This is a genomic window from Serratia sp. H402Y (assembly GCF_051172415.1).
Taxonomy (GTDB): Bacteria; Pseudomonadota; Gammaproteobacteria; order Enterobacterales; family Enterobacteriaceae; genus Serratia; species Serratia ureilytica.
Map to the genome: position 1 here is coordinate 1,848,142 of NZ_JBPIYZ010000001.1, position 57,671 is coordinate 1,905,812.

Annotated in this window: 45 protein-coding genes and 2 pseudogenes (2 of these 47 only partly in view); 20 read left to right on the forward strand and 27 right to left on the reverse strand. The window is 60.0% G+C overall.

Annotation, left to right across the window (positions count from 1 at the left end):
* Window positions 1-1,475: the 3' portion of a hypothetical protein gene (locus ACSBQS_RS09115; RefSeq protein WP_353440413.1), read on the forward strand. The gene continues 373 nt to the left of window position 1, outside the view; only the last 1,475 of its 1,848 coding nucleotides appear in the window; the start codon falls outside the window, past its left edge; its stop codon occupies window positions 1,473-1,475.
* Between the two features lie 20 nt (window positions 1,476-1,495).
* Here ACSBQS_RS09115 and pspD read toward each other — a convergent pair whose 3' ends face one another.
* From pspD to pspA, 4 genes are all read right to left on the reverse strand, one after another.
* Window positions 1,496-1,759 carry a phage shock protein PspD gene (gene pspD, locus ACSBQS_RS09120; RefSeq protein WP_071883554.1) on the reverse strand — a complete coding sequence of 88 codons (264 nt, stop codon included), beginning with the start codon at window positions 1,757-1,759 and terminating at the stop codon, window positions 1,496-1,498.
* 96 nt (window positions 1,760-1,855) lie between these two features.
* Window positions 1,856-2,215, reverse strand: a complete 360-nt coding sequence (pspC, locus tag ACSBQS_RS09125) for an envelope stress response membrane protein PspC (protein WP_033643233.1) — start codon at window positions 2,213-2,215, stop codon at window positions 1,856-1,858.
* Window positions 2,215-2,442: an envelope stress response membrane protein PspB gene (gene pspB, locus ACSBQS_RS09130; protein ID WP_004930553.1), complete on the reverse strand. Its 228-nt coding sequence runs from the start codon at window positions 2,440-2,442 to the stop codon at window positions 2,215-2,217. Before pspB ends, pspC begins: the two co-directional genes overlap by 1 nt.
* 63 nt (window positions 2,443-2,505) lie before the next feature.
* Window positions 2,506-3,171 carry a phage shock protein PspA gene (pspA, locus tag ACSBQS_RS09135; protein WP_004930555.1) on the reverse strand — a complete coding sequence of 222 codons (666 nt, stop codon included), beginning with the start codon at window positions 3,169-3,171 and terminating at the stop codon, window positions 2,506-2,508.
* 184 nt (window positions 3,172-3,355) lie between these two features.
* On the opposite strand from pspA, the gene pspF reads away from it, so the two are divergent.
* Window positions 3,356-4,363: a phage shock protein operon transcriptional activator gene (pspF, locus tag ACSBQS_RS09140; RefSeq protein ID WP_033650277.1), complete on the forward strand. Its 1,008-nt coding sequence runs from the start codon at window positions 3,356-3,358 to the stop codon at window positions 4,361-4,363.
* A gap of 110 nt (window positions 4,364-4,473) precedes the next feature.
* On the opposite strand, the gene ACSBQS_RS09145 is transcribed toward pspF, so the two are convergent.
* Entirely contained in the window at window positions 4,474-5,433 is a 960-nt protein-coding gene (locus ACSBQS_RS09145) for an SDR family NAD(P)-dependent oxidoreductase (protein WP_353440414.1), read from the reverse strand.
* 89 nt (window positions 5,434-5,522) lie between these two features.
* Between ACSBQS_RS09145 and ACSBQS_RS09150 the strand changes: the two genes are divergently transcribed.
* A complete protein-coding gene (locus ACSBQS_RS09150; RefSeq protein WP_342164536.1) occupies window positions 5,523-5,660 on the forward strand; it encodes a hypothetical protein in 138 nt (45 codons plus the stop codon).
* Between the two features lie 157 nt (window positions 5,661-5,817).
* Here the strand turns inward: ACSBQS_RS09150 and zigA are convergent, their stop codons facing one another.
* The 3 genes from zigA to folE2 are packed head-to-tail and all read right to left on the reverse strand — an operon-like array spanning window position 5,818 to window position 8,492.
* Window positions 5,818-7,005, reverse strand: coding sequence for a zinc metallochaperone GTPase ZigA (gene zigA, locus ACSBQS_RS09155; RefSeq protein WP_197749881.1), 1,188 nt, complete (start codon window positions 7,003-7,005; stop codon window positions 5,818-5,820).
* A 10-nt stretch (window positions 7,006-7,015) separates the two neighbouring features.
* On the reverse strand, window positions 7,016-7,576 hold the full coding sequence (locus tag ACSBQS_RS09160) for a carbonate dehydratase (RefSeq protein ID WP_033643236.1): 561 nt from the start codon (window positions 7,574-7,576) through the stop codon (window positions 7,016-7,018).
* Window positions 7,566-8,492 (reverse strand): GTP cyclohydrolase FolE2, encoded by a 927-nt coding sequence (gene folE2 / locus ACSBQS_RS09165; protein WP_434990326.1) that lies wholly within the window; start codon window positions 8,490-8,492, stop codon window positions 7,566-7,568. Before folE2 ends, ACSBQS_RS09160 begins: the two co-directional genes overlap by 11 nt.
* 204 nt (window positions 8,493-8,696) lie before the next feature.
* On the opposite strand from folE2, the gene sapA reads away from it, so the two are divergent.
* The 5 genes from sapA to sapF are packed head-to-tail and all read left to right on the forward strand — an operon-like array spanning window position 8,697 to window position 13,991.
* A complete protein-coding gene (sapA, locus tag ACSBQS_RS09170; protein ID WP_033643238.1) occupies window positions 8,697-10,346 on the forward strand; it encodes an ABC transporter substrate-binding protein SapA in 1,650 nt (549 codons plus the stop codon).
* Window positions 10,343-11,308 carry a putrescine export ABC transporter permease SapB gene (gene sapB, locus ACSBQS_RS09175; protein ID WP_004930575.1) on the forward strand — a complete coding sequence of 322 codons (966 nt, stop codon included), beginning with the start codon at window positions 10,343-10,345 and terminating at the stop codon, window positions 11,306-11,308. The genes sapA and sapB overlap by 4 nt, the downstream gene beginning before the upstream one ends.
* Window positions 11,295-12,185, forward strand: coding sequence for a putrescine export ABC transporter permease SapC (gene sapC, locus ACSBQS_RS09180; protein ID WP_197666427.1), 891 nt, complete (start codon window positions 11,295-11,297; stop codon window positions 12,183-12,185). The genes sapB and sapC overlap by 14 nt, the downstream gene beginning before the upstream one ends.
* A complete protein-coding gene (sapD, locus tag ACSBQS_RS09185; protein WP_016927551.1) occupies window positions 12,185-13,177 on the forward strand; it encodes a putrescine export ABC transporter ATP-binding protein SapD in 993 nt (330 codons plus the stop codon). Before sapC ends, sapD begins: the two co-directional genes overlap by 1 nt.
* A gap of 1 nt (window position 13,178) precedes the next feature.
* Complete coding sequence (gene sapF / locus ACSBQS_RS09190; protein ID WP_016927550.1) at window positions 13,179-13,991, forward strand: putrescine export ABC transporter ATP-binding protein SapF; 813 nt, start codon at window positions 13,179-13,181, stop codon at window positions 13,989-13,991.
* A 146-nt stretch (window positions 13,992-14,137) separates the two neighbouring features.
* Here the strand turns inward: sapF and ACSBQS_RS09195 are convergent, their stop codons facing one another.
* The gene (locus ACSBQS_RS09195; protein ID WP_434990332.1) at window positions 14,138-14,395 is read right to left on the reverse strand and encodes a hypothetical protein; all 258 of its coding nucleotides are present in this window, start codon (window positions 14,393-14,395) and stop codon (window positions 14,138-14,140) included.
* A 17-nt stretch (window positions 14,396-14,412) separates the two neighbouring features.
* On the opposite strand from ACSBQS_RS09195, the gene ACSBQS_RS09200 reads away from it, so the two are divergent.
* Window positions 14,413-15,621, forward strand: a complete 1,209-nt coding sequence (locus tag ACSBQS_RS09200) for a CMD domain-containing protein (protein WP_434990334.1) — start codon at window positions 14,413-14,415, stop codon at window positions 15,619-15,621.
* Here the strand turns inward: ACSBQS_RS09200 and ACSBQS_RS09205 are convergent.
* Window positions 15,618-16,601 carry an MBL fold metallo-hydrolase gene (locus tag ACSBQS_RS09205; RefSeq protein ID WP_434990335.1) on the reverse strand — a complete coding sequence of 328 codons (984 nt, stop codon included), beginning with the start codon at window positions 16,599-16,601 and terminating at the stop codon, window positions 15,618-15,620. The two genes, ACSBQS_RS09200 and ACSBQS_RS09205, sit on opposite strands and share 4 nt — an antisense overlap.
* A 96-nt stretch (window positions 16,602-16,697) precedes the next feature.
* Here ACSBQS_RS09205 and ACSBQS_RS09210 point away from each other — a divergent pair, with 96 nt between their 5' ends.
* On the forward strand, window positions 16,698-17,642 hold the full coding sequence (locus tag ACSBQS_RS09210) for a LysR family transcriptional regulator (RefSeq protein ID WP_434990337.1): 945 nt from the start codon (window positions 16,698-16,700) through the stop codon (window positions 17,640-17,642).
* Between the two features lie 41 nt (window positions 17,643-17,683).
* Here the strand turns inward: ACSBQS_RS09210 and ACSBQS_RS09215 are convergent, their stop codons facing one another.
* Together ACSBQS_RS09215 and dacD are read right to left on the reverse strand one after the other, a co-directional pair.
* The gene (locus tag ACSBQS_RS09215; RefSeq protein WP_434990339.1) at window positions 17,684-18,598 is read right to left on the reverse strand and encodes a LysR family transcriptional regulator; all 915 of its coding nucleotides are present in this window, start codon (window positions 18,596-18,598) and stop codon (window positions 17,684-17,686) included.
* Between the two features lie 65 nt (window positions 18,599-18,663).
* Window positions 18,664-19,833 carry a serine-type D-Ala-D-Ala carboxypeptidase DacD gene (gene dacD, locus ACSBQS_RS09220; RefSeq protein WP_434990341.1) on the reverse strand — a complete coding sequence of 390 codons (1,170 nt, stop codon included), beginning with the start codon at window positions 19,831-19,833 and terminating at the stop codon, window positions 18,664-18,666.
* A gap of 282 nt (window positions 19,834-20,115) precedes the next feature.
* Here dacD and ACSBQS_RS09225 point away from each other — a divergent pair, with 282 nt between their 5' ends.
* Complete coding sequence (locus ACSBQS_RS09225; protein ID WP_193160187.1) at window positions 20,116-22,422, forward strand: FdhF/YdeP family oxidoreductase; 2,307 nt, start codon at window positions 20,116-20,118, stop codon at window positions 22,420-22,422.
* Between the two features lie 15 nt (window positions 22,423-22,437).
* Here ACSBQS_RS09225 and ACSBQS_RS09230 read toward each other — a convergent pair whose 3' ends face one another.
* Window positions 22,438-23,292 carry a LysR family transcriptional regulator gene (locus ACSBQS_RS09230; RefSeq protein ID WP_434990344.1) on the reverse strand — a complete coding sequence of 285 codons (855 nt, stop codon included), beginning with the start codon at window positions 23,290-23,292 and terminating at the stop codon, window positions 22,438-22,440.
* 99 nt (window positions 23,293-23,391) lie between these two features.
* Here ACSBQS_RS09230 and gloA point away from each other — a divergent pair, with 99 nt between their 5' ends.
* Both gloA and ACSBQS_RS09240 read left to right on the forward strand, forming a co-directional pair.
* The gene (gloA, locus tag ACSBQS_RS09235; RefSeq protein ID WP_019452681.1) at window positions 23,392-23,919 is read left to right on the forward strand and encodes a lactoylglutathione lyase; all 528 of its coding nucleotides are present in this window, start codon (window positions 23,392-23,394) and stop codon (window positions 23,917-23,919) included.
* A 186-nt stretch (window positions 23,920-24,105) separates the two neighbouring features.
* The gene (locus ACSBQS_RS09240; RefSeq protein ID WP_116403582.1) at window positions 24,106-26,040 is read left to right on the forward strand and encodes an exoribonuclease II; all 1,935 of its coding nucleotides are present in this window, start codon (window positions 24,106-24,108) and stop codon (window positions 26,038-26,040) included.
* Between the two features lie 74 nt (window positions 26,041-26,114).
* Here the strand turns inward: ACSBQS_RS09240 and ACSBQS_RS09245 are convergent, their stop codons facing one another.
* A complete protein-coding gene (locus ACSBQS_RS09245) occupies window positions 26,115-27,425 on the reverse strand; it encodes an MFS transporter (protein ID WP_197666553.1) in 1,311 nt (436 codons plus the stop codon).
* 30 nt (window positions 27,426-27,455) lie between these two features.
* Window positions 27,456-28,619, reverse strand: a complete 1,164-nt coding sequence (locus ACSBQS_RS09250; RefSeq protein ID WP_108680855.1) for a M20 aminoacylase family protein — start codon at window positions 28,617-28,619, stop codon at window positions 27,456-27,458.
* 384 nt (window positions 28,620-29,003) lie between these two features.
* Between ACSBQS_RS09250 and ACSBQS_RS09255 the strand changes: the two genes are divergently transcribed.
* Complete coding sequence (locus tag ACSBQS_RS09255) at window positions 29,004-31,070, forward strand: carbon starvation CstA family protein (RefSeq protein ID WP_197666422.1); 2,067 nt, start codon at window positions 29,004-29,006, stop codon at window positions 31,068-31,070.
* A gap of 84 nt (window positions 31,071-31,154) precedes the next feature.
* Here the strand turns inward: ACSBQS_RS09255 and ACSBQS_RS09260 are convergent.
* The 7 genes and pseudogenes from ACSBQS_RS09260 to fsa form a co-directional block, all read right to left on the reverse strand.
* Window positions 31,155-31,568: pseudogene (locus ACSBQS_RS09260) on the reverse strand (hypothetical protein); the annotation flags it as partial.
* A 1,117-nt stretch (window positions 31,569-32,685) separates the two neighbouring features.
* Entirely contained in the window at window positions 32,686-33,066 is a 381-nt protein-coding gene (locus tag ACSBQS_RS09265; RefSeq protein WP_072055799.1) for a CDI toxin immunity protein, read from the reverse strand.
* A 5-nt stretch (window positions 33,067-33,071) separates the two neighbouring features.
* Window positions 33,072-34,591: pseudogene (locus ACSBQS_RS09270) on the reverse strand (VENN motif pre-toxin domain-containing protein); the annotation flags it as partial.
* A 50-nt stretch (window positions 34,592-34,641) separates the two neighbouring features.
* The gene (locus ACSBQS_RS09275; RefSeq protein ID WP_033640149.1) at window positions 34,642-34,944 is read right to left on the reverse strand and encodes a hypothetical protein; all 303 of its coding nucleotides are present in this window, start codon (window positions 34,942-34,944) and stop codon (window positions 34,642-34,644) included.
* Window positions 34,931-45,598, reverse strand: coding sequence for a hemagglutinin repeat-containing protein (locus ACSBQS_RS09280; protein WP_434990350.1), 10,668 nt, complete (start codon window positions 45,596-45,598; stop codon window positions 34,931-34,933). Before ACSBQS_RS09280 ends, ACSBQS_RS09275 begins: the two co-directional genes overlap by 14 nt.
* A 68-nt stretch (window positions 45,599-45,666) precedes the next feature.
* The gene (locus tag ACSBQS_RS09285; RefSeq protein WP_230358696.1) at window positions 45,667-47,271 is read right to left on the reverse strand and encodes a ShlB/FhaC/HecB family hemolysin secretion/activation protein; all 1,605 of its coding nucleotides are present in this window, start codon (window positions 47,269-47,271) and stop codon (window positions 45,667-45,669) included.
* 374 nt (window positions 47,272-47,645) lie between these two features.
* Window positions 47,646-48,311, reverse strand: coding sequence for a fructose-6-phosphate aldolase (fsa, locus tag ACSBQS_RS09290; protein ID WP_033650264.1), 666 nt, complete (start codon window positions 48,309-48,311; stop codon window positions 47,646-47,648).
* 149 nt (window positions 48,312-48,460) lie between these two features.
* On the opposite strand from fsa, the gene ACSBQS_RS09295 reads away from it, so the two are divergent.
* From ACSBQS_RS09295 to osmB, 4 genes are all read left to right on the forward strand, one after another.
* Window positions 48,461-49,360 (forward strand): glycyl-radical enzyme activating protein, encoded by a 900-nt coding sequence (locus tag ACSBQS_RS09295; RefSeq protein ID WP_342165426.1) that lies wholly within the window; start codon window positions 48,461-48,463, stop codon window positions 49,358-49,360.
* Window positions 49,361-49,364: 4 nt separating this feature from the next.
* Window positions 49,365-51,797 carry a formate C-acetyltransferase/glycerol dehydratase family glycyl radical enzyme gene (locus ACSBQS_RS09300; protein WP_434990352.1) on the forward strand — a complete coding sequence of 811 codons (2,433 nt, stop codon included), beginning with the start codon at window positions 49,365-49,367 and terminating at the stop codon, window positions 51,795-51,797.
* Between the two features lie 50 nt (window positions 51,798-51,847).
* Window positions 51,848-52,594, forward strand: coding sequence for a DeoR/GlpR family DNA-binding transcription regulator (locus ACSBQS_RS09305; RefSeq protein WP_004930631.1), 747 nt, complete (start codon window positions 51,848-51,850; stop codon window positions 52,592-52,594).
* Window positions 52,595-52,851: 257 nt separating this feature from the next.
* Window positions 52,852-53,070, forward strand: coding sequence for an osmotically-inducible lipoprotein OsmB (gene osmB / locus ACSBQS_RS09310; protein ID WP_004930634.1), 219 nt, complete (start codon window positions 52,852-52,854; stop codon window positions 53,068-53,070).
* A gap of 188 nt (window positions 53,071-53,258) precedes the next feature.
* Here osmB and yciH read toward each other — a convergent pair whose 3' ends face one another.
* Window positions 53,259-53,585, reverse strand: coding sequence for a stress response translation initiation inhibitor YciH (yciH, locus tag ACSBQS_RS09315; RefSeq protein ID WP_004930637.1), 327 nt, complete (start codon window positions 53,583-53,585; stop codon window positions 53,259-53,261).
* 10 nt (window positions 53,586-53,595) lie between these two features.
* Window positions 53,596-54,324 carry an orotidine-5'-phosphate decarboxylase gene (pyrF, locus tag ACSBQS_RS09320; RefSeq protein WP_046898957.1) on the reverse strand — a complete coding sequence of 243 codons (729 nt, stop codon included), beginning with the start codon at window positions 54,322-54,324 and terminating at the stop codon, window positions 53,596-53,598.
* 329 nt (window positions 54,325-54,653) lie between these two features.
* Here pyrF and bhsA point away from each other — a divergent pair, with 329 nt between their 5' ends.
* Entirely contained in the window at window positions 54,654-54,914 is a 261-nt protein-coding gene (gene bhsA, locus ACSBQS_RS09325) for a multiple stress resistance protein BhsA (protein ID WP_033643254.1), read from the forward strand.
* A 173-nt stretch (window positions 54,915-55,087) separates the two neighbouring features.
* Window positions 55,088-55,387, forward strand: a complete 300-nt coding sequence (locus ACSBQS_RS09330) for a hypothetical protein (protein WP_033643255.1) — start codon at window positions 55,088-55,090, stop codon at window positions 55,385-55,387.
* 61 nt (window positions 55,388-55,448) lie between these two features.
* Here ACSBQS_RS09330 and lapB read toward each other — a convergent pair whose 3' ends face one another.
* The 3 genes from lapB to pgpB form a co-directional block, all read right to left on the reverse strand.
* Entirely contained in the window at window positions 55,449-56,621 is a 1,173-nt protein-coding gene (lapB, locus tag ACSBQS_RS09335) for a lipopolysaccharide assembly protein LapB (protein ID WP_019452693.1), read from the reverse strand.
* Between the two features lie 6 nt (window positions 56,622-56,627).
* A complete protein-coding gene (locus ACSBQS_RS09340; RefSeq protein WP_033650259.1) occupies window positions 56,628-56,930 on the reverse strand; it encodes a LapA family protein in 303 nt (100 codons plus the stop codon).
* 298 nt (window positions 56,931-57,228) lie between these two features.
* Window positions 57,229-57,671 carry the 3' portion of a phosphatidylglycerophosphatase B gene (pgpB, locus tag ACSBQS_RS09345; RefSeq protein WP_047026012.1) on the reverse strand. Its footprint extends 322 nt past the window's final position, so the window shows 443 of its 765 coding nt (coding positions 323-765); its start codon lies beyond the right edge, outside the window; its stop codon occupies window positions 57,229-57,231.

The following is a 57,671-nucleotide window of genomic DNA, read 5'->3' on the forward strand; positions in this document are numbered from 1 at the left end:
TCGTCTTTCCAGCCAACAGTGGAATTTCCCTTTACGGTGAAAGCAGTTACAACGGTCGTGCCGTGCTCGTCTACAACGGACAAGACTTGGCAGAACAGACTGATATAACAGGGATTATAACCATCGACGCCGCTCAGGGAGAAATAACCTATAGCGGTGTCAGTTTCAGAAACTTCCAGCTAAGGGGAAATAACAAGACGATTTGCGGACTGAGTATAAAATACGCAAGCTATGTGCACGCCCAGAATGTAAGCATTCTTTACTGTCGGGGAGCCGGTCTTTATTTAGATAAGGTTCAGGATAGTTACTTCAAATTCGTCGAGGTTCAAGGCTGCGGCAGAACGTCGGGAGATTATGATAACTACCTGGACATCACTGACTTCAATAAGATGCTTCTTGCCCCCATTCATTTAACATCAACAATGCAAAATGACCACTGCAACATGTTACGATTCGAAGACTGTCAATGGGAAGCCAATTTGATAAGCCCGACTATCTATGTTAATGGCGGAATAGGACTTTGGTTTAAAAACCTACATATGGAACATCGAACCGGCCCGCTTCAAAAATTGATCGGCAACAATCCCAATGCCAGCTGTCTATTATATATGAATAATTCTGGCGAAGTTTACCTCAATGAAATTCAGGCATCAGAGATAAAACACTTAGTCTATAGCTCTGGATACGGTGTTTTATATGCTACAAATATTAATCGAGGAGGGAACATTACTCACGCAGCATCAGGCAAAAAATTCAATGTGTTCATGAATGGGTGCTGGCTTCAGGATATGGACTTTTCATCCAGTGTAAAAGCCATGATCAGCAATTGCCGACTAGCCAGTTTGACCTGGCGATACCCTGCTTATCCAAGTACTATTTCGGACACCCACTTTTCCGGCAACGTTGCTCTGACAGAAGATGGAGCCAACCCACGTATCGATTTGGTCGACTGCCAGTATGGCAGCGTGAAAAGCAATACCAGCAATCTACGTTTCCTCGGCGGGCGTTGCTCGGGAGATTTTTACTATGTCTCGCGATCGGGGGCTGGCTCGGTCATTGACGTTGACGTTGAAGGCAACACGACCATCAGCACCAGTTACGGCTGTTCATATCAGCCTGGAAAATCCAACTATACCGCAGTACGGATCGCCGACGGCCCCAAAGAGCTCGGCGGCGTAATGCGCCCCATTGGTTCCGAATGGTTCAATACTGCTGTGGCCGGTGACGAAGAAGGTGCCATCTATAGCTGGGTGAAAACGACTACCGGGTGGCGCCCCTCCAGTCGCATCAGTCGTTTCGGCACGAGCTTATCTTCCATGACGTTTGCTCAACTTCCTGCTGCGAATGTTTGCAAAGGCACCGCTATTTTTTGCACCAATACCGCAGCAAATCCATCGGCACAGGCAATCATAAGCAACGGTTCGAATTGGGTCTATTTGGCAACCCCGGGGACAAAAGTCACCGCAGCGAATTGAATGAACGATATCATGCCGCCCTACTTGGGCGGCATTTTCTCTCCCGCCACGTAACGCCCGAATGCCTTGTTCAGGCCTTTACGGAACAGCGGTTCCAGCACCAGCGCCAGCACGAAGCGCACCGGTTTGCGGCCGACGGTCTTCAACAGCCAGCCGGCGGCGCCCGCCGGGCCATAGTTCAATAACGCTATGATGATGACTTTAGCCAATGTCTTCAACATTGCCGCCGCTCCTGATTTAAATCCACCCGTTCTGGTGGCGTTCGCGACATCAATTTTATTCATGACAATGCCCTCCGGCACAAGACGATTAAGATGACCTTCAACGGGATGACGGCGGCGAGATATCCGGCCTGCGCAGGCCGGATATCGCAAGAAGAGTTACAGCTTGCGGAAGCGGCTCTGAACGCCGAAGGTGTCGGACGTCACGTAACGCTCGACCTGACGCAGCTGCTGTTCGCCGCTGCCCAGCTCATATTCCAGCTGATCGAGCAACTGGCGCGGCGTCTTCTGATGCTCGCCCTCGAAACGGCTGGCCGGCGCTTCGTCCAACACGAACACCAGCGCGATATAGGCCACCAGCGTGAAGAAAAACAGCCCAAAGAACAGCGACAGCACCACCATCACGCGGATCAGGCGCACCGGCACGTCGAAATAGTGGGCCAGACCGGCGCAGACGCCTTTTACCATGCCTTCTTCGGGTACGCGATAAAGCTTTTTACTGCCCAGCGTCATGCTCATCAGGACTGTCTCCAGTTCGGGTGTTCCGCATCGAGGATCTCTTCCAGCGCCTGAATGCGTTCACGCATGCGTTTGGCGTCTTCCGCCAGCTGCGCCAGGCGCTGCATTTCTTGCTGACTCAGCTGGATGCCGGTCTGTTGCCGATTGCTGTAATGCAGCCAAAGCCAAATCGGCGCGACAAACAGCACGAAAATTGTCAGCGGAATGGCAAGTAATAAAGCACTCATTGTTATTCCTTCTTATCGGATCCTGGATAGGCGGCCACCTCCGGCGTGTGGCCGCGGTTCGCCTTACTCGGAGCGGTTCATCTTGGCTTTCAGCGCCGCCAGCTGCTCACTGATGGCGTCGTCGGCTTTCAGCTCGGCAAACTCCTGGTCCAGCGACTTCTTTTTACCGATGCTGATGCTTTCCGCTTCGGCTTCCATATGGTCGATGCGACGTTCGAACTGTTCGAAACGCGCCATCGCCTCATCCAGCTTGCCGCTGTCGAGCTGACGGCGCACCTCGCGCGAGGAAGATGCGGCCTGATGGCGCAGCGCCAGCGCCTGCTGCCGCGCGCGGGTTTCGGTCAGCTTGTTTTCCAGCTCACCGATTTCGCTCTTCATGCGCGCCAGCGTTTCTTCTACGGTCGCCACTTCTTGCGTCAGCGTGGCGATCAGGTCGGCAACCTTTTGTTTTTCGATCAGCGCCGCGCGGGCCAAGTCTTCTTTATCTTTGCGCAGCGCCAGCTCGGCTTTTTCCTGCCAGTCGCTTACCTGGCTTTCACCCTGCTCGATGCGACGCAGCAACTGCTTTTTCTCCGCCAGCGCGCGCGCCGACGTAGAACGGACTTCAACCAGCGTGTCTTCCATCTCTTGGATCATCAACCGCACCAGCTTCTGCGGATCTTCCGCCTTGTCCAGCAGGGTGTTGATGTTGGCGTTCACGATGTCGGCAAAACGAGAAAAAATACCCATAATTCACTTCCTCTTGGTTCTGATGGCGTCTGAAGCGCCGCGTTAAGTCGTACAGCTTGCCCAAAGAGATAATCAAAACCCGTGCCAACTTTTATCTAATTGAAAAACAACAACTCTTTATTTTTGACTCTCTGCGCGCTTGCTGTAGAGTGATTATTTTCACCAAACATTGGCGAATTTCATCATGAACGAACAGCCAGAGAATTTGTTGGGCGAAGCAAACGCCTTTGTCGAAGTATTGGAGCAAGTCTCCCAGGTGGCAAAGCTAAACAAACCGGTGCTGGTGATCGGTGAGCGCGGCACCGGCAAAGAGCTGATCGCCCATCGTCTGCACTACCTCTCCAACCGTTGGCAAGGGCCGTTCATCTCGCTTAACTGTGCGGCGCTGAATGAAAACCTGCTGGATTCCGAGCTGTTCGGCCACGAGGCCGGCGCCTTTACCGGTGCGCAGAAACGTCATCTGGGCCGCTTCGAGCGCGCCGACGGCGGCACGCTGTTCCTCGATGAGCTGGCGACCGCGCCAATGCTGGTGCAGGAGAAATTGCTGCGGGTGATCGAATACGGCCAACTGGAACGCGTGGGCGGCAGCCAGCCGCTGCGGGTAGATGTGCGCCTGGTGTGCGCCACCAACGACGATCTGCCGGCGCTGGCGGCGGCGGGCAAGTTCCGCGCCGATCTGCTGGATCGGCTGGCGTTCGACGTGGTGCAGCTGCCGCCGCTGCGCCAACGCCGGCCCGACATCATGCTGCTGGCCGAGCACTTCGCCATTCAAATGTGCCGCGAGCTGGCGCTGCCGCTGTTTCCCGGCTTTACCGAACGCGCCAGGCAGACGTTGCTCAACTACGGCTGGCCGGGCAACGTGCGCGAACTGAAAAACGTGGTGGAACGTTCGGTCTATCGTCACGGCGACAGCGACAACCCGCTGGATGAGATCGTCATCAACCCGTTTGCGCCACGCGAGGCCACGCCTCTTACGCCTGCCCCTGAAGGCGCCGGCGCGTTGCCGGCGCTGCCGCTCGAGCTGAAAAACTGGCAGTTGGAGCAAGAGAAGGCGCTGATCGAAGCAGCGCTGCAGCAAGGGCGATTCAACCAGCGCAAGGCGGCGCAGCTGCTGGGGCTCACTTACCACCAGTTGCGTGGCATGCTGAAAAAGCATGCGCTGCTGCAAAACGGCGAGCAAGACGAGGATTAGCAACGCGGGGATTGGGTGCCGGTCTTTCCCGGCCGTCAGCTATTAGCCCCAGGTTGAGAGATGTGGCCTGAGAACGGCCGCCTGAAGAGGTCGGCTTTTTAGCGGCCTGGTCAGGCGAAGGCATCAATGCCGGTCAGCGATGCCGAAAGCGCCCACAGACGCTGCGCCTGTTCCGGGTCGATCGCGTATTCCTTCACGCCGACCAGCGCCTGACTGTCGTGGACGGCGATGCCGGCAATATCGCCATCCTCGCAGTAGAGGCCCCCCAATCCCTGCAACTGCGGTGAGGTGGCGGCCCAGACCTGCGTAGCAGCCCCCTGCTGAGGCGTTTTAAGGGCATCGGGATCGGCCGGATTGCCCTCTTCGTCCATCCAGCCCAGGGCTATCATCTCTGCTCTCGATATGTGCCGCTGCAGCGGCGTGGCGATGCTACCCGGATGCAGGCTAAATGCACGGATCCCCCGCGAGCGGCCCAGAAGATCCAACCAGACGGCGAACAGGGCATTCGCCGTCTTCGACTGACCGTACGCCAGCCACTTGTCGTAACCGCGTTCGAACTGCACATCTTCCCAGCGGATCGCCGAATGGTGATGCCCGGCGGAGGAGACGGTGACCACCCGCCCGCCATCGGCAATGGTCGGCCACAGCAAATTGGTCAGCGCATAGTGGCCGAGATGGTTGGTGGCGAACTGCCTTTCCCAACCGTGCCCCACCCGCGCCTCCGGGCATGCCATCACCCCGGCGTTGTTAATGACGATATCCGCCCGTAGGCTCGATGCGGTAAAGTCTGCAGCGAAACGACGCACGCTGTTCAAATCGGCGAGATCGAGTTCGGCGATCTCGACGCCGGCGCTCTGCCCTAACACCGCTTTGGCTGCCGCCGGTGCCCGGCAAGCGACGATAACCCGTGCGCCGGCGTCGGCCAGCGCCAGCGTCGTCTCCAGACCGAGGCCTGAATGGCCACCGGTGACGATGGCCAGCGTGCCTGACAGATCCTGGCCCGCGAGCACCTCGCCGGCGGTCGTTTTGGGGCCGAATCCTGACTTGATGGGGGTTTGTTGGGTAATCACAGGCATTCTCCTCACGGTTAACAGTGGTCGGCCAAACGCAGCCGGCGCGTCGATGAGAAGGAGTATGAAATTCCATCACGGGACTGTGAATGCATGAAACCCCGAACTTCTGTCGAGATCGTCCAGGTTACACGGCAAAAAAGAAGAAAGTGGAGCATGGCGGCTCGCCAGGCGAGGTTTCCGGTCTGAAACAGGCAAAAAAAAAGCCAGCACCCGAGCTGGCTTAAAAAACACTGGAAGCAATGTGAGCAATGTCGTGCCTTCCACATCAGAGCCGCAAACTGTGGCCTTCCGTGAACTGCCAGGCGATGATAATAGTTATCAGTATCGTCTGTAAAGCACTTTGTTGAGAATTTTTCTCATTACCACACGAAGATTGCGCAATTACCACTCAGGGAACGGGTCTGCCATCTCCAGCCAATAGTCCACGCCGGCGGCCATTTCGTCGTCGCTCAGCAGGCAGTCGTCCAGCAGACGCACGATCGCCGCCTGTTGCAAGTGCTGGCCGATAAACACCAGCTCCTGGCGCATGTCGCCGAACGGCTCCACCCATTTCTCCTGTATATACGCCCGCGTTTGCGGATCTTGCGGCCAATTGTCTTGCGGGATCGCGCGCCAAAAAGTGCCCGCCAGGCCGTAATGGGCGATGCCGCCGGCCTGGCTCCACTGCCCGGCCTGCCGCGGCCGCGTCGCCAGCCAGAAGAAGCCTTTCGAACGCAGCAGCTTGCCGCCGCCCCAGTCGCCGTTGATCACGCGGTAGAACTTGTCCGGCGCAAACGGCCGCCGCGCCTGATAGACAAAGCTGCTGATGCCGTAGCTTTCCGTCTCCGGCACGTGTTCGCCGCGCAGCTCTTTCAGCCAGCCGGGTGCCTGCTGCGCCTTTTCAAAGCTGAAGCTGCCGGTATTCAGCACCGCCTCCAGCGGCAGTTTGCCCGGCGCGATCGGCACAATGCGGGCGTCGGGATTCAGGCTGGCCAGCAGCGCCATCACTTCGCCCTGCTGCGTTGGCGTCAACAGATCGGTCTTGCTGACCAGGATCACGTCGCAGAATTCAATTTGCTCAATCAACAGGTCCGCCACGCTGCGCAGATCGTCCTCGCCCAGGCTTTGGCCGGCCTCCTGCAGGCTTTGCGCCTGTTGGTATTGCCGGATGAAATTCACCCCGTCGACCACCGTCACCAGGGTATCCAGCCGGGCGAACTGCGACAGGCTTTCGCCCGTTTCATCCTCAAAGGTAAAGGTTTCCGCCACCGGCAGCGGTTCGGAGATGCCGCTCGATTCGATCAACAGATAATCGAAGCGCCCGTCCTGCGCCAGCTCGCGCACCGACACCAGAAGGTCTTCGCGCAGCGTGCAGCAGATGCAGCCGTTGCTCATCTCCACCAGCTTCTCCTGCTGGCGATCGAGGCGCACTTCATTCTCCACCAGCGCAGCGTCGATATTCACCTCGCTCATGTCGTTGACGATCACCGCCACGCGCATGCCCTGCCGGTTGTTCAGGATGTGGTTCAGCACCGTAGTCTTGCCGGCGCCGAGAAAGCCGGAAAGCACGGTCACGGGAAGTTGTTTCATGGGGACCTCATTAAAATTCATTGCGTAATGCCTGGTAACCGCGCACCAGCTCGACGTTGGTGGCGGCCACTTCTTCCGAAAACTGCAGCGCGCCGCGATCGACCTGGCGATAGCGCGACAGGTCGCTGTCCGGCCCCACGCGCTCGGTCGAGGGAATATAGCGGTTTTCCGGCAGCGTCACGCCGTCCACGACCGCGTTGTAGCGCACCACGCAGCCGGACTGAACGTGGCAGTTGAACAGCACGCTGTTGAAGCCGATAAACACCCGATCGTCGATGCGGCACGGGCCGTGCACGATGGCGCGGTGGGCGATCGAGCTGTAACGGCCAATAGTCACCGCCGCCCCGCTCTTGGAATGGATCACCACGCCGTCCTGAATATTGGAGTGCGAGCCGATGACGATCGGCTCCATGTCGCCGACGGCGTTCAACTCATCGGCGCGAATTACCGCATAAGGGCCGACGTAAACGAAATCTTCGACGATCACCCGGCCGCAAATAATGGCGGTGGGATCGATGTAGGCCAGCGGCGAGACCTGCGGCAGATGGCCACTGGGATTTTTACGCAGCATGGTGTTCTCCCCGCCAGCTCAGCTCCGCCACCGCATTGTGGGCATGCAGGCTCTCCTGATGCTCGACGCGCAGCGAAAAAGCGCGGTAGTCGCACTGGCTGCGCAGCATGCGATACAGACGGCGCGCCGCATCCTCGCAAAACATCAGGTTCTGACCGTTGGCCAATGCGAAGGCCTGTTCGTCGCGGCGTTTCACCAGCGTTTGCACCGGCGTGCCCAGCGCGTGTTCGATGCGGTCAATCAGTTTCACCGGCTCAAACGCCCGTTCATTCTCGGGCGTCACGGTGACCCAGGCCCAGCTGCGCTGGCTGTGGGGGGTGGCCGGCATCCCTTGCTCCAACAGCCACTCGCTCACCTGCCGTTGGCTGACCCGCTCCGCCGCCTGTTCAAAATCAAACTGGAACTGTTGCTGCGCCAATTGACGGCTGAGCGCCGCCGAACTCGGGCAGGTGGAGGAATAAGGCACGCCGACGGTCAGTGCCAGCGTCAGCGTATCCGTCAGGGTGGCCTCGATGCGCAGCGGATAGGCTTTCCAGCCGCGCTGCGGCGACAGCAGCGCCGGGCGTGACAGCAACAGCTCGCCGCCGATCGACAAGCTGGCGCGATCGCTGCGTTCCGGCTGCGAAGCCAAAAAGGCCTGCAGCGTTCGGCCGATGCGCTGCGGCGTCAGCTCGCCCTGCGTCAACTCGTCCAGCGCCAGATACAGCCGCGACATGTGAATGCCGCGCTCGCCCGCCGCTTCGGCGCGCAGGTTGATACCGGCGTCGACCTTCGCCATCAATGGCTTGCCGGCCAGCTCCAGCGGCAGCGCGATCCCTTGCATCCCGACCCAATCGAGCCCGACATCACTCATTTCGCCGCGCCATGCCTGAGCATCCGGCAGCGAACGGCGTGGTGGAAGTGCAACTTCGTTCATACATCCCCTTGCGTTATTGTGACTTTGCCGGGGAACGGTAACATGATTTTGTTATATTATAACATAACATGAAAAACTTTTTTCTTGCCGCTGAACGGGCTGATTAATCAAGTCGCAGAAAACTCAGCGATTTTGCTCAATGGATTGGGCTGCTGGTCAGAGTGCGATACACTAACGCTATTGCTGATTAACCCATGAGCCTCTATGCGTGGTTTACCCTTTTGGATACTGTCGTTGTGCCTGACGGGCTCTGCCCTGGCCGCGACAACACCGCCCGCGCCCAGCGCGGCGCCGCTGCCGGACATTCGCCAGAGCGGCTTTGTTTATTGCGTCAGCGGCATACTGAATACCTTCAACCCGCAAATGGCCAGCAGTGGCCTGACGGTGGATACCCTGGCCGCCCAGCTGTACGATCGCCTGCTGGACGTCGACCCCTACACCTATCGCCTGATCCCCGAGCTGGCGCAGAGCTGGGAGGTGCTGGACAACGGCGCCACCTACCGCTTCCATCTGCGCAAGGACGTGCCGTTTCAGACCACCGCCTGGTTCACGCCCACCCGCAAGATGAACGCCGACGACGTGGTATTCAGCTTCGCCCGCGTATTCGATCAGAAACACCCGTATCACGACGTGAACGGCGGCGAATACCCCTATTTCGACAGCCTGCAGTTCGGCGATTCGGTGCAGAGCGTGAGAAAGCTCGACGACTATACGGTGGAGATTCGCCTGCAGTCGCCGGACGCCTCGTTCCTGTGGCATCTGGCGACCCACTACGCGCCGGTGCTGTCCGCCGAGTACGCCGATCTGCTGACGCGTGAGGGCCATCAGGAGTTGATCGACCGCGAGCCGGTCGGCAGCGGCCCGTTCCTGCTCAACGAATACCGCTCGGGGCAATATATTCGCCTGGCGCGCAACGCCGCCTACTGGAAAGGGCTGCCGCGCATGCCGCAGGTGGTGATCGATCTGGGCGCCGGCGGCACCGGCCGCCTCTCCAAGCTGCTGACCGGCGAATGCGACGTGCTGGCTTATCCGGCGGCCAGCCAGCTGTCTATCCTGCGCGACGATCCGCGCCTGCGCCTGACGCTGCGTCCGGGGATGAATATCGCCTATCTGGCGTTCAACACCCGCAAACCGCCGCTCGACAACCTCAATGTGCGCCAGGCGATCTCGCTGGCGATCAACAACCAGCGGTTGATGCAGTCTATCTATTACGGCACGGCGGAAACCGCCGCCTCGATCTTGCCGCGCGCCTCCTGGGCCTATGACAACGACGCGCACGTCACCGAGTACGATCCGGCCAAATCTCGCGAGATGCTGCGGCAGGCCGGCGTCGGCCAGCTAAACCTGAAGCTGTGGGTGCCGACCGCCTCCCAGTCTTACAACCCGAGCCCGCTGAAAACCGCCGAGCTGATCCAGGCCGACCTCGGCCAGGTGGGCATCAACGTCACCATCGTGCCGGTGGAGGGTCGCTTCCAGGAAGCGCGCCTGATGGAGATGAACCACGATCTGACCCTGACCGGCTGGGCCACCGACAGCAACGATCCGGACAGCTTCTTCCGGCCGCTGCTGAGCTGCGCGGCAATCCGTTCGCAAACCAACTATGCTCACTGGTGTGACCCGAGCTTCGACGAAGTGCTGCAGAACGCGCTGCTGTCGCAGCAGCTGTCTCAGCGCATCGACAACTACCGCAAGGCACAGAAAATCCTCGAGCAGCAATTGCCGGTGCTGCCGCTGGCGTCTTCCCTGCGCCTGCAGGCCTATCGTTACGACATCAAGGGATTGGTGCTGAGCCCGTTCGGCAACGCCTCGTTCGCCGGGGTGTACCGTGAATCCGCGCCGGAGGTGAAAAAGTGATTATCTTTACCCTGCGCCGCATTCTGCTGCTGCTGATCACGCTGTTCTTCCTGACGCTGGTCAGCTTCAGCCTGAGCTATTTCACGCCGCGCGCGCCGCTGAACGGCGCCGCCCTGCTGGACGCCTATCAATTCTACTTCGTCAGCCTGCTGCACTGGGACTTCGGCGTCTCCAGCATCAACGGCCAGGCGATCAGCGAACAGCTGCGCGAAGTGTTCCCGGCCACCATGGAACTGTGCCTGCTGGCCTTCGCCCTGGCGCTGTTTATCGGCATTCCGCTGGGCATCATCGCCGGCGTGCTGCGCGGCAAGTGGCAGGACACCGCCATCAGCACCTTCGCGCTGCTGGGCTTTTCGATGCCGGTGTTCTGGCTGGCGCTGCTGCTGATGCTGTTCTTCTCGCTGCATCTCGGCTGGCTGCCGGTTTCCGGCCGTTTCGATCTGCTGTATCAGGTGAAGCCCATCACCGGTTTCGCGCTGATCGACGCCTGGCTGTCGGACTCGCCGTATCGCGCCGAGATGATCGGCAGCGCCCTGCGTCACATGATCCTGCCGATCGCCGCGCTGGCGGTGGCGCCCACCACCGAAGTGGTGCGGCTGATGCGCATCAGCACCGACGACGTGCTGAGCCAAAACTACATCAAGGCCGCCGCCACCCGCGGCCTGTCGCGCTTCACCATCATTCGTCGCCACGTGTTGCACAACGCGCTGCCGCCGATCGTGCCCAAACTGGGGCTGCAGTTCTCCACCATGCTCACGCTAGCGATGATCACCGAAGTGGTGTTCAGCTGGCCGGGCCTCGGCCGGTGGCTGATCAACGCCATTCGCCAACAGGACTATGCGGCGATCTCCGCCGGCGTGATGGTGGTCGGCACGCTGGTGATCACCATTAACGTTCTGGCCGACATTCTGGGTGCGGCAACCAACCCGCTGAAACATAAGGAATGGTATGCCCTTCGATAACGTATACCGCGAGAAAAAGATGCCGAGCCCGCTGCGCTACACCTGGCGGATTTTCTACGGCGACGCGCTGGCGATGATCGGTTTTTACGGCGTGCTCGCCCTGCTGCTGCTGTCGCTGTTCGGTAGCCTGCTGGCGCCCTACGCGCTGGATCAGCAGTTCCTCGGCTATCAACTGCTGCCGCCGTCCTGGTCGCGCTACGGCAACGTGTCGTTCTTCCTCGGCACCGACGATCTCGGGCGCGACATCCTCAGCCGCCTGTTGACCGGCACCGCCGCCACCTTCGGTTCCGCGCTGGCGGTGACGCTGGCCGCGGCGTTCTGCGGCGTGATCCTCGGTGTGTTCGCCGGCGTCACCCACGGGCTGCGCTCGGCGGTGCTCAACCACATCCTCGATACCCTGCTGTCGATTCCGTCGCTGCTGCTGGCGATCGTGGTGGTGGCGTTTATCGGCCCCAAACTTGAACACGCCATGCTGGCGGTGTGGCTCGCCTTGTTGCCGCGCATGGTGCGCACCATCTACAGCGCGGTGCACGACGAACTGGAGAAAGAGTACGTGGTGGCGGCCCGGCTTGACGGCGCCTCCACGCTGCAGATCCTGTGGTACGCGGTCATGCCGAACATCGCGGCGGTGCTGGTGACCGAGTTCACCCGCGCTCTGTCGATGGCCATTTTGGATATCGCCGCGCTCGGCTTCCTCGATCTCGGCGCGCAGTTGCCTTCGCCGGAATGGGGAGCGATGCTCGGCGATTCGCTCGAGCTGGTGTACGTCGCGCCCTGGACGGTGATGCTGCCCGGCGCGGCCATCCTCGTCAGCGTGCTGCTGGTTAACCTGTTAGGCGACGGTATGCGCCGCGCAATCAATGCCGGGGTGGAATAATGCCGTTACTCGATATCCGCAATTTGACGATTGAATTTATGACCGCCGAAGGGCCGGTCAAGGCGGTTGATCGCGTCAGCATGACGCTGACCGAGGGCGAAGTGCGCGGGCTGGTGGGCGAATCGGGCTCCGGCAAGAGCCTGATCGCCAAGGCCATCTGCGGCGTAACCAAAGACAACTGGCGCGTTACCGCCGATCGCTTTCGTTTCGACGACATCGATCTGCTGCAGCTGAGCCCGCGCGAGCGGCGCAAGCTGGTGGGCCACAACGTCTCAATGATCTTCCAGGAGCCGCAGTCCTGTCTCGATCCTTCCGAGAGCATCGGCCGCCAGCTTGCGCAGGCCATCCCGGGCTGGACCTATAAGGGCCACTGGTGGCAGCGCTTCAACTGGCGCAAACGCCGCGCCATCGAATTGCTGCACCGCGTCGGCATCAAGGATCATGACGACATCATGGGCAGCTTCCCGTACGAGCTGACGGAAGGCGAGTGCCAGAAAGTGATGATCGCCATCGCGCTGGCCAACCAACCGCGTCTGCTGATCGCCGATGAGCCGACCAACGCCATGGAACCGACCACGCAGGCGCAGATTTTCCGTCTGTTGGCGCGCCTCAACCAGAACAACAACACCACCATTCTGCTGATCAGCCACGACCTGCAGATGATGAGCAAGTGGGCCGATCGAGTGAACGTGCTGTACTGCGGGCAAACGGTGGAGAGCGCCCAGTGCGAAGAGTTGCTGGCGGCGCCGCACCACCCTTACACCCAGGCGCTGATCCGCGCCATGCCGGACTTCGGCCGCTCGCTGCCGCACAAAAGCCGGTTGAATACGCTGCCGGGCGCCATTCCTTCGCTGGAACACCTGCCGATCGGCTGTCGCCTGGGGCCGCGCTGCCCTTACGCGCAGAAGAAGTGCATCGAAACGCCGCGCCTGCGCCCGGTCAAAAACCACTTCTTCGCCTGCCACTTCCCGCTGAACATGGAGGAGCAATAACATGGAAACGCTGTTGGAAGTGCGCAACCTGAGCAAAACCTACCGCTACCGCACCGGGCTGTTTCGCCGCCAGCACGTCGAGGCGGTGAAATCGGTCAGCTTTACCCTGCGCGAAGGCCAGACGCTGGCGGTGATCGGCGAGAACGGCTCCGGCAAATCCACGCTGGCGAAGATGCTCTCCGGCATGGTGGAACCCACCGCCGGCGAGCTGCTGATCGACGATCATCCGCTGGCGTTCGGCGATTATCGTTACCGCAGCCAGCGTATTCGCATGATTTTTCAGGATCCGAGCACCTCGCTCAACCCGCGCCAGCGCATCGGCCAGCTGCTGGATGCGCCGCTGCGGCTGAACACCGATCTTGAGCCCGCCGAGCGCGAGCAACGTATCAACCAAACGCTGCGCCAGGTCGGCATGCTGCCGGATCACGCCTACTACTATCCGCACATGCTGGCCTCCGGGCAAAAACAGCGCGTCGCGCTGGCCCGCGCGCTGATCCTGCAACCGAAGGTGATCGTCGCCGATGAGGCGCTGGCCTCGTTGGACATGTCGATGCGCTCGCAAATCATCAATCTGATGCTGGAGCTGCAGGAAAAACACGGCATTTCCTATATTTATGTCACCCAGCACCTCGGCATGATGAAACATATCAGCGACCAGGTGCTGGTGATGCACGAAGGGGAAATCGTCGAGCGCGGCAGCACCGCGGAGGTGTTGGCGGCGCCGCTGCACGAATTGACCAAGCGCCTTATCGCCAGCCACTTCGGCGAGGCGCTGACCGCCGATGCCTGGCGGCGCGACGGCGGCCGCTTCTGAGTCACACCTTCACCTCCAAACCCGCTGCGGCGGGTTTTTTATCACCTTGCACGCCTGCCGCTTAGCAAGAAAGCGCACATGCAAATTACATTCTTGTTATATATCCTTATATTTTATTCCTTTCAGTTATTGATTAGTCCGTAACATTATTTTATCTCGCCAGGGCGATCGGTGAGGATATCCCCTACGTTGCACTTCTCATACGACAGGATATCGCACTGATGAACAGCCTTCGCCATCGCCGCCTCACGCAGCTTCTGCTCACCCTGGCCGCCGGTTTCTCTGTTTACGGCCACGCGCTGTGCTGCGATGAGCTGCGCTAAATCCGCCTTTCGCCCCGCCTGGGGGCATGTTGCCTCTTTGTCCAGCCGCCGCTGCCGTACGCAGCGTTGGCTGTTGATCATGATTAAGGATTGACCCTATGGAACGACTCCGTCGACAACATAATGCCCAGTGGTATCACGAAACCCAAAGCAGCGTGCGGGGCGATGCGCCGCTGGAACCGCAGGCGGCCACCCTTCGCGATCGCTTTCTGCTGGGGCTGGGCGCCTTTGCCGATGAAGCCTTAAACAATGCGCTCAGCGCTCGCGCCGGGGTGTTCAGCGCCTCGTTGGCCGGTTACCACGCGCTGTTTCCCGACCAGGTGCCGCTGTCACGATACGTGACATTGTCACCCTACGATCGCCTCAGCACCGCTTTGACCGTCGCTCAGGTGACGGGCGTGCAATCGCTTTGTAGCCACTACGCCGCCCGCCTCGCCCCGCTGCACAGCCCGGACGCCTCCCGGGAAAGCAATATCCGCCTTGCTCAGATCACCCAATATGCCCGCCAGCTTGCCAGCCAGCCCACGCTGATTTGCCGCAAGGCGCTGCAACAGCTCGGCGACGTCGGGCTGAGCCCGGCGGATATCGTCACCTTTTCGCAGGTGATCGGTTTTGTCAGCTACCAGGCGCGCGTGGTCGCCGGCGTCGCGGCGTTGGCCGGCCGGCCGGCGGTGGTGGTGCCCGGCTTTCCTAACGTCGAAGACGCCGATGGCATCGCTTTCAGCGCCGACGAACTGACTTGGTCTGCCCGCCTGCCGCCGATCGACGCAGAAACCGCCGCCGCCGAACAGCTTGATGTGTTGGATCAAAGTCACCCGCAGGCGCGCGCCGAATCTTATTATTTGCTGTTAGCCCACGACGCCGCCACCCTGCGCGAGCGCAACGGGGTGTTCAACGGCATCAATGCCGAAGGATATGGGTTATCGAGTCGCCTCAAGGCGCTGGCGACGCTGGCGGTCTCGCGCATCAACGGCAGCCGTTACTGCGCGGCCACCGTCGCGCAAGAATTGCAGGATGAGGGATTGGTTCAGGCGCTGTTCGCCGGGCTGCCTCAGGGGTTGGCATTTACCGAGGATGCCGTCAAACGCGCGGTGATCCACACCGCCGCCGAGCTGACGCGCGCACCGGAGAAATTTACCCCGCAGAGCGTGCAGCCGTTGTTCAACAGCGGCCTGAATCAGGCGCAGGCGCTGGAAGTGATCCTCACCGCCGCGCTCTACGCTTGGGAAAATCGCCTGCGCCAAACGTTGGGCGATACCACTCTGGCTATGGCGATCGACCGATCGTCATTGAACGCCATTTTTTAAGGTAACAACGTCAGCGGGCGATCGTCAAAACTGACAGGCACCCAGGAATATCCCTCCTTAGCTTTTCGCAGATGGCCTATTCCGGGGAAAGGAAGATGCGGAGCGGCCATCAGCGATCGTTCCGAAGCCAGGTTGGCGAACGTTCTCTCGCGTACAGCGCGTGCGCGTGCCGAATCGGTATCAAAGCCAATCGTCAGGGCCGGATCGTCGAACTGTACGCTGGAATGGATCATATCGCCAACGAAGCTGATCTCCCTTCCCTGGCGCTCAAGCGTAAAAATGGTGCTGCCGGGAGTGTGGCCGCTGTGTACAGTAGCGGTGATGCCGGGCAGCACTTCCGACGTACCAGAAAACGGCTTGATTTTTTTCGCCTCAGCATATGGGCGCAGCATCTTCTCTGCAATTTCACTCGATATCTTGTCGGCATGCGGCACCGAGGGTTGCGCCGGCTGCAAGTAAAAGACCAGGTCTGGTTCGCTGACGTGAAGTGTCGCATTACGGAACACCCTTGCGCCATCCAAAACCAGTCCGCCGATATGGTCGATATGCGCATGGGTAATCAGAATGTCGTCTATCTGATCAGGATTTACCCCCGCAGCTGCCAGGCTTTCCATCAACCGGCTGGCATTGCCACCAAACAGTTTGCCACTCCCGGTATCGATGAGGATCCGCCGCCCTTGCGTTTCGACCAGAAAAACGTTGATCGAAGTCCGCACAGGATTTTCCAGGAAATGCTGCCCCAGCAGTTGATCGATGCGCGCTCGCGTCGCGCCATGCAATAACTTATGCAGGTCCAAATCCACGGCCCCAGCGGACAATGCGGTGATCCTGACATCGTTCAATGCGTATCGATACACGCCGGTTCCTGCCAGTTGGTCCACACCGTGTTGCGATTGCCCAAGCTCGCTGGCAAAGGATGAAAAAGTGGGAAACAGCAAGGAAGCGCTCAACATCGTTGCGAGTAATGTGCTTTTTTTCATAAAGAATATTGACCTCTTTCTTAATAATGCATATAGGATGAGGCCACTTTAAGACTCACACCAACATGCGTCAAATGCATGAGGCGGATTTTTGATATGCAAAAAACGGATGTTAATGCGATTGACCTGAATTTGTTGAAATTCCTCGGTGCACTGCTGCGCGAACGCAGCGTCACGCGGGCAGGTGCCAGGCTCGGTCTAAGCCAGCCTGCGGCCAGCCGCGCGTTGGGGCGTCTGCGTGTCTTGTTCAATGATAAAGTGGTCGTGCGCACCTCGGCTGGGGTCGACCCCACACCCAGAATGCTGACGCTGGAGCCGCTCGTGGAACGCATGTTGGAAGATGCCCGCAGCATTGTGGCGCCGATGCAATTCGAACCCTCGACTGCGCAACACCATTTCACCATCGCGTGCATCGATCATCTCGCCTCGATGATATTGCCAAAACTGACGGCAAAAATAGAACGACAGGCTCCCGGGGTAACAATGAGGATCCCCGTACCTGATGGTGATAACGTAAACGCCGTCGCGCGCGGAGATGCGGATATCGCACTGGGCATGTTTGATGGCGAACAGTTGCCTGCGGGGTTTTACTTACGAAAACTCTACGATGATGAGTTCGTCTGCGTGGTTCGGCGCGGCCATCCGCTTCTGTCTTCCCGATTGACCCTGGAGAAATTTGTCGCGTCATCACATGTTGCCATCAACATCGACGATCGGGGCAGCACCCCTGTGGACTCTGCCCTTGCCGGCCAAGGACAACGCCGGCGCATAGCGGTGCGTCTTCCGCACTTCTTGGTCGCCCCTATGATTGTGGCGCAAAGTGACCTTGTGCTTTCCCTACCCAAACGGCTGGCTTTGTTCATGTCGCAATCCCTTCCTCTCGAACTCATGGCATTGCCATTAGCGATCGCGCCATTCTCGCTATCAATGGTCTGGCACGAACGCACTCACGGCGATCCCGCTCAAATATGGCTGCGCCGTCAAATTGGCGCACTCATTGACGACCACGAGCAGACACAAGGGGCGGAAAATACGCGATGATCCCTCACCCTCGGGACCGTGATCAAAAAGCGCCTCAGTTATCAGTCATTATTATCATTTTTCCGCCGCAACCACTCGCTGGCGGCATCGAAGAATTTTTGCGCCAACGGCGTGGCGCGCTCCGCCATATCGACCACCACCGCCGCATGACGCGGCATGGCGGCGATGGCCACCGGCCGCCGCTGCAGTTCCGGCATCAGCGGGGATTGCAGCTGGCCGCGCGGGAACAGTCCGCAGCCCAACCCGACGAAAATCCCCTCCAGCAGTTGGAAGATCGACGCGGTCTCAAGCCGTGTGTGCAGCGTCAACCCGGCGTCTCGGAAATGCTGATCGAGATAGCGGCGGAAATAACGCGTCGGCTCGGCCAGACACAGCGGCAAGGCGGCCACCGCTTCCAGCGGCATCGGCGTATCGCCCACCAGCTTCGGGAAATGCTGCGGATGAAACACCAGCTCGACGCCGGTTTCCACCAGCGGCTGCGATTGGAAATGCAGCTCCTTCAACGTCGACAGCTCGAAAAAGCCGATGCCGATGTCGACGGTATGCGCCGTCAGCGCCTCCAGCAGCTGATCGGCGCTCAGCACCGCCAGCCGGTAATCGAGATGCGGGTAACGCTCGCTGACCGCCTTGAGCATTTCCGATACCGAGATACTGCACTGCGGCACCACGCCAAGACGCAACGTGCCGTGCAAGCCGTGTTTGAGCGACTCCACCTCCAGCTTCAGCCCCTGGTAAACCGAGACGATCTCACGCGCCCACGCCAACACCCGCTCGCCTTCGGCGGTAAAACCCCCGAAATGGTTGCCGCGGTTAATCAGCGAAACGCCCAGCTCTTTTTCCAGGTTTTTCAATCGCATGGACAGCGTCGGCTGGCTAACGAAGCTGGCCTCCGCCGCCCGGCCGAAGTGGCGTTCCCGTTCTAAATTACACAAATAAATCAGTTGTTTAATATCCATAGCGCGGCTCAATGATCGGCATTCGCGCTCAGTATACCACCGGGCGCCGCCGCCCGCCCGGTGAGTCAGAGTTTGAGCTTCACGTAATCCATCAGGCGCGAGAATGCGCCGCCCTGCGGCACCGCCTGCAGCGCCACCAGCGGCAGGGTTTTCACCACCTGACCATTGTCGCTGATGCGGATCTCACCAACGGTTTGTCCTTTATTCACCGGCGCTTCCAGCCGCGCGACGTTGAGTACATACTGCGCCTTCAGCTTGTCCGCTTCGTTTTTTGGCAGGCTGAGCGACTGCTCTTGCGCACTGCCGACCGATAACCGGTGATTCTCGCCGTACCAGACTGGCTCTTCCCCCAGGCTTTGGCCGGCGCTGAACAAGTGTACGGTAGTAAAGTCGCGCAGCCCCCAAGTCAACAGCTTACGCGCCTGCTCCTCACGCCCTTTCGAGCTTTTGCCGCCCATCACCACGGCGATCAGGCGGCGATCCCCTTCGGTGGCGGAGGCAATGATGTTGAAGCCGGCCGAGGCGGTATGCCCGGTTTTCAACCCATCGACGTGCAGCGTCTTATCCCACAGCAGGCCATTGCGATTCTGCTGCGTGATGCCATTCCAGGTCAGAGACTTCTCGCTGTACATATGGTATTCCGCCGGTTCACTCATGATGATGGCACGGGCAATCACCGCCAGATCGCCGGCGGTGGTGAACTGCCCCGGCGCATCCAGCCCGTGTACCGTTTCGAAATGGGTGTTCTGCAGGCCCAGCTGCGCGCTCTTCTCGTTCATCAGCTTGACGAAGTTGGCCTGGCTGCCCGCCACATAGTCCGCCATCGCCACGCAGGCGTCGTTGCCGGAATCGATGATGATACCGCGGCTGAGATCGCGCACCGTGACCCTGTCACCTGGCTTCAGGAACATCAACGAAGATCCTTTGAACACCGGGTTGCCCTGCGCCCAGGCGTCTTTCCCCACGGTGACGACATCGTCGAGGCCAATCTTATGCTCATCGAGCGCATGGTCGATCACCAAACCGGTCATCAGTTTGGTCAGGCTGGCCGGATTGCGCCGCTCGTCGGCATTGCCGGCAGCCAGCACCTGGCCGGTGGTGTAATCCATCAATACGTAAGAGGCGGCGTCTATCGCCGGTGGGGTCATGGTGGGAAAATTGGGCGTCGTTTCCGCCGCCTGCGCTGCTAAAGGCAGTAAGATACCGCCGATCACCACTGATACTGAACGCTTCACGCTGTGTTCCTCAGGCCCGCAGGCTAAATAAAATGCCAATATAATCCGCAAGATAGACTGCATGAATTCACTTTCAGGCGAAACCATTACTCTTTTGCAGCGGGTGTCTTTATGCAACCATTTGTTTAGGTCAGCGTCCGCCTGCGATAGATATGCTCTATGCCGCCATTGCCCCATTCGATTAGACGCCTGCCTGCCGCGCCCCTAAACTTGTGACATAAATACGCAAGACGCATAAAAAAGCGTTTACTTTTTAGCTACAACCACCTGCGAAGTGTCACCATGAAATTCAAACCGTCAATCAAGCCTTATACCGGCCCAGCGGGCGGCTGGGGTTCGCTTGAAGCCACCACCCGCTTTGTCCTCGACAGTAAACAAACCCTAAAAAACATGCGCAACCTGATGCGCGTCAACAAGGCGCGCGGCTTCGACTGCCCCGGTTGCGCCTGGGGCGACGACAACCACAGCACCTTCAGCTTCTGTGAAAACGGCGCCAAGGCGGTCAGTTGGGAAGCGACGCGCAGCGCCGTCGAGCCTGAGTTCTTCGCCGCGCACAGCGTCAGCACCCTGCAGCAGCAGAGCGACTATTTCCTCGAATATCAGGGGCGCCTCACGCATCCGATGCGCTACAACGCCGAAACCGACCACTATGAGCCTATTCATTGGCCGGACGCGCTGGCGCTGATCGCCAGGCACATCAACGCAATGGACAACCCGAACCAAATCGAGCTGTATACCTCGGGCCGCGCCAGCAACGAAGCGTCGTACCTTTATCAACTGTTCGGCCGCATGCTCGGCACCAGCAATTTCCCCGACTGCTCCAACATGTGTCACGAGGCGAGCGGCGTCGGGCTGAAGCAAAGCATCGGCGTCGGCAAAGGCACCATCCGCATCGATGACTTCGAAAAAGCCGACGCCATCTTCGTGTTCGGTCAAAACCCCGGCACCAACCACCCGCGCATGCTGCACAGCCTGAAAAACGCCGCCCGACGCGGCGCGCGCATCGTCAGTTTCAACACCCTGCGCGAGCGCGGGCTGGAAAGATTCGCCGATCCGCAGGATCCGGTGCAGATGCTGACGCCCAAATCCTCGCCGATCAGCTCCTCCTATTACCAACCGAATCTGGGCGGCGATATGGCGGCGGTGCGCGGCATGGTGAAAGCGCTGCTGGAAACCCACCGCCAGCGGCTGGCCGCCGGTGAGCCCCCCCTGTTCGACCTGGCGTTTATCGAACGGCACAGCGTCGGCGTGGAGGCATACCTGGCGCAAGTGGATGCGACCGAGTGGCGGGCCATTACCGCACAATCGGGCCTGAGCGAAGCGCAATTGCGCCAGGCGGCGGCCACTTACCAGGGCGCCGAGCGGGTGATCTGCACCTGGGCGATGGGCGTGACTCAGCATAAGCACTCGATTGCGACGGTGCGTGAAATCACCAACCTGCAACTGCTGTTCGGGCAACTGGGCAAACCGGGCGCCGGTCTGTGTCCGGTGCGCGGCCACAGCAACGTCCAGGGCAACCGCACCATGGGGATTGACGAGAAGTCGCCCAAGGCGCTGCTCGACAGCCTGGAACACCACTTTAACTTCACCGCCAATCGCGCGGTGGGCCACAACACGGTGGAAGCGATCGAAGCGATGTTGCGCGGCGAAGTGAAAGTGCTGATCGCGCTGGGCGGCAATCTGGCCGCCGCGGCGCCGGACACCGAGCGCACCGCCCGCGCCCTGCGCAACTGCGATTTGACGGTGCATATCAGCACCAAGCTTAACCGCAGCCACCTGGTGACCGGCAAAGACGCGCTGATCCTGCCGACGCTCGGCCGCACCGAACTGGACATGCAGGCCAGCGGCTCACAGTACATCACGGTCGAGGACTCGTTCAGCATGGTGCACGCCTCGGAAGGCATCGGCAAACCGCTGGCGGACACTCAACGTTCGGAGACGGCGATCGTCTGCGGCATCGCCGACGCCGTGCTGGGTACGCAACAGCTGGACTGGCTGGAATTGGCCGACGACTACTCGCTGATCCGCGATCATATCGCCGCCACCATTCCCGGCTTTGAGGATTTCAACCGTCGCTGCGAGCAGCCCGGCGGATTCTACCTGGGCAATGCCGCCGCCGAACTGCGCTTTGCCACGCCGAGCGGCAAGGCGGAATTCAGCGCCGCCGCGCTGCCGGCGACCCTGTTCCCGCAACTGGGCGACGTGCAAGCGCCGTTTACCCTGCAGACGCTGCGCTCGCACGATCAGTACAACACCACCATCTATGGTCTGGATGACCGCTACCGCGGCGTTTACGGTCAGCGCGAAGTGCTGTTCATCCATCCGGAAGATCTGGCGGCGCTGGGCCTGCAGGATGGCGAACGGGTAGAGATAGAAACCCTGTGGAACGACGGCGTGGTGCGTAAGGTGGATGGATTCAAGCTGGTGAGTTACGACATTCCGCGTGGCAACCTGGCGGCCTACTACCCGGAAACCAACCCGCTGGTGCCGCTGGCCAGCTTCGGCGACGGCACCGGCACTCCGACGTCGAAGTCGATCCCGGTGGCGATTCGCCGCAGCGAGCAGCAACCGTCGCTGCGCATCGCCTGAAAACGCGCGCCCGGTTCACGCCGGGCGCGCCAATATTTCCAGGATAGTCTGCAATTCCTCGGACAGCTGATGCCGCCGCCAGACGAAATAGAGATCGCTCACGCCCTCCTCGCCCATTTCCACCACCTTCAGCCCCGGCGCCGGCAAAATCAGCGGCAGCAACGAGCCGGGCACGCAGGCGACGCCGCAACCATCCTTCACGCAGGCTGCCATCGCGGCATAAGATTCCATTTCCAGCGTCATGCGCGGTTTCAGCCCGCGCGAGGCCAGCCAGTGATCGACCTTCAGCCGGAACGAGCACTCGCGGCTGAACGTGTAAAACTCCAGCGGCGCCAGCGTGGCGGCGTCGGGTTGCCCGACATCCGCCGGCATCAGCAGCACCAGCCGTTCGTCAAACGCCTTTTGGCTGGCCAGCAGCGGATGCTCAATCGGGCCGTCGGTGATCGCCAGATCGAGATCGCTGTCGATCAACATGCGTTCCAGCACCAATGAATCGCGGCTGAGCACGTTGATCTGCAAATGGGGCTGTAAACGGCGCAGCCGGGCGATGCGCGCCGGCAAGTGACTGACCAGCGAAAAATCCAGCGCCCCGAGGTTCAGCAGCCCATGCTGTTGCTCGCCGGCGAACAGCTGCTTGCTGCGCTCCGCCTGCGCCACGATGTCGCGCGCCTGTTGGTAGAACAGCCGGCCTTTGGGATTGACGTACAGCCGGTTCTTGTCACGGAAAAACAGCTCGCCGCCCAGCGACTCCTCTAGTTCGCGCAGCCGCAGCGTGACGTTGGAAGGCACGCAGTGCAGCTCGCGGGCGGCTGCGGCGATGGTTTTGTGTTCCACCACGGTGCAGAAAAACTTCAACTGGCTCAGCTTCATCTATCATTCACTTTTAGTTAGCGTTTTAGTTAGAAACAATTACTTTAGATTAGCATCGATTTCACCTACAGTCTGTCGACACCCTGAGGAGGATCACTGATGCCACTGAATGATTTACTGACGCTGCCCGGCGTGGCGGCCCAACCGGACGCGGTAACCGACGGTTACGTGTTCAACCACACCATGATCCGCGTGAAAGACCTGACCAAAGCGCTGGATTTCTACACTCGCGTACTGGGTTTTACCCCGGTCTATCTGGAAGAATTCAAAGAGGCCGCCTTCACCATCTGCTACCTGACGCGCAGCCCGCGAGAGCAGATCCCGCAGGATGACGACGAACGCAAACGCTGGGCGCTGAGCCAACCGGGCATTCTCGAGCTGACCCATAACCACGGCACCGAAAATCAGGCGGATTTCCATTACCACAACGGCAACGGCGAGCCGCGCGGCTTTGGCCACCTGTGCGTCACGGTGCCGGACGTGCGCGCCGCCTGCGAGCGTTTTGAGCGCCTGGGCGTCACCTTCCAGAAACGCCTGCATGAAGGCCGCATGAACTACGTCGCGTTCATTCGCGATCCGGACGATTACTGGATTGAAATCCTGCAGCCGACGCCGCTGCAGGACTGATTGCCCCCTTCCTTCACCCCGGCCTGCGCGCCGGGGTTTTTCATCGTTCGCCCTTCGATTGACCAATCTTGCGCAAAATCGCGCGGCAACGCGGGGTTCCGTGACGTTAGGCTTGCTCGCAGCGGGTGATTCGCGTAAAACTGTCAGCCGCAAATCTTGCCACTCACAACCCATTCACTGGACGATATGTTTCAAGATAACCCGCTGCTGGCGCAGCTAAAACAGCAACTTCACTCTCAGACCCCGCGCGTTGAAGGCGTAGTGAAAGGGACTGAGAAAGGCTTTGGCTTTCTTGAAGTAGACGGTCAAAAAAGCTACTTCATTCCGCCGCCGTACATGAAGAAAGTCATGCACGGGGATCGCATTATCGCCACCCTGCACACCGAGAAAGAGCGCGAAATCGCCGAGCCGGAAACCCTGGTCGAGCCGTTCCTGTCACGCTTTGTCGGCCGCGTGCAAAAGCGCGACGATCGTCTGTCCATCGTGCCCGATCATCCGTTGCTGAAAGACGCGATTCCGTGCCGCCCGGTGCGTGAACTGACCCACAACTTCCAGGCCGGCGACTGGGCGGTGGCGGAAATGCGCCGCCATCCGCTGAAAGGCGATCGCGGCTTCAACGCCGACCTGACCCAGTTTATCACCGACGGTGAAGACCATTTCGCCCCGTGGTGGGTGACGCTGGCGCGTCACAACCTGGAAAAAGAGGCGCCGGAGATGCAGGCCCTCAGCGAGCCGGACGCTGCGCTGGTGCGTGAAGATCTGACCGCGCTCGAATTCGTCACCATCGACAGCGCCAGCACCGAAGACATGGACGATGCGCTGTACGTGACCGACAACGGTGACGGTTCGCTGCAGTTGACCATCGCCATCGCCGATCCTACTGCCTACGTAGAACAAGGCAGCAAGCTGGACGACATCGCCCGCGTGCGCGCCTTCACCAACTATCTGCCGGGCTTCAACATCCCGATGCTGCCGCGCGATCTGTCGGACAACCTGTGCTCGCTGCGCCCTAACGAGCGCCGTCAGGTGCTGGCTTGCCGCGTGACCATCGCCGCCGACGGCGCGCTGGGCGAAGATATTCAGTTCTTCGCCGCCGAGATCGAATCCAAAGCCAAACTGGTGTACGACGAAGTCTCCGACTGGCTGGACGGCATTGCCGGCTGGCAACCGCCGAGCGACGCCATCGCGCAACAGATCACCCTGCTGAAACGCGTTTGCGACGCGCGCAACGCCTGGCGCCACCAGCATGCGCTGGTATTCAAAGATCGCCCGGACTACCGCTTCGTGCTGGGTGAAAAAGGCGACGTGCTGGAGATCGTTACCGAGCAGCGCCGCAGCGCCAACCGTATTGTTGAAGAATGCATGATCGCCGCCAACGTCTGCGCCGCCATCGTGCTGCGCGATCGCCTGGGCTTCGGCGTGTACAACGTGCACACCGGTTTCGATCCTGCGCTGGTTGAGCAAGCGGTCACCGTACTGCAGGCCAACGGCGTCGAAGCCGAAGCCGAGAAGCTGCTGACCCTCGACGGTTTCTGCGAATTGCGCCGCCACCTGGACGCGCAGCCGACCCAGTTCCTCGACAGCCGCATCCGCCGCTTCCAGACCTTCGCCGAGATCAGCACTACGCCGGGGCCACACTTCGGTCTGGGTCTGGAGGCTTACGCCACCTGGACATCGCCGATCCGTAAATACGGCGATATGGTCAACCACCGCCTGCTGAAGGCGATCATCAACCAGCAGTCGGCGGAAAAACCGCAGGATGACGTGACGGTGCAGCTGGCGGAGCGCCGCCGCCTGAACCGCATGGCGGAACGCGACGTCGGCGACTGGCTGTACGCCCGCTTCCTGCAGGACAAGGCCGGCACCGATACCCGCTTCAACGCCGAGATTATCGACGTAACCCGTGGCGGCCTGCGTGTGCGCCTGCTGGACAACGGCGCGGTTGCCTTCATCCCGGCGCCGTTCATTCACGCAGTGCGTGACGAAATGCAGTGCAGCCAGGAAACCGGCACCGTGCAGATCAAAGGTGAAGTGGTTTACCGCCAAAGCGATACCTTGCAGGTCACCATCGCCGAAGTGCGCATGGAAACCCGCAGCGTGATCGCCCGTCCGGTGGCCTGAACGCCAGCCTGAAACGGTCGCGACGCAAAGCGCCGGCGGTGAGAACCGCCGGCGTTTTTTTTCGCCCGCACTCGCTAACGCAATGGATCGCCGCCGGTTTCACGCAGCAATGGCAGCACCGCCAACGAAGCCAGCGTCGCCAGCATCAGGTAGACGGCAGGCGCCAGCAGCGAGCCGCTCAACGCGATCGACTGCGAGGCAATATATTGGGCGAAGCCGCCGAAAATCGCCACGCCGAGGCTGTAGACCAACGCAAACCCCAATGCGCGAATGCGCTGCGGAAACAGCTCCGAAATCATCAGCATGGTCGGCACCGAGCCGAGCGTGGTCAATCCGACCAATATCGCGACAATCAGCAGCAGCACCGCCGGATGCGGCGCGGCGCTCAGCCACCAAAACGCCGGCAAGGCCACGATCAAGATAGCGATGCGCGAGCCTCGGATCAGTGGCAAGCGGCCATAGCGATCGCACCAGTGCCCAACCAACAGGCTGCCGCCGAAGGTCACCAGCCCCGCCAGCAGCATCGCGGCATAGCCGTAGGCCTGCGGCATGCCTAAGTATTTCACCGCGTAAGTGCCGAGATAATACATCGAGATGTAAGTGGCGACGGTGGCGCCAATGGTCAGCATCACGCCGAGCACCACCGCCCGCGAGTGCCGTCGCAGCTGCGCCGGCGGTTCATGGGCCCGCGACACCGGCGGCCGGTCGCTTTCCAATCCGAGACGCAGCCAGCAACCGAGCGGCGCCAGCGCCACACCGATAAAGAACGGAATGCGCCATCCCCACTCGGCCATGGCATTCGGCTCGCCGGAGATCGCCGGCAACGCCGTGCTGAGCGCCAGCGCGGTGACGCCGCCGACCACGGTGGCGATGCCCTGTGTCGCCAGCGACCAGCTGGAATAGAAGCCTCGCCGGTTAGCTGGCGCCGACTCCACCAGCAACGACATCGATGCGCCCACCTCGCCGCCCGCCGCCACGCCCTGGATCAAACGCGCCGCCACCAGCGTGACGGTTCCCCAATAACCGGCGCTGGCGTAGGTCGGCGCAAAGCCGATCATCGCCGTGCCGAGGCTCATCAGTGAAATCGTCAGGATCATCGCCGGCTTGCGGCCATGGCGATCGGCATAGGCGCCGATCAGAATGCCGCCCAGCGGCCGCATGAAAAAACTGACGCCAAACGTGGCGAACGCCAACAGCAACGCCAAATTGGGATCGCTCGAGGGGGGAAAAAACAATACGCTGATATAAATAACGAAGAAGTTATAGATACCGAAATCGAAAAACTCCAGCGCATTGCCGAAGGAGGCGGCAAATATCACTTTCTTGCCGCCTACCCTCGCAGGCGCGTTTATTGTTGGTTGCGTCGCCGCCGTATTTTCACTCATCATTATCTTCCCTGTTATTATTCTTCGAATTTATTTTAAATACGCTTCCGCCAACGCTCCCCAATACTGGCTGCCGGCCGCCAGACACCCATCGTTAAAGTCATATCCCGGGTTATGCACCATGCAGCTCCCTTCGCCGTCGCCGTTGCCGATGATTAGGTAGCAGCCTTGCGGATGCGCATCAAGCATAAAGGCGAAGTCTTCGCTGCCCATCAGCGGCCTGGCGCCGTAGTGTGCGCGGGCGGCGCCGAACTGCTGCTGCGCCACGCGATGGGCGAAACGGGTCATCGCTTCGTCGTTGACCAACACCGGCGTGCCGTTAACGTGTTCCACCGTCGCGTGGGCGCCGAAGCTTGCCGCCTGCGCTTCGATCAGCGCCGGAATGCGCGCCAGCAGCGTAGCGCGCGCCTGGCGATCCAGCGAGCGTACGCTGAGCTTCATCTCCGCGCTGTCCGGGATCACGTTGGCCGCCTCGCCGGCCTTGATGCTGCCAACGGTGATCACCGCCGCTTCCAGCGGATCGATATTGCGCGAAACGATGCTCTGCAGCGCGACGGTGATATGCGAAGCCACCACCACCGGATCGACCGTCAGTTGCGGAATGGCACCGTGGCCGCCGCGCCCCTGCACCCGCACGTTGAACTGATCCATCGAGGCCATAAACGGGCCGTGCTGGAAGAAGAACTCGCCGAGCGGCATCCCCGGCATGTTGTGCATGGCGAAGATGGCGTCGCAGGGGAAGCGCTCGAACAGCCCCTGTTCGACCATGCGCGCGCCGCCGTTCAGCATCTCTTCCGCCGGTTGGAAAATCAGGTGCAGCGTGCCGTTGAAATTGCGCGTTTGCGCCAGGTAACGCGCGGCGCCGAGCAGCATGGTGGTATGGCCGTCATGGCCGCAGGCGTGCATGCGGTTGGCCACGCTGCTGCTCCAGGGTTTGCCGTTGTTTTCCTCGATCGGCAAGGCGTCCATATCGGCGCGCAGTCCGAGGCGTTTAACGCCGTCGCCCACCCGCAGCGTCCCCACCACGCCGGTGCCCGCCAATCCGCGGTGTACCTCATAGCCCCACGAGCTTAGATAATCCGCCACCAGATCGCTGGTGCGAAATTCTTCAAAACCCAACTCGGGATGCTGGTGAATATCATGCCGGATGGCCGTAAGCTGCGGTAAATACCCTTCAATGACTTTATTTATCATAATTAAATTCCTTTCGTAGCTTTATTATTTATTTAATGAATGAATAAAAGTGCGAATTGAAATAAAGGTATAACACGGCATGAGTAATTTTATTTCGGCGCGCCTCGCCAGATAAAATAATAGGCCGCCAGACGCCGTGCTCAGATAAAAAACGGCGATGATTCGCTGTATGCGAAGTGAAAGTGCAGAATGAACTTCTGCCGGGAAGCGCATGGGCCGCAGCCTGCGCCAGCGGTGTTTCATCACGTTGTTTTTACACTAAAACCCCACCTGCTTCACATTTCTCATCCGACCTGCCACGGTTCGGCGGCAAAACTTCTACTGTTAAAACGTCATTCCTAATAACAACGTCGATTTTACCTCTGCACGCCAAGGAGTTATTTCATGAGAAACATCAGGTCCGGACTTATCTGGCTGCTGGTGGCGTTGGTCGGCGCCTTCGCCTTCGCCATGCTGGCGCTCAGCCGCGGCGAGCACATCAACGCCGTCTGGCTGGTGGTCGCCGCCGTCGCTTGCTACAGCATCGCCTACCGCTTCTACAGCCGGTTCATCGCCGACAAGGTCTTTGAACTGGATGACCGCCGTCTGACCCCGGCCGAACGCCACAACGACGGCCTGGACTACGTGCCCACCAACAAATGGGTGCTGTTCGGCCACCACTTCGCCGCCATCGCCGGCGCCGGGCCGCTGGTGGGGCCGATCCTGGCCGCGCAGATGGGCTTCCTGCCGGGAACCATCTGGATCCTGGTCGGCGTTATGTTGGCCGGCGCGGTGCAGGATTTTCTGGTGCTGTTCATCTCCACGCGCCGCGACGGACGTTCGCTGGGGGAAATGGCCAAGCAAGAGCTGGGCGCGTTCGCCGGGGTGATCACCATGCTCGGCGCGCTGGGGGTGATGATCATCATCCTGTCGGCGCTGGCGTTGGTGGTGGTGAAAGCGTTGGCCGACAGCCCGTGGGGGCTGTTCACTATCGCCGCCACCATCCCGATCGCCCTGTTCATGGGCATCTACATGCGCTTTATCCGGCCGGGCAAGATCGCTGAAATTTCGGTGATTGGCTTCGTGCTGATGCTGCTGGCGATCGTTTACGGCGGCAACGTGGCGCAAGATCCCTATTGGGGGCCGTTCTTCACGCTGCACGGCACCACCCTGACCTGGGTGCTGGTGATCTACGGCTTCGTCGCCTCGGTGCTGCCGGTGTGGCTGCTGCTGGCGCCGCGCGATTACCTTTCCACCTTTATGAAAATCGGCGTCATCATCGGCCTGGCCATCGGCATCGTCTTCGCCATGCCGGAGATGAAAATGCCGGCGGTCTCGCGCTTTATCGACGGCAGCGGCCCGGTGTTCGCCGGCGCCCTGTTCCCGTTCCTGTTCATCACCATCGCCTGCGGCGCCATTTCCGGCTTCCACGCGCTGGTCTCCAGCGGCACCACGCCGAAGCTGGTGGAGCGCGAAAGCCACATCCGCTTTATCGGTTACGGCGCCATGCTGATGGAGTCTTTCGTCGCCATCATGGCGCTGATCTGCGCCTCGGTGCTGGATCCGGGCGTCTACTTCGCCATGAACTCGCCGGCGGCGCTGATCGGCACCACGGTGGAAAATGCTTCGCAGGTGATTAACAGCTGGGGCTTTATCGTCACGCCGGAGACGCTGGCGCTGATCGCCAAAGAGGTGGGCGAGAACGCCATCCTGTCGCGCGCTGGCGGCGCCCCGACCTTCGCCGTGGGCATGGCGCACATCATCAGCGAGGTGTTCAACAGCCGGGCGATGATGGCCTTCTGGTACCACTTCGCCATTCTGTTCGAAGCGCTGTTCATCCTGACCGCCGTCGACGCCGGCACCCGCGCCTGCCGCTTTATGGTGCAGGATTTGGTGGGCGTGGCGGTACCGCAGTTGGCCAACAACCGCTCCTGGTTCGGCAACCTGGCGGGCACCACGGTGGCGGTGGCCGGTTGGGGTTTCTTCGTGTATCAGGGCGTGGTCGATCCGCTCGGCGGCATCAATACCCTGTGGCCGCTGTTCGGTATCGGCAACCAGATGCTGGCGTCGATGGCGCTGATCCTCGGCACCGTGGTGCTGTTCAAGATGAAAAAACAGCGCTACGCCTGGGTGACTATTCTGCCGACCGCCTGGCTGTTCGTGACCTCCATGACCGCCGGCTGGCAGAAGATCTTCCACGAAAAACCGAGCATCGGCTTCCTGGCGCAGGCGAAGAAGTTCTCCACCGGCATCGAGCAAGGCACGATCATTGCGCCGGCCAAATCGTTGAAAGACATGGAAACCATCGTGTTCAGCAACCAGATCAACGCCGCGCTGTGCGGGTTCTTTATGCTGGTGGCGGTGACCATGCTGATCGCCGCCTTCTTCGCGATCCGCCGAGCGCTGCGCGCCGAACAGCCGACGGCGCACGAGGTCGGCGCCGCGCTGCGTGAGGAGACCGGCCGCGGCTGAGTCTCGCCGTTAGGAGAAACGGCCGGCCTCTCAGCGTACTGTTCAGAGGCCAGCCGTTATTTGTTTGAAGATGTCGCCCCCGAGAATATTGTCTTCACCGACCCACTTTTTAATTTCCGTCGCCAGGTACGGCGAGGCACCACTCGCCAGCGCACCTGCCAGGTTATTGCCCGCCAGCGCCGTCAACGCGCCCGTCACCGCCTGCGCCGCCTTCTGCAGGTCGCTGCCGGTGCCGTATTGCCGCATCGCGTTGTCGTACGCCTGCTTCATCACCGCCGCATCGTTCGTCGGTTTCCCGCTCTTCTCAAGCTGCTCCCTGGCCTGCGCCAGCGCCGCCGGGTCTTTCTGCGCCTTCAGCCCGGCAATCTCACCCTGCGTGCGGATGACGTCCATCGCCTGGCCGCCAATCTCCCCAATCAACTGCGCCTGCTTCAGCCGGTTCTGCTCCTTCTCCTTGTTGAATATCGGGCTGATGCTGCCATCGTTGGCGTTATCGACAGGTTTTGTCCGGCGGTGAGCGTGCTGCCTTGCGACTGGCGGCTGGCGGTGCGGGTTTCGTTCTTCGACGACTGACTGCCGTAGGAGGCGCTGATGCCCATCGTGTTGGTGGCACCCTGCACTGCACCGTTGTGAGCTGGGGACAAACCGGCGGCGGCGTTTTTCGCCTCCACCGAGGCGGTCAGTACACGTCAGGTTTACCCTTGTCCCCGTTACAACTGATGAATCGCCACGGGTTTAACAGACTGGACTGCCCCCACCCCGCTATGACTGCCTGAAGTGCGGCAGGAACTGACCCTTGACGTAAAAATCCCGGCTCAATGGCCTAATGCCGATCAGTTAAGCCTGAGTGGCATTTTTTTATCCAGCCTCTGGGCGTTCTGTGCAGGGGAATTGCCGTAAATGTCCCGCATTTCTCTGTGGCCAATATGAACGGCAATTGGAGGGGCCGATGGCGCGGCCCCTCCACCCGCGCCTTCGCCTAACACCGTCTGTCCGCTATGCGGATACCCTCGCCGCGTCTGCATTGTCGGGCGGGTCGGCTGCGACAAACGTCCCTGTTAGTCTCGCCTCAACCGGCCTTCCCTGGCCGGTTGCCCCTGACAACGCCGTCTTGCTCGGCAGCCGGTGATGCGAGCCCAAGGTCAACACCTGAGCTGGCTGCTACCGGGAAATCTGTCGCTTATGAGGTTGTGGTAGAGAAGTTGGAGATGAGCGCGGTGTTGGGCGCCCTTGAAGACGCCGAACGCAGGCATAGCGCATTAGGCGAAACCGCCATGGACGGCGGTTTCAGGTGAGACAGGCAGGGACGCCTGTCGCAACCGGCCTCAATGTGCTATGGCGGAGGGAGGACAAATCTGCCTGGAGCAGATTTGAACGCTGCTTGCAGCGGCCCCGAAGGGGCGAGGCCCAGGGATGGGCTGAGTAACGTTGGCAAAGCCAACCGTCTGACAAGGCAAAGGCGCGGGTTGCCAGGGGCCGCGCCTTCGGCCCCTGGCTCGGTCGAGGTGCATGAGCCACATGGGGCATCTCACTTTTATCGACCGAAAATGTCACGAACGCCTGCATAAAAACGCTAACTAGCCAGCCTTAGGCTCAATGGCCGGGATTTTGCGCTTCAGGTTACTGGTTTTATTCCTAAGCGAAACATTTCAGTGGGGAATAAAGGTTGTATTATCAGTTCGTTATTAAAAATAAATAACTTTGGTGATAAGGCTATGACGTCGTAAATATTTTCAGCAATCAAGCTTAACCTTGTTCTAAAAATAGGAATGTTCGCATCATCAGCAAAAACGAACACATCATCATTTTCTATGTGATGGGACCTCAATAGAGCGTCAATACTTTCATAATCTGAATATTTTATTTCTGACCATGTGACACTTCCTTTTGCAAAAGGATATTTATTTAAAATATCAATAACTTCCTGCTGAGCCTTACCCTCAATTATATTAAAATCAGCACTTAGTGCTTCTCGACACTCATCAAACAAAGTCATTTACCCTACCTGTTTAGCTGCTTCAATATAGTTTCAAAAGATTTCTCATTACCTTCAAAAGGTATGACTTGTTTCACTGCTTTTCCTGGCCCTTTACCCTGAGAGTAATCCCATATATTGATATGCGTACCTTTTTCAGGATCATAATCAACACGCCAACCCACTTTGCCATCACTAGATTGTCGTCCAATAACCTTTCCGTTCCCGGCACTTACTTCTAAACGCCCAATAACTGGTTTAGAATTTGCACCTAAATTACCTACAAGATCCAGTGCCTTGTTTCGAGCATTTTCCCAGTTTTTCTCTGGTTTAAGAATTTGTTCGATTTTAGGCTGAGTGCTTCCCTTAGCCTTACTAATTCCCCCAAACGCTGATGCAGCAGCGCTCGCTACAATACCCGCCTGAACCTCATCCAGACCGTACTCTTTCTGGAGTGCTTCCGATACTTTCTGAGTGGCAACAACACCTTCAGCCTGCATCTGCTGCGCAAACGTCGCCGTCAGATCGTAAACCATCTTGATCGGGATATCTTCACCCAGGGCACGATCTATTGCCTGCTTCACTGCCAGACTGTCGGTCAGCACGTCACCGTATTTCTGCTGACAGCTTTCCGGATTGCTGGCGCAGTCGCTGATGAGCTGCTTCTGCTGGGCGGTACTCAGCTCCTCATACTTCTTGATAACGCCGCTGCAGTCACCGCAGCTGGCCTGGCAGGACTTCATTTCAGCAGACCAGTTATCTATCTGTTTGCTGCTCAGATAGTTATTCTCAACCGCATTCTTCCCAGCCTGACCGCCGGTCACCGCTCCCGCAGTATCCCCCGTCGCCAGGCCGCCTGCAAGCCCTGCGGCCAGCTGGCTCAGTGCGCTAACCTGCTGCTTCTCGCTTTCGCTCAGTTGCTGCGCCGTTTTGCCCGGGAACAGCTGCCCGGCAATGTAGCGCGCCGCCAGTTCACCGCCGCCCGCGCCCAACCCGCCTGCCGCAGCTGACTGGTTGTTCAGCTGCGCAGTCACTGCGCCCAGCACTGCATGCGCCATCGCATTGGCCGCAACGTCGACTTCACCGGTCAGCGGATTGGTGGTCAGTTTCTTGATTTCCGTCGCCAGGTACGGCGAGGCACCACTCGCCAGCGCGCCCGCCAGGTTATTGCCCGCCAGCGCCGTCAACGCGCCCGTCACCGCCTGCGCCGCCTTCTGCAGGTCGCGCTGCCGGTGCCGTATTGCCGCATCGCGTTGTCGTACGCCTGCTTCATCACCGCCGCATCGTTCGTCGGTTTCCCGCTCTTCTCAAGCTGCTCCCTGGCCTGCGCCAGCGCCGCCGGGTCTTTCTGCGCCTTCAGCCCGGCAATCTCACCCTGCGTGCGGATGACGTCCATCGCCTGGCCGCCAATCTCCCCAATCAACTGCGCCTGCTTCAGCCGGTTCTGCTCCTTCTCCTTGTTGAATATCGGGCTGATGCTGCCGTCGTTGGCATGCTCGGTATCCCGGTTTAGCTGCGCCACATCCTGCTGCTGTTTCCCGGTATTGCCCGGAAACAGCTGAGCGGCATCAGTGCCCTAGCAGAGGCTGTTGATATTTACTTCAGCATCTTCATTAGCTCATTCATTAGTTCGGAAGCATCTTCTTTATAGCTTGATTCCCACTGAGTTTTCCAATCTACTGGGCGTCCTTCATCCTCCCATTCTGATAGAGCAAGTGCATTGATGATTTCCAGTTCAAACCAGATTCTCAGGTAATTATCTCTGCTTTTTTCATCCTCAAATAACTCATTTAATTGAGCCAAATCCTCTGCATAGCTTACGAACTTAGCAAAGCTAACAACGTTATTTAGAGAACTAAACGCACACTCACGAATAGCATCCTTCTTATTTGTCGCCATATTTAACCGTTACCACCCTTCCTGATTCGTTCGTTACCACTGACACTTTGCTTTCAGGATCAAAATGGACTGTTGTTCCGCCGCGGCTAGGAGCCGACTTTCCATTTTTAATTGTATTCTCAACAACAGAAGGAGTTATTCCTCGATCCTGCATCCTATCTAAGGCATGACCTGAATACTCTCGGTTTCCGATTGTACTTGGTTGATTCCTGACGGGTTGATAAGATGGATTACTTGGTTGATTCATCGGATTACGCTTGCTTCCCATAGGGATCGTTGCCGATACCTCATCACTGGCCTTATTAATCAACCTGGACGCTTCAGCGACATCCCCCTTCTTCAGCGCCGCCTCTGCCGCCTTGATCGCCTTACCGGCCGCATCACCAGCACCTGGGATAATCCCTATCGCCGCTACCAGATAATCCAGCGCACTCTGCGCTTCCGCAAAGCTCTTGATATCTCCAACCACCGGTACAAAATCGGCACCTGTCGACAGGATATCTTTCAGCTCTTCCCGGCGCTCAGTATACATCTTCACCGAGCACGCTTCCGCGCTCATTCCGGCACAGTTTTGCTGCTTATAGCGCTCATTTTCAGCGTCGACACGCTCTTCGGCTACCTGCTGAGGTGTCTTACCCTGAGATACAGCGTCAACAACATCACTCAGCGCGTTATTCTCAACCGCATTCTTCCCAGCCTGCCCGCCGGTCACCGCTCCCGCAGTATCCCCCGTCGCCAGGCCGCCTGCAAGCCCTGCGGCCAGCTGGCTCAGTGCGCTAACCTGCTGCTTCTCGCTTTCGCTCAGCTGCTGCGCCGTTTTGCCCGGGAACAGCTGCCCGGCAATGTAGCGCGCCGCCAGTTCACCGCCGCCCGCGCCCAACCCGCCTGCCGCAGCTGACTGGTTGTTCAGCTGCGCAGTCACTGCGCCCAGCACTGCATGCGCCATCGCATTGGCCGCAACGTCGACTTCACCGGTCAGCGGATTGGTGGTCAGTTTCTTGATTTCCGTCGCCAGGTACGGCGAGGCACCACTCGCCAGCGCGCCCGCCAGGTTATTGCCCGCCAGCGCCGTCAACGCGCCCGTCACCGCCTGCGCCGCCTTCTGCAAGTCGCTGCCGGTGCCGTATTGCCGCATCGCGTTGTTATACGCCTGCTGCATCACCTCCGCATCGTTTGCAGGCTTGCCGCTTTTCTCCAGTTGTTCCCGGGCCTGCGCCAGCGCCGCCGGGTCTTTCTGCGCCTTCAGCCCGGCGATATCGCCCTGCGTGCGGATGACGTCCATCGCCTGGCCGCCAATCTCCCCAATCAACTGCGCCTGTTTGAGCCGGTTCTGCTCCTTCTCCTTGTTAAATATCGGGCTGATGCTGCCGTCGTTGGCATGTTCGGTATCCCGGTTTAGCTGCGCCACATCCTGCTGCTGTTTGTCTTTGTCGCGAACTATCAGCGTCCCCTCACTGACGCCGGCCTTCGTCGTGCCCTCGGCATGCCCGCTGTTGTTGGCACCCGACAGCATGCCGCCGGCCATGTTGGTCAACAGGTCACCGCCCACCGGCCCGCCGGTGCTGAAGCTGCCGCCGCTATGCGTTGCGCTGTAGTCCGCCTGGTTGTGGATGTCCGTCCAGCCCAGCGTGCCGGTATCGAGACGGTTTTTCTCCTTGTCTGCCGTGCTTGCAATCACAGCGCCGTCGAGCTGGGTATGGTCTTTGACCGTGACGTCATACCCACCCTTGCCCGCAAACAGCCCGGTCTGCTCTTTCACCGAGTCGAAGTTGCTGTGCAGTTTGTCCTTGCTGGCGCTCACGTTGGCTGAGCCGGTCATCGAGCCGAAGGTGAAACTGCCGCCCGCGCTGACATTTTGCTGTTTGGCATCATAGCGGTCGCTGTCCTGCTGGCTTTGCAGCGTCAGGTCACGGCCCACGTCGACGGTAACCTTTTCGCCGCTCGCCTGCGCGCCTTTCAATTGGGTATCGCGGCCGCTGGTCAGGCTGAGATGGCTGCCTGCATCCAGGGTGGTTTCGGTATGGGTCAGGCCGTTGCCGTTCTCATGCCCCTTGCCCGCATTGACGCCGGCCGAGACGCTGATGCCATACCCGCCCGAACCGGCGCCGATACCGACGCCAACGTTGCCGCCGCTGCTCTCGTTCTTGCCGACGGTGCTTTCGCTGTTCTGCGCCGACTGCAGGGTAATGTCCCGCGCCGCATCGAGCGACAGGTCTTTGCCCGCCTTCAACTGGCTACCGGTGATGGTGATATCGCCGCTTTGCGCATTGTGGTTCTTGCCGGTCGCCGTTATTGACAGGTTTTGCCCGGCGGTGAGCGTGCTGCCCTGTGACTGTCGGTTGTCGGTGCGGGTTTCGCTTTTCGACGACTGACTGCCGTAAGAGGCGCTGATGCCCACCGTATTGGTGGCGCCCTGCGCCGCACCTTCGTCTCCCGGCTGTAAACCGGCAGCGGCGTTTTTCGCCTCCGCCGAGGCGGTCAGCGCATTGTCCCGCTCCCAGGCCTGTGCGGCCTGCACGCCGGACAGCGCGGCTTTGGTGTTTTGCAGCGCGTTCAGGCGTCCGTCGCCTTCCTTTCTTGCCTGTTGCGCCGAGCTGACGGCGGTGTTGAGCGCGCCGCCCGCGGTGCCCGACAACGCCACGCTCAGGCCGCTCTGCTTTTGCTCGAAGGTTTCTTTGCGCGTGCGCCGATCGTAGCCGGGGTCGATAGTCACGCTGTCGCCGGTCAACGCCAGGTCCTTGCCCGCCACCAGGTCGGCGCCGCCAATGTGCAGTTGGTTGCCCGCCGTGATGTTGACGCTGCCCTGGCTGCTGCCGACAGTGCTGACGCTTTGACTTTGGGTGGTGGCTTTCTCGTCGACTTCGTGTTTGCTCGACTGTTTGCCAATCGTGAAACCGATGCCGCCGCTGCCCAGCAGGCCGCTCTTTTTCTTCTCTTCCAGCAGGTAATGCGTCTCGGTTTCGGTGGCCGCACCGATATCGACATTACGGCCGGCCTGCAGGTTGACATCCTGGTCGGCGGCAATGGCAGAACCGGTGACCGTCAGGTCATTGCCGGCGCTGATGCTGACGCTGTTGCCACTCAGCAGCGAGCCGTTCTCACGCGTGGTTCGGTCATCGGTCACGGTATGGCTGCTGCTCTTGTTCAGGAAGCCTTTTTTCTCGGAACGTTCCTCGCTGTAGCGCGACTCGCGCTCGGTGGCCGTATTGAGGGTGACATCCTTTTTCGCCTGCAAGGCGATGGCGCCCTGGTTACTGTGCAGGGTACTGCCGGTGACCGTGACATCGCCCTCACGCCCGATAACCGTGATGCCCTGCTGACCGCTGAAGGTGCTGCCGGTGCTGATTTCGCGCTCGGTTTGTTCGATGCGATGGCTTTTGGTTTTGCCCTCGCGTTTGTTTTCGCTGTCCTGATCTTGCGTGCGGGTGCGTGCGTCTTTAATGGTCACGTCCTGCGCACTGACGCCAATGCGCCCCTCTTTACTGTCAACCTGTGCGCCTTCGGCCAACAGGCGGTTGCCCGCCACCAGAGTGACGCCCTGGTCGCCGCCGAGTGCGCTTAATGTCAGGCGCTCTTCCTGGCGGTCGTTGCTGACTGATGAAGTACGGCTGTTGGCGTCCAGGTGCGTGGTATTGGTGGTGCTTTCGGCCCTGATGTTGATATCGCCGCCGGCCTGCACGCGGGTGCTGCCGCCGGCCTTGGCCTGGCTGCCTGCGAACGTGACGTCTCGCCCGGCATTGAGCGTGAGGTTGCCGCCGGCGTTAAGCTCACTCCCCTGAGCCTGCTGCCATTCGCCGCTGACGTGCGCCATTCGGGAGCCTGCCGCTTCCGTGCCGCCGCGGGTGCGGTTACCCATTGAACCGGAGATAACCTCAAGATCGGCGGTATGGCTGCTTTTCGCGGCGGTGATGGTCAGATCGTTACGCGCGCTCAGGCTGAGCGTATCGGTCGCATCGAGCTTCGCCCCTGAGAGGGTGATATCGGTGCCGCGCAGGCGAATGTCGCCGGCGCTCATGGTCGCCTGGCGCAGCGCGTCCTGCAGGTTAGTGCTCATGGCCAGACTGTCTGCCTGCACGTCAATGCTACCGGCCTTGATGTCGCCGCCCTGATGCAGGAACTGCCCGGCGTCGACCGTCAGGGCTTTGTCGGCAAACAGGTTGCCGGCATTGTTGATGCTGTTGGCCGAGAGTTGCAGATCGCCACCACCAATCACCGCGCCATCGCCGGTCAGGCGCAGCGTGGTCTGTGCCAGGTACACCTTCGGCACCCATACCGTTTGCGGGCCGCCTTCCGTTTGCACCGTCTCGCTCACCAGCCAGACAATATCCTGCTGCAGCGCCGCAATCTGCTCCGGCGTCAGGGCCACGCCCGGCACCAGATGGAAGTCCTGGGCGACTTTACTGCCGTTGTTCATCAACTGCTGATACTGTTCCATCGCATCCCAGCCCTTGACGGACGGTTTGCCGGTCAGCGCCAGCACCTGCTCGCGCACCAGACGCTGCTCGTAAAAGCCGTCCCCCAGGCGCTTATGGGCCTGCGCGGGGTCATACCCTACGCGTTCGAGCATGTAGTCGCTGCTGATAAAGTTGTCGCGGCGGGTAAAGCGTTCATCGGTCACCACCAGGAACGGGCTGCCGGTCGCCGTAGGTTGACTAAACAAGCCGTTATTGGGGATGGCGGTGGCCACATTGCCCAGATGCTGTAACTGCGTCAGCGCCAGCTCAGACGGCAGCAGCGGGCGCCCCAGCGGCGAAGACGGTGTGGCGCCGGGTTGCGTCATCTGTTCGCCCGGTGCCAGCGTCGTATCGCCGTCAGATCGGGCAGCACCCTCTACCGTGAAGGCCAGCGGATTGTGCTCCAGTTCGGCGCGTTCGGCATCCACGGCGTTTAATGCCGCCTGAAGCTGGCTGATTTGTGCCTGATTGACCGTGGTATTGGTGATACGGGCCCCGTTAATGGTGACCGTGCCGTTGCCGGAGATAATCCCATCAACGGTCGCCAGCGCCGTGGTCTCGTCTCGATTGAACGTCGGGTACCAGTGATGCGTGTCCTTGTCATAGTGGTCAACGATCACCGCCTGGCGCCGTTCGTTAACCGAGTAACCTCGGTTGTCTACGCTGCCGCCGCCGTCCTGCGTCAGGTTGCCGTTGGCGGTAATGACGCTGGCGTCATTGAGCAATGCTCCCGTGATGCGCAGCACCATGTTGCCGCCCGCCAGAATACGCGCGCCGATACCTTCAGAGACCAGCCTGTCGCGCGTCAGCGTGCCGCTTTCGGTTCGCTCGCGGAAGTTGTTGTAATCGGTGATGAATGGCGCGCTGTCGATGTCGACATGCTTTTCGGGATCCCAGGTCATCACCTGCGTCCAGTCGTGTTCCCAATGGAAGCCGTTTTGATAAGGCGTCGGGATAGTCGCCAGTTGGTTTCCCCCCCGCGTCTCGTAGAACGTCATCGCATAGCTGCCGTCGGCATTCGGCTTGAGCGCCAGGTAGTTGACCCACAGGTCGGTAAGTGTGCCTTTGTTGTCCTTGACCCGCACCTGCGCGCGCTTGCCCGGCGCATCAATGGCCAGCAGGGTGCCGTAGCGGTTGGTTTGCGCCGCCGCGTCATCCTGGAAGGTCAACTGCTGGGTGGTCGGCGCCAGGGTACTTTTGTCGGGGTTGACCTTTGAGCCGTAGGAGCGCCAGTAATAGTTGTAGCGGTGCCATTTGTAGTCACTTTTTTCCGCCTCTCGCTCAATCACGAGCCCTTCACGCAGGTTGTTCAAGCGACGGGCCTCAATGGTGGCGTCCCCGTCCGCTTCGATAAAGCTCGCCCGGTTATCTATCAGGTCGTCGCTGTGCAGGTGCAGGCGGTCGGCGCTGTAAATCAGGGCGCCATCCCGGTTGGTCAGTCGCTCACCGGCCTGCACCGTCAGGCTTTGGGTCGCCGCCATCACCGCAGGCTGACCATGGTTGTCGATGACGCGCCCGCGCACGGTGATAGCGTCCCCCATCAGCGCCGCCGTGTTGTCCAGGGTATCGACGTTCAGCGTCATGCTGTCCGCTTCAATACGCCTGGTGTTTTGCAACGCCCCGGTCGTCAGCTGCAGCGTTTTGCCTACCAGAGACGCCGGATTAGTGATACTGGCCGCATTGAGCACCAGATTGCCCGGCAGCAACCAGTCCGCCAGGTTGGTAAAGGCGCCGCTCAGGGAGAACGTCACCGTGCCGTTACTACTGATCGTTTCGCCGGTCTGATGGGTGTAGTCCTGCTGTGCGGACAGCGTCAACGCCTGCAGCCCCAGCAGGGTACCGTTCTGATTATTCAGGGCACGCGCATGCAAGGTAAGTTGCCCTGAGCTCTCCACGCGGCCGCCCTGGTTAAGCAGCGCCAGCGGCGAGTCGGTACGGGAGAGGGCAGCGTTGATATCGAGATTGCCGTCGGCCAGGATGCGTCCCTGACGGTTGTCCAACTGCGTGACACCCGAGAGGGTCATCTGCCCGCTGCTCTGCAGGCGGCCTGCGGTATTGTCAATGTCACGGGCGGTGATGTCGGTACGCGTGGTACCCAGTATCAGCCCGCCGTCTCGGTTGTTCAGGCGATCGGTCAGCAGTTTGATTGCCCCCTGGCTGCTGAACGTGCCCTGACCGCTGTTATCGAGTGCTTCGGCCTTGAGCGTCAGGCCCTGGGTCGACACCAGTTGTCCACCCTGGTTGTTGACCTGTGCCCCCTCAAGGGTGAGCGCGTCGCCGCTGTGTAACTTGCCTTGTTGATTGTTAAGCCGGTCGAGTCGGTAGATGCCCGTGCCCTGACTGATGAGCGTGCCGCCGTCGTTGTTCAGCTGCTTTGATGTCACCGTGATGCCGCCACGGCTGCTGAATACGCCGCGCGTATTATTGATACCGGCGGCCGACACCTCTTGACCACCATTGCTGCGCACTGCACCGCCGGTATTTTCCAGCAAGCCAAGAATGTGCAGTGTCACCTGTTGCTGGCCGTCTATCGTCCCGCCGGCGTTATTCAGCACTTGTGCGTCAAGTTGAAGCGCCTCACCACTTTGCACTTTCCCATCGTGGTTGTTCAGCGTGTCGCTCAACGTAAGGCGTTGCTGTTTCTGGCTGTAGAGCAGCCCGCCCTGCGTATTATCGAGCGCGCGGGCGGCGATACGCAGCCCCTCGCCGGCCAGCCACTGACCGCCGGCGTTATTGATGGCGCCGGCGTGTTCGCCGTCTTTGGCACCCGTAACAGCAAGCTGCCCCTGCGCCGAGGCCTTGCCGTTGCGATTATCGATATCCTGTTTGATACGCAGCGCCAGGTCGTGTGCCGACTGCAGTACACCTTTGGTGTTATTGAGCCAGTCAGCTGCAAGCTGTACGGCCTGCAGACTCTGCACACTGCCTTCCGTATTGTCAAAACTGCCGCTGATCGCCTGCCAGCTGCCCTGGCTGCCCATCCAGCCCCGGGCGTTGAAAATGTCCTGCGCCTGCAGTACCTGAGACGATTGACTAAAAATCCGCCCCTGGCCGTTATTCAGCTTGCCGGTGAACTGCATGTCCAGACTGTCCAGCGCGTTGATGGTGCCCTGGGTATTCAACAAACTGGCGGCGCGCACCTCGGTGCGCCCATTGCCGGTAAACGTGCCGCCCTGATTGTCCCAGCCGCCGGTCAGGTTCAGGGAAAGTGCCTGCCCGCTGAGTACCACACCGGCGGTGCGGTTGGTCAACTGGCCACCCTGCAGAGACAGGCCGCCGCCGCTTTGCAGTGACCCACCATCGTTGTCAAACAGGCTGGCAACACCGCCGTTAACGGCGAGGGCCTGCTGCGCAGTCAGTTTACCGGTGCGATTGAGGATATTGCCTGCGGCGTCAAGTGTCAGGTCACCGCCGGACTGTAGTCGCCCGCCGGTATTGTCGAGCGACTGCGCGCTGGCGGTGACCTGCCGACCACCTTGTGCGGTGCCGCCACGGTTGTCCCAGTCGCCATCGGTCTTGACGGAGAGTGTATTGCCGCCTTCAAACCAGCCGTCCGCGTTACTCAGCTTTTGCGTCGTCAGGTTCGCATCCTGCCTGGCGACCACCTTGCCCTTAGCGTTATCGAGGCGCTGCGCCGCCAGTGTAAGTGACTCGCCGCTGATTTCGCCCTCGCGGTTCACCAACTCAGCCGCACTGTTCAACACCAGTTGTTGCCCGCCCAGCAGTTTGCCGGCCTCGTTACGCACGCTCCCTGCCGCTATGTGAGTTTGCCCGCTCCCCGATATCGTGCCACGGCGGTTATTCAGCTCACCGTCGGTCCGCACGGTCAACGCCTGGCCGGCACCCAGCAGCCCTTGCGTATTGTCCAACCCCTGGCGGGCATGCAGGTCAAGCCGCGCTTGGCCAATCACCTTGCCTTGCGCATTGTCGAGCCGGCCGGTGTTCACCGTCAGCGCAGCGCCGCTGATTTCGCCGCCGCGGTTGCTGGCGTTGCCCGAGGTGGTCAGGGTTGATGCCTGGCCTGACAGCAGCTTGCCGCCGTCGTTGTTGAGGGTCGCTGCCGTTGCCGTGACGGCCGTTTCGCCTTGCGCCGTACCGCCACGGTTGTCCCAGTCGCCGGTATGGATATCCAGCGCCTTGCCGGCACCAATGAGGCCACGTTGATTATCCAAGCGACGGGCCGTCAGGTCGAGATTGCCCTGACCGATGATCTGCCCCTGCGTGTTATCCAACCGCTGCGCCACCAGACGCACGTCTGCGCCGCTCAGAGTACCGGATGCGTTATCCAGCTCGCTGCCCACTTCAAGCGTAAGGCCGTTCCCGGCGAGCAGGTTGCCCCCGGCATTATTCACCGCGCCATCAGCATGGAGCGTGAGCCCCGACTGGGTTTTTAACGTACCGCCCTGATTATCGAGGCGCCCGGCATCGAGGCGCAGGTCGCCGTTGCTGCCCACCGTCCCGCCGGTATTGTCGAGCAGGCCGCCGACCTGCCAGTGCTGCGCCGCGCTCCCCAGCGCCACCAGGCGGCCTCGCTGATTGACTAACTGGCTGGCCGAAAGCCGGAGGTTCTGCGCCTCGATGGCACCGTCACTGTTATCCAATGAGCCCGCTAGGGTAAAACGGCTCTCACCATCACCGGTCTGTGACCAGGTCGCCTGTTGGTTGAACAGATTGTCAGCATCTACCGTCCAGCGCCCAGCCTTGACTTTGGCCTGCTGTGCATCCACATTTTCCGTCGTACTCACGGCCAGCTCACCGCTGTCAACGGTGGACTGGCGCAAGGCAACGCCGCCGTCACGTGCCGTCAGCGCGGTACGACCAGTCGCAACCTGTGCGCCGCTGATATCCACCCGGCGTCCGGACACGTTGACGCTCTTTTTACTGAGCAGACTGCCACTGGCGCGGATATCGCCCTGGCTATCGAGCTGCAGATTGGCATCCTGGACCAGCGTGCTGTCGGCATTGCTGCCCGCCAGCAGGTGGCCGCTGCTCTGGATGCCACGCGCGGCGTTCAGGTACACATCCCCGGCCGCCGCCAGCGTACCGGACTGCGTCAACATTCCCTCGCGACTCTGCGCGGCCAGTTGGCTACCGCTGTACACTTTGCCGTGCGTCTCGATGTCGCCTTTTGCCGCCAGCTGAATATCGCCGTTGGCCTGCGTGGCCGCATCCGGCGCATCAGAGCGCCAGCTGAGCTTGCCTTCGCTGCTGACGGTGAGCGTTTTGCCTGCCTGAACTTGCCCGTTCTGGTTGCGCACGCCAACGCCGGCCTCAGTGCCAATCATGCGGATACTGCCGCTGTACATGCCGCCCATCTGCCCCATGTCGATGGCAAGCTCTGGTCTGGTACTGCCGTCGTCTGAAAGCGGTGTCGCGGTTTTACCGTCCGCACTCACGCGGTTACGACCGGCCACCACCGACATGCCTTCTTTAGCCCAGACGCCGGCGTTGACCTCCACCGCGCGCGCCAGAATATCGACGTACTCGGTATCATGACGGGTATCCCCGTTAAGTCCGCCATCCTCGATGCGCACCACGCCGCGCTCAACCAGGTAACCCGCCAAGCTGCCATCGGCGTTCAGTTGCGGACGGCCTGTGGTCAGCGTCATGCGCCCGGCATTGATGGTGCCGCAGCCGTTGCAGACAATGCCGGCGGGGTTGGCCACAATCACCTGCGCCTTGCCGCCGGCCACTTCCATAAAACCGCGCAACTGGCTGGGATTGTTGCTGTTGACTTCGTTGAGGATGACACGCGCCGGCGCGGAATTGGGATTGAGGTTAGGGTTACCCTGGATCATCCCGGCCATCTGGGTCGAGGTCATCACCGCCGAGTTATTGAGGATGGCGCCTTTGGCGTCGACATCGAACTGCTGATACTGGTTATGTGAGACCCCAGCCTGGTTGGGGGCTGTGATGTTGACCTGCGGCAAGCCGTTCTGGGTATTGATGACCTCCGGCCGCTGGGAAGGATTGGCACCGCCGTCCGCGACAATGCCGTCTGCCATGACGGGGCCGGCGAACATGAGCAGCCCAAGCAGCCACACTGACCGACGCAAGGTGACCCACAGACGACGTCCAGTCGTTATCCCTGAGCCGATGCGCTGGCCCGGTTCGCTGCTGCAGCTGCGAGCCAGTTCGGACACCACCCGCAGTTCCCCGTGAGTGCGGCTGAAGATAAGGCGATAACAATGTTTGTTCATGGGTCACATCCGTGAGAAAAGTCAGTCCAATCAGGTCAGTATCAGCAACGTTGCCGGTATCGCGATGTTCAGATTTCCAGATTTACGCTAAAACCCGCGGTCGCACCGGAGGTATGGAACCCTGCGGGCTTGTACAGCGGCACGCCGGCAAACAGGTCATAGCTGAATCGCCCCCACAGCGCACCGCGCACACCGAGCGCACTGCCCGCCAACTGATGCCCCACCAGGTAGCGGGTGCCCGGGCCGTCCACCCGGCCGTAGTCGGCAGCCATATACAGTTCGTGCCCGCGAGAAAACGCATTCCAGGCGATTTCGTTGCGCCACAGCAGCCCTTTTTCGCCGGACAGCATCTGCTCGCCGTCAAAGCCGCGCACCGTGTAACGCCCGCCAATGGCCATCCGCTCCTGCGGCGTCAACGCATTCTGGCTCCACTGGCCCCGCACACTGGTATAAACCCGCCAGGGCTGCTCACCCCAGAAGAAAGGCCGGTTGATACCCAGGTCGCCGAGCAAAATGCCTGTACGCGCACTGCCTTCGTGACGCGATTCTTCCGGCGCAGGCAAGGCATTGAACGCCCCGGTACCGCGGCGCCAGCTGATATTCGCATCCAACGTGGTGGTACCGAGGTAACTGCGCTGGTTAAGCCCCAGCTCCCAGCCGGCGGTCCGGCGTTTTTGCGACGCAATATCAACGTCGTCCACGGCGTTAGTGGAATGTTTGCGGTAGCCGCGCAGGTTAAGCGTTAACTTGTGCGACTGGTCGCGGTACAGCAATCGGGAAACGGTCAACTGAATGTTGTCGCTCTTGCCGCTATAGCGCAGCACCTCGTTGGCGTTAGGGATGTTCTGATGGTAGGTGTAGTCGTTGTAATTGGCCGAGAAGGCCCAATATCCCACCGGGAAGAAGTAATTCAGCGTATGTGAACGGTTGCCAAACGGCCCGTGCTGAAACACATCCTTGCCGATGTTGGCGTAGAAAAGGTCATTTTGCGCAAACGGCGCATCGAGTGCCAGAGTGGCCGAACCGAGATAGCGCCCGGTACTTTTGGAGCCGCTGTCGTCCAGCCCCAGGCTGAGCCGCACCGGCCGCCCCTCGTGCCAGTTGACCTGCAGATCGCTGGTGGCCTCTTGGGCACCGGGTACGATTTTGATGTCGGCACTGGCGCTGGGCACTCGTCTAAAGTTCTCCAGCCCCTGTTCGATATCACGCAAGTTAAGGATATCACCGTGTGAGGCCGGAATAGCGTTCCATATCCGTCCCCGCCAGGAGACCGGTTCCTCGAAACGGATATCACCGATGCGCCCCGGTTGCAACGTCAGCGTCAACACGCCTGTAGTCAGGTCCTGCTCCTGCGCCATTACGCGTGTAGTGACATAGCCTTTCGCCAGTATGACGTTTTGCACCTTGCTGATGGCAAGCGCAATGCCCTGGCCGCCCAAACAGCGGCCTTCGGCATCTGCTGCTGCGCCCAACGCCCACTGAAAGCGATCGGCAGACTCCCCGTCCAACGCTAGCCGGTTGATGATGAAACAAGGGCGTTCATCGATTGGGTAATTGGGCAGCACAACGTCGGGACGGGAAAGGCGCGCATCGGCCTGCGGGGCATTTTGCTGTTGCAGGGCACGCTCGCGCTCCTGCTGGCGCTGCTGTTCGCGGGCATCAATGGACGCCATACCATCGCTGGTAGCCGCCGAAGCGGAAAACAGGGGTACAACGCCTATCAATAATCCCGACAGCCCACAGCGGATAGAATAGAGTAAAGCACGAGCATTATCTGAGCGCATCCTTGGCTCCTCACTGTTACTTATAGTTATTTATCTAACCAAAATCATAAGTTACGTAAATTAATGTAAATAAACTTACTCTTGGGCGAATTATGAGCTTCGAGGGAGAAAAATCAACAGCTTTATGGCACTGCGGTTCACAAAACCATAAGGGAGACGGCGGCATGAGAAGAATGGCGAAACTGCGGAAGGATGACGCCATGATGCGTCATCCTTTAAAATTAATTGTCGATCGGGAAGAAAATTAACACATCAGGCCGTTATCAGCTCAACAAATTGCTGCCGAACGCCCCTTGCCAATCCTGTTCGAATTTCTCGACCGCGGCCTGCACTGCCGGCGCGTTCAGGAACTGCTCCGCGACGTCCACCGGCAGCGTGATGGCCTGGCAGCCCACCAACAGGCACTCCAGCGCCTGGCGCGGCGTTTTGAAACTGGCGGCCAGCACCTGCGCCGACGGCGCATGCAGGCTCAACAGCTGCTGCAGCTCGTGCACCATTTCGATGCCGTCGCCGCCCTGCGCGTCCACCCGGTTGACGTAAGGCGCCACATATTCCGCCCCGGCCAAGGCCGCCAACAGCCCCTGCGCAGCGCCGTACACCGCGGTGCCCAATGTCGGAATGGACATCGTTTTAAGCTTCTTGATCGCCGCCAGCCCTTCGGCGGTCGCCGGGATCTTCACCACCAGACCCGGTACCCGCTGGCTGAGCAGCGCCGCCTCCGCCACCATACGTTCCGCATCGGTCGCCATCACCTGTGCGAACAGCTTGCCGGTGCCGCCGAGGGCGTCGCGCAGCGCGGGCAGCACTTCCCAGATCGGCTTGCCTTCCTTCGCCACGATGCTCGGGTTGGTGGTGACGCCGTGCAGCGGCAGAATGCGCGCCAGGCGTTTTACCGCGGTCACATCGGCGGTATCGAGATAAAGCTCCATCACGGACTCCTGTGTCATGTTCTGTAGGCGGATTCAAACTCTGATCATCATAGGGCAAAAACCGCGCTAACTTTTGATCAAAATCAATTCAACTTTCATTCGAAATATCTTTAATGGCGAAAGATACAGCGACGCCAAACGGGTGACTCATGATCTTCAATCTGCAGCGCTACTCGACCCATGACGGCCCGGGCATCCGCAGCGTGGTCTTTTTAAAAGGCTGCCCGCTGAGCTGCCGGTGGTGTCAGAACCCGGAAAGCCGCTCGCGCCACGCAGACCTGCTGTTTGACGAACGCCTGTGCCTGAGCGGCTGCACGCTGTGCGCCGAGCGTTGTCCGCAAGGGCTGCAACGCACCGCCGGGCCGTTGACGCTGCAACGCGAGCTGATTAGCGCAGACGATTATGCCGCCCTGGCCGCCGCCTGCCCGACTGGCGCGCTCAGCCTGTGCGGCAGCCCGATCAACCCCGACGATATCATGGCCGAGGTGATGCGGGATAAGCCTTTCTACCTGCGCAGCGGCGGCGGTTTAACGCTGTCCGGCGGCGAACCCTTTATGCAGCCGGACCTCGCGGCGGACCTGCTGCGGCGCGGCCGCGAGGCCGGCATCCACACCGCCGTCGAATCCTGCCTGCACGTCCCATGGCGTTATATCGCCCCTTCGCTGCCGTGGCTGGATCTGCTGCTGGCCGATCTCAAACACACCGACGAAGCGCGCTTCAGAGCCTGGACCGGCGGTTCCGCCCGCCGGGTGATGAGCAATTTTCGTCGGCTGGCGGCGCACGGCGTACCAATGACCGTCCGTGTGCCGCTGATCCCCGATTTCAACGCCGATCGCCGCTCTGTCCGTGCCATCGTCGACTTCGCCGCCGACGAGATCGGCGTGTCGGAGATCCACTTTCTGCCGTACCACACGCTTGGCATCAACAAGTACCACCTGCTCGGCGAACCCTACCGTGCCGCCCGCAAGCCACTGGACGCACCCGACCTGCTGGCCTTTGCCGAAGACTATGCCGGCGCCAAGGGCCTGACCGCCATTTTGCGAGGATAACACCATGACCACGTTGGATTTGACTACCCTGAGCGCCCGTATCCAGGCGCATAAGAATGCGCTGATTCACATCGTTAAACCGCCGGTGTGCACCGAACGCGCGCAGCACTATACCGAGGCCTATCAGCAGCATCAGGACAAGCCGCTGCCGGTGCGCCGCGCCCTGGCGTTGGCCAACCATCTGGCGAAACGCAGCATCTGGATCGCCAACGACGAGCTGATCGTCGGCAACCAGGCCAGCGAGCTGCGCGCCGCGCCGATCTTTCCCGAATACACCGTCGGCTGGATAGAAAACGAAATAGACCAGTTGGCCGACCGGCCGGGCGCCGGTTTTTCGGTCAGCGACGAGCACAAGGCAATTTTGCATCGTCTGTGCCCCTGGTGGCGCGGCCAAACGGTGCAGGATCGCTGCTACGGCATGTTTACCGACGAACAAAAGGCGCTGCTGGCCACCGGCATCATCAAGGCCGAGGGCAATATGACCTCCGGCGACGCCCATCTGGCGGTCAACTTCCCGCTGCTGCTGGAACAAGGCCTCGATGGCCTGCGTGAAAAGGTGAACGCGCGCAGCCGCCGCCTGCGTCTGACCGAGTGGGAAGATCTGCACAAGGCGCAGTTTCTCAACGCTATCGATATTGTGCTGACGGCGCTGAGCGGGCACATCCTGCGCTTCGCCCGCCTGGCGCGCGACATGGCGCAAAACGAAGCCCGCGACTGGCGGCGCGCCGAGCTGCTGTCCCTCGCGGACAACTGCGACCGGATCGCCCATCGCCCGCCGCAAACCTTCTGGCAGGCGCTGCAGCTGTGCTATTTCATCCAGCTGACGTTGCAGATCGAATCCAACGGCCATTCGGTTTCCTTTGGCCGCCTCGATCAGTATCTCTATCCCTGGTATCGGCGCGACGTGGAGCTGGAGCAAAACCTGGCGCGGGAAGACGCCATCGAGCTGCTGCACAGCTGCTGGCTGAAACTGCTGGAGGTCAACAAGATCCGTTCCGGCTCGCACTCCAAGGCCTCCGCCGGCAGCCCGCTGTACCAGAACGTTACCATCGGCGGCCAAAAACTGATCGACGGCCGGCCGTGCGACGCGGTCAATCCGCTGTCCTACGCCATTCTCGAATCCTGCGGCAGCCTGCGCTCCACCCAGCCCAACCTCAGCGTGCGTTACCACGCCGGAATGAGCGCCGATTTCCTCGACGCCTGCGTACAGGTGATCCGCTGCGGCTTCGGCATGCCGGCATTCAATAACGACGAAATCGTCATTCCCGAGTTCATCAAGCTGGGGGTCGAACCGCAGGACGCTTACGACTACGCCGCCATCGGCTGTATCGAGACCGCCGTCGGCGGCAAATGGGGCTATCGCTGCACCGGCATGAGCTTCATCAACTTCGCCCGCGTGCTGCTGGCGGCGCTGGAACAAGGCCGCGACGCCACGTCCGGGCAGATTTTCCTGCCGCAGGAACAGGCGCTGTCCAAAGGAAATTTCGCCGATTTCGAGCAGGTCTTAACCGCCTGGGATCGGCAAATCTGCTACTACACGCGCAAGTCAATTGAGATCGAATGCGTGGTGGACAGCGTGCTGGAGGAGAACGCTCACGATATCCTCTGCTCCGCGCTGGTGGATGACTGCATTGAACGCGGCAAAAGCATCAAGCAAGGCGGCGCCAAATACGATTGGGTTTCCGGCCTGCAGGTCGGCATCGCCAACCTGGGCAACAGCCTGGCGGCGGTGCGCAAACTGGTGTTCGACCAAGGGGCGATCGGCCAGCAGCAGCTGGCGACGGCGCTGGCCGAAGACTTCGCCGGGCTGGATGGCGAGCAGCTGCGTCAGCGGCTGCTCAACGCCGCGCCCAAATACGGCAACGATGTGGACGAGGTCGATCGGCTGCTGGTGCGCGCCTACCAAACCTACATCGAAGAACTGAAACAGTACCGCAACACCCGCTTCGGCCGCGGGCCGATCGGCGGCGGCTACTACGCCGGCACCTCGTCGATTTCGGCCAACGTGCCCTTCGGCGCCGCTACCCTGGCCACGCCGGATGGCCGCAAGGCGCACGCGCCGCTGGCGGAAGGCGCCAGCCCGGCGTCCGGCACCGACCACCTGGGGCCAACGGCGGTTTTCAATTCGCTCGCCAAGTTGCCGACCGAGGCGATCCTCGGCGGCGTGTTGCTCAATCAAAAGCTGAACCCGGCGACGCTGGACAACCCGCGCGATCGGGAGAAGCTGATGCTGATGTTGCGCACCTTCTTCGAGAGCTATCGCGGCTGGCATGTGCAGTACAACATCGTGTCGCGCGAAACGCTGCTGGCGGCGAAGCAACACCCTGACCAATATCGTGATTTAGTGGTTCGCGTAGCTGGCTATTCCGCCTTCTTTACCGCATTATCCCCTGAGGCGCAGGATGATATTATTGCGCGCACAGAACATACTCTTTAAACCTTTGACTCTTAGCGGCCGCGCCTTGGCGGCCGCATCATCAGGCCGATATGAATTTACGACAACAGACCATATTGCAGTTGGTTAACGATCGCCGCCGGATCAGCGTCAATGAGCTGGCGCGCGCTTCGGGCGTCTCGGAAGTCACCATCCGGCAGGATCTCAACCTGCTGGAAAAACGCAGTTATCTGAAGCGGGTGCACGGCTCCGCCGTGGCGTTGGAAAGCGACGACGTCGACGCCCGCATGATGTCCAATTTCACCCTTAAGCAACGATTGGCGCAGTACGCCGCCGCGCAGGTCAACGACGGCGAGACGATTTTTATCGAGAGCGGCAGCGCCAATGCCCTGCTGGCGCGCTACATCGCCGAACGCAAGCGCATTACGCTGATCACCGTCAGCCACTACATCGCCAACCTGCTCAAAGAAACCGACTGCGACGTGATTGTGTTGGGCGGCATGTACCAGAAGAAAAGCGAGACCGTGGTCGGCCCGCTCACGCGGCTGTGCATTCAGCAGGTGCATTTCAACAAAGCGTTTATCGGCATTGACGGCTTTCAGGCCGAAACCGGCTTTACCGGCCGCGACATGATGCGCGCCGATGTGGTCAGCGCGGTGCTGGCCAAGGGCGTGGAGAATATCGTGCTGACGGATTCCAGCAAATTCGGCCAGATCCAGCCTAACCCGCTGGCGCAGCCGGGGCAAATCAGCCGGGTGATCACCGATTCACGTTTGGCGCTGGAGTATCAGCATCAGCTGAAACGTCAGGGCGTACAGGTGGAGCTGGTCAACGAATAACGCGCCGCGCGGGCCACGCCGCCCGCCGTTTCCCTTGCGCAGCGGGATTTTAAGACTATTTACCTGTTTATCCTTCCCGAGAAACCTATACTCAGCTTCGGTAACTTTTGGGCCGTAACCCGCTAATTATTCGGCCGTTAACAAAAATGCCATTTTTTATATCGATACCGTATGGGAATCAACAGCAGGCCTGATTTATGGTTAACGCCTATACTTATAGGGCACTTCCATATAGCCAATGCTAAGGAGAAGTCATTATGATGATTATCAATAAACGTTTCGCCACCGCCGCTCTGGCTCTGACTCTGGCGTTTTCACTGAGCGCCTGTTCCAACATGTCCAAACGCGATCGCAACACCGCTATCGGCGCCGGCGCCGGCGCAGTCGGCGGCGCAGTGCTGACCAACGGCAGCGCTTTGGGCACGCTGGGTGGGGCTGCGGTGGGCGGCATCATCGGTCACCAGGTTGGCAAATAACCTGCCCGATGCTCCTCCGCCGACAGGCGGGCAAAAGCGCCTCGGCGCTTTGACGTATTAACCAATAACGATGATTTCAGGTCTGTTTTACTTTAAGTCTATGGTTCTTTCGCCGTTAACGGGTTAACCCCCGGCAGCAACAACCTCTAGCCATGCCGCAGCATTGCACTGCGGCATGGCGACTCGCTTCAACCGCCCGCCAGTTTGACCTTCATGCCTTTGGCTTCCAGCAGCTGTTTGAGCAGATCGCGTTTATCGCCCTGGATCTCGATGACTCCCTCTTTCACCGAGCCGCCGCAGCCGCATTTCTTTTTCAGTTCGGCCGCCAGTTTGTCGAGCGCGGCATCATCCAGATCGACGCCGGTAATCAGGCACACGCCCTTCCCCTTGCGGCCGCTGGTCTGGCGCTGGATGCGCACAACGCCATCGCCCTTGGCGCGTTGCGGTTTAACCTCTTCCTGCTTGATGCGACCGGTGTCCGTGGAATACACCAGACGGCTGTTATCGTCATTCATCGGCGGTTCCTCAGGCCAAAGAGGCGCGGATCGCGCGCAGCGTCGCGGCCGGATCCGCAGATTGGGTGATCGGACGCCCAATCACCATATAGTCCACGCCGGCGGCCTGCGCCTGCACCGGCGTCATAATACGGCGCTGATCGCCCGCCGCGCTGCCTTCAGGGCGGATCCCCGGCGTCACCAGCTGGAAAGCCTGCCCGCAGGCGGCCTTCAGGCGCTGCGCTTCGTGTGCCGAACACACCACGCCGTCCAGCCCGCAGTCGCGGGTCAGGCGCGCCAGGCGCTCGGCGTGTTCTGCCGGACTGGCCTCGATGCCGATGCCGCGAAGGTCTTCCGCTTCCATGCTGGTCAGCACCGTGACGGCGATCAGCAGCGGCGCATCCGCCCCGTATGACACCAGCGCTTCTTTAGCGGCGGTCATCATGCGCGCGCCGCCGCTGGCATGCACATTGACCATCCAAACGCCCAGCTCGGCCGCTGCGGCTACCGCATGCGCCGTGGTATTGGGAATATCGTGGAATTTCAGGTCAAGAAATACGTCGAAGCCGCGCCCGTGCAGATCGCGCACCAGCTGCGGCCCAAACAGCGTGAACATTTCCTTGCCCACTTTCAGCCGGCAGTCTTGCGGATCGATACGGTCGGCGAACGCCAGCGCAGCGTTCTTATCGGCGTAATCCAACGCCACAACGATTGGAGATGATTTTAAGTCATTGTTATTAGTGTTATTTTCAGACTTCATTTCTTCTACCTTCTGTAAAATGGAGATAATCAGGGACTCACCCGCGAAACTGACCGCCGCATTCTACATGCCAGGGGCCAGAAATCCCAGCCGCAGCGCGCACCGGCGCTCTGTCATGTTACCTTGCGTCTTTGTCATGGCGCGTCAACGTAAGCGCGTCAGCAATAAACCACGCAGCGTAAAACGCCGTAAAGATGCGTAAATTATCGATCAAATATTTTGAACAACTTGCTCAGCATTATCAGATTTTCAATCGGCCCAGATGCTTTATTATTCACCACATCGGAAGCGAATGGCTTCCTTCCTAAATAAACAGACTGGAGTCACCCATGAAAACCATCAAATATTTTGCAGCCGCTGCCGCTATCGCACTGACCTCTTTCGCCACTTTGGCCGCTGAGCCGATCAACAGCCAGCAGGCCGATAGCCTGACCGCGACCGGCGTCGTTTCCGCAGGCCACGCAACCACCCTCAGCAGCCTGGAGAAAAAACTGGCCGCTAAAGCAGATGCTCAGGGCGCCAGCAGCTACCGCATTATCTCCGCCGGCGGTAACAACATGTTGAGCGGCACCGCGATCATCTACAAATAAGGTTTCCGGTACAGGGCCCGAGATTTCGGGCCCTGCCTCTGTTTGCCGCTTAAAAACCCCCGCATTTGCCCCGCCCTTTATTGTTACAAAAATATTAAATTTTTATTACACACTAGACACCCGATCGCCAGTGGCTTAGCTTGAAGGCATCTTCCTGCAGAAAGGCTTTCAAAATGAGCGAGATATCGACACTTACCATTAAAATTCCTCTGGCACTGAAGGAGAAAATCCGCGCCGCCGCCGCTGAAAACGAATTTTCATTGAGTGTGGAAGTGTGCCAGCGCCTGGAAAGCAGCTTCAACGCGCCCGTCGTCAAGGCAGAAAAACCGGCCAAGAAAGCGGACGACCTGCACCACGGCGAGATCGACAATCAAAGCACCGAAGAAGAAATCGAACAGCCTCTGAGCCAGAAAGAGCTGAAGAAGCTGCGTCAGCTATTGAAAACCGGCGCTAAAGGCGGCAAGAAAAAGTAAGCGATGAACATAGAAAAACGGGGCGATCAATCGCCCCGTTTTATTTTGTCTCACCGCCGCGCTATTGTCCGTCCAGACCGCGGATCGGTTTAACCGATGACCAGGCGCGACACGACGGACAATGCCAATAGAGCGAGTGCGCGGTGAAGCCACATTTGTGGCAGCGGTAACGCGGCTTGGTGCGAATTTGCTCGCCGACCATATCGCGCAACAACAGCAGACTCTCTTTCGCACGGCCGTCTTCAGCGTCCGCCAGGTGATAATCCATCAGCCGATAAAACACCCGCATAGTGGGATGACGCTGCAGCTGGCGGTTGATATAGACCTGCACCACGTCGCGCCCTTCGTGCTGCTCGATGATTTCGGCCAGCATCAGATCGGCGGTTGCGCCAGTGTTCTCTTCCACGCAGCGCTTCAGGAAATCAGCCCAGTTGTGCTGCTGTTCCGGCAGGTGCCGGTAGCATTCCTGCAGCATCGGCAGCGTTTCGCTGACCAGCTCTTTATCCTGACTCAATACGCGTTGCAGCGACTCCGCCGCTTTGGCGTAGTCGTTTTGCGCCATGTAAATGCGCCCGAACATGATGGACACGCGCGCGCATTGTTTATCGGCCGCGTCCGCACGCTTGAGCAGGCTCATCGCCCGATCGAGATCGTCGCTGCCCATCGCCTGCAGCGCCAGTTCACAATAAAAGTGCGCGATCTCGACGCGTTGTTTCTCTTTGCCCAGCTTGACCAACTTTTCCGCCACGTCGATCGCTTTCTGCCAGTCGCTGGTCGCCTGATGGATCACCAGCAATTGCTGCAGCGCCGAGACGCGAAAATCCGCTTCGTCAGTCAACTGGCTGAACATGTCTTCCGCGCGGTCGTAAAGCCCGGCGGCCATATAGTCACGGCCCAGCTGCTGCACCGCCAACAGGCGCTGCTCAAAGGTCAGGGAAGCGCTTTCCATCAAGGCCTGATGGATGCGGATAGCGCGGTCGACTTCGCCGCGCGAGCGGAACAGGTTGCCCAACGTCAGGTGGGCCTCAACGGTGTTGCTGTCCTCTTTCAACATGTCGAGGAACAGATCGACCGCCTTATCCTGCTGGTTTGAAAGCAGAAAGTTCACCCCTGCCACGTATTCACGCGACAGGCGGTTGGCTTCTTGCTGTTTATCCTGCTGAGCGCTTCTGCGCCCCATGTACCAACCGTACGCGGCAGCCACGGGCAGCAACAGAAACAGCAGTTCTAACATAGAGGGTTATTCCTTGCTGACAACGGCCTGAGCCGCCGGTTCAGCGGGCTGCTCAAGCTGCAGCTCCAGCCTTTTGATCTTGCGCTCGGCGCGGCTCAGCGCAATGCGCGTACGCAGATAGAACAGACCGCAAATGATCCAGCCGAGAATGAAACCGGCGCCAAACAGCGTGGCCAACAGGGTCGATACGCGATAATCGCCCTGCGCAACCAGATAGTTAAAATTGACCACCTGATCGTTATGCGCACCCAAGGTGACGGAAATCACGAAGATCACCAGAACCAACAAAAAAATCAGCAAATATTTCACATTCTTTCCCGCGATGCCGAGTGAATCGGATGAACGATGCCAAAACGTGGCGTCCCTAACCCTTAAGTTAGCATTTCCCGTTGCGGCAGGGAAACCCTGCGGCACGATAAAACCACATATCTGCTGGCATATTCGGCAGTAAACGGCTTTAACGAACAAATTGATGAGAAAGCTTCTCAAAACGTCGAATTTATAAGGATATGGGGGCGACGGCGCAGATTGCAATGGCGGGAAAATGTAAGCGGTTAATGCGGCGCCGATCTGGCGCCGCGCTTTTTGTGACATGGTCACATAACGTTCATTTCTCCGGCTTGCGCGCCGCGATTTCCTGCTGCTCTTGCGGCGGCGGCGTCAGAGGACCGAACCAGCGCTGCGCCAGCCAGCAGGTGATCACTACCAGCAACCAACTGATCAACGTGGCCATCGCCAGATCGCGCGGCCAGTGCATGCCCAGCAGCAAGCGGCTGCCCATTACCCCGGCCGCCCACACCATCAGGATCGCGACGGTTTTGTAATGGCGGCGCGGCCACAGCAGCCCTACGCCCAATAGCGCCCAGGTGGCGGCGAACATGGTGTGCCCCGACGGAAAAGCAAAGCCGGTTTCAAACTGCCAGTGCTTGCGCAGCCAGCTCGGCACCAGCGTCTGGTCTTGCAGTTGCTCGCGCACCAGCGCGCTGCGCTCTTTGCGCTGCAGCGAGTAGAAATACTTGCCGTCCACGCCGTGGGTTTGCTCCAACCACA

Coding starts and splice junctions, on each gene's coding strand:
- pspD (WP_071883554.1), bottom strand. CDS start 1,759: ATGAATAAAATTGATGTCGCGAACGCCACCAGAACGGGTGGATTTAAA.
- pspC (WP_033643233.1), bottom strand. CDS start 2,215: ATGAGCATGACGCTGGGCAGTAAAAAGCTTTATCGCGTACCCGAAGAA.
- pspB (WP_004930553.1), bottom strand. CDS start 2,442: ATGAGTGCTTTATTACTTGCCATTCCGCTGACAATTTTCGTGCTGTTT.
- pspA (WP_004930555.1), bottom strand. CDS start 3,171: ATGGGTATTTTTTCTCGTTTTGCCGACATCGTGAACGCCAACATCAAC.
- pspF (WP_033650277.1), top strand. CDS start 3,356: ATGAACGAACAGCCAGAGAATTTGTTGGGCGAAGCAAACGCCTTTGTC.
- ACSBQS_RS09150 (WP_342164536.1), top strand. CDS start 5,523: ATGCATGAAACCCCGAACTTCTGTCGAGATCGTCCAGGTTACACGGCA.
- zigA (WP_197749881.1), bottom strand. CDS start 7,005: ATGAAACAACTTCCCGTGACCGTGCTTTCCGGCTTTCTCGGCGCCGGC.
- ACSBQS_RS09160 (WP_033643236.1), bottom strand. CDS start 7,576: ATGCTGCGTAAAAATCCCAGTGGCCATCTGCCGCAGGTCTCGCCGCTG.
- folE2 (WP_434990326.1), bottom strand. CDS start 8,492: ATGAACGAAGTTGCACTTCCACCACGCCGTTCGCTGCCGGATGCTCAG.
- sapA (WP_033643238.1), top strand. CDS start 8,697: ATGCGTGGTTTACCCTTTTGGATACTGTCGTTGTGCCTGACGGGCTCT.
- sapC (WP_197666427.1), top strand. CDS start 11,295: ATGCCCTTCGATAACGTATACCGCGAGAAAAAGATGCCGAGCCCGCTG.
- sapD (WP_016927551.1), top strand. CDS start 12,185: ATGCCGTTACTCGATATCCGCAATTTGACGATTGAATTTATGACCGCC.
- sapF (WP_016927550.1), top strand. CDS start 13,179: ATGGAAACGCTGTTGGAAGTGCGCAACCTGAGCAAAACCTACCGCTAC.
- ACSBQS_RS09195 (WP_434990332.1), bottom strand. CDS start 14,395: ATGATCAACAGCCAACGCTGCGTACGGCAGCGGCGGCTGGACAAAGAG.
- ACSBQS_RS09200 (WP_434990334.1), top strand. CDS start 14,413: ATGGAACGACTCCGTCGACAACATAATGCCCAGTGGTATCACGAAACC.
- ACSBQS_RS09205 (WP_434990335.1), bottom strand. CDS start 16,601: ATGAAAAAAAGCACATTACTCGCAACGATGTTGAGCGCTTCCTTGCTG.
- ACSBQS_RS09210 (WP_434990337.1), top strand. CDS start 16,698: ATGCAAAAAACGGATGTTAATGCGATTGACCTGAATTTGTTGAAATTC.
- ACSBQS_RS09215 (WP_434990339.1), bottom strand. CDS start 18,598: ATGGATATTAAACAACTGATTTATTTGTGTAATTTAGAACGGGAACGC.
- ACSBQS_RS09225 (WP_193160187.1), top strand. CDS start 20,116: ATGAAATTCAAACCGTCAATCAAGCCTTATACCGGCCCAGCGGGCGGC.
- ACSBQS_RS09230 (WP_434990344.1), bottom strand. CDS start 23,292: ATGAAGCTGAGCCAGTTGAAGTTTTTCTGCACCGTGGTGGAACACAAA.
- gloA (WP_019452681.1), top strand. CDS start 23,392: ATGCCACTGAATGATTTACTGACGCTGCCCGGCGTGGCGGCCCAACCG.
- ACSBQS_RS09240 (WP_116403582.1), top strand. CDS start 24,106: ATGTTTCAAGATAACCCGCTGCTGGCGCAGCTAAAACAGCAACTTCAC.
- ACSBQS_RS09245 (WP_197666553.1), bottom strand. CDS start 27,425: ATGAGTGAAAATACGGCGGCGACGCAACCAACAATAAACGCGCCTGCG.
- ACSBQS_RS09250 (WP_108680855.1), bottom strand. CDS start 28,619: ATGATAAATAAAGTCATTGAAGGGTATTTACCGCAGCTTACGGCCATC.
- ACSBQS_RS09255 (WP_197666422.1), top strand. CDS start 29,004: ATGAGAAACATCAGGTCCGGACTTATCTGGCTGCTGGTGGCGTTGGTC.
- ACSBQS_RS09265 (WP_072055799.1), bottom strand. CDS start 33,066: ATGACTTTGTTTGATGAGTGTCGAGAAGCACTAAGTGCTGATTTTAAT.
- ACSBQS_RS09275 (WP_033640149.1), bottom strand. CDS start 34,944: ATGGCGACAAATAAGAAGGATGCTATTCGTGAGTGTGCGTTTAGTTCT.
- ACSBQS_RS09280 (WP_434990350.1), bottom strand. CDS start 45,598: ATGAACAAACATTGTTATCGCCTTATCTTCAGCCGCACTCACGGGGAA.
- ACSBQS_RS09285 (WP_230358696.1), bottom strand. CDS start 47,271: ATGGCGTCCATTGATGCCCGCGAACAGCAGCGCCAGCAGGAGCGCGAG.
- fsa (WP_033650264.1), bottom strand. CDS start 48,311: ATGGAGCTTTATCTCGATACCGCCGATGTGACCGCGGTAAAACGCCTG.
- ACSBQS_RS09295 (WP_342165426.1), top strand. CDS start 48,461: ATGATCTTCAATCTGCAGCGCTACTCGACCCATGACGGCCCGGGCATC.
- ACSBQS_RS09300 (WP_434990352.1), top strand. CDS start 49,365: ATGACCACGTTGGATTTGACTACCCTGAGCGCCCGTATCCAGGCGCAT.
- ACSBQS_RS09305 (WP_004930631.1), top strand. CDS start 51,848: ATGAATTTACGACAACAGACCATATTGCAGTTGGTTAACGATCGCCGC.
- osmB (WP_004930634.1), top strand. CDS start 52,852: ATGATGATTATCAATAAACGTTTCGCCACCGCCGCTCTGGCTCTGACT.
- yciH (WP_004930637.1), bottom strand. CDS start 53,585: ATGAATGACGATAACAGCCGTCTGGTGTATTCCACGGACACCGGTCGC.
- pyrF (WP_046898957.1), bottom strand. CDS start 54,324: ATGAAGTCTGAAAATAACACTAATAACAATGACTTAAAATCATCTCCA.
- bhsA (WP_033643254.1), top strand. CDS start 54,654: ATGAAAACCATCAAATATTTTGCAGCCGCTGCCGCTATCGCACTGACC.
- ACSBQS_RS09330 (WP_033643255.1), top strand. CDS start 55,088: ATGAGCGAGATATCGACACTTACCATTAAAATTCCTCTGGCACTGAAG.
- lapB (WP_019452693.1), bottom strand. CDS start 56,621: ATGTTAGAACTGCTGTTTCTGTTGCTGCCCGTGGCTGCCGCGTACGGT.